The 52,463-nt window shown below is 42.8% G+C and carries 38 protein-coding genes, 1 rRNA gene and 1 pseudogene; 19 read left to right on the top strand and 21 right to left on the bottom strand.

The window, feature by feature from the left end:
- Window positions 1-1,796: 1,796 nt before the first annotated feature.
- The 4 genes and pseudogenes from KXD93_RS30690 to ggt all read right to left on the bottom strand — a co-directional run.
- Window positions 1,797-2,237 (bottom strand): annotated as a pseudogene (locus tag KXD93_RS30690) (DUF6443 domain-containing protein); the annotation flags it as partial.
- Window positions 2,238-2,281: 44 nt separating this feature from the next.
- Window positions 2,282-5,584 (bottom strand): hypothetical protein, encoded by a 3,303-nt coding sequence (locus tag KXD93_RS29465; protein ID WP_258141148.1) that lies wholly within the window; start codon window positions 5,582-5,584, stop codon window positions 2,282-2,284.
- A 454-nt stretch (window positions 5,585-6,038) separates the two neighbouring features.
- Window positions 6,039-6,479, bottom strand: a complete 441-nt coding sequence (locus KXD93_RS29460) for a MarR family winged helix-turn-helix transcriptional regulator (RefSeq protein WP_258141150.1) — start codon at window positions 6,477-6,479, stop codon at window positions 6,039-6,041.
- A 110-nt stretch (window positions 6,480-6,589) separates the two neighbouring features.
- The gene (ggt, locus tag KXD93_RS29455; protein WP_258141147.1) at window positions 6,590-8,293 is read right to left on the bottom strand and encodes a gamma-glutamyltransferase; all 1,704 of its coding nucleotides are present in this window, start codon (window positions 8,291-8,293) and stop codon (window positions 6,590-6,592) included.
- 609 nt (window positions 8,294-8,902) lie between these two features.
- Between ggt and KXD93_RS29450 the strand changes: the two genes are divergently transcribed.
- Window positions 8,903-9,397 (top strand): hypothetical protein, encoded by a 495-nt coding sequence (locus KXD93_RS29450; protein WP_258141146.1) that lies wholly within the window; start codon window positions 8,903-8,905, stop codon window positions 9,395-9,397.
- Between the two features lie 173 nt (window positions 9,398-9,570).
- On the opposite strand, the gene KXD93_RS29445 is transcribed toward KXD93_RS29450, so the two are convergent.
- Window positions 9,571-13,311, bottom strand: a complete 3,741-nt coding sequence (locus KXD93_RS29445; RefSeq protein WP_258141145.1) for a S8 family serine peptidase — start codon at window positions 13,309-13,311, stop codon at window positions 9,571-9,573.
- 670 nt (window positions 13,312-13,981) lie between these two features.
- Between KXD93_RS29445 and KXD93_RS29440 the strand changes: the two genes are divergently transcribed.
- The gene (locus KXD93_RS29440) at window positions 13,982-15,898 is read left to right on the top strand and encodes a beta-N-acetylhexosaminidase (protein ID WP_258141144.1); all 1,917 of its coding nucleotides are present in this window, start codon (window positions 13,982-13,984) and stop codon (window positions 15,896-15,898) included.
- Between the two features lie 59 nt (window positions 15,899-15,957).
- Here KXD93_RS29440 and KXD93_RS29435 read toward each other — a convergent pair whose 3' ends face one another.
- On the bottom strand, window positions 15,958-16,203 hold the full coding sequence (locus KXD93_RS29435; protein ID WP_258141143.1) for a hypothetical protein: 246 nt from the start codon (window positions 16,201-16,203) through the stop codon (window positions 15,958-15,960).
- A gap of 58 nt (window positions 16,204-16,261) precedes the next feature.
- A complete protein-coding gene (locus KXD93_RS29430; RefSeq protein WP_258141142.1) occupies window positions 16,262-16,588 on the bottom strand; it encodes a hypothetical protein in 327 nt (108 codons plus the stop codon).
- Between the two features lie 237 nt (window positions 16,589-16,825).
- Here KXD93_RS29430 and KXD93_RS29425 point away from each other — a divergent pair, with 237 nt between their 5' ends.
- From KXD93_RS29425 to KXD93_RS29390, 8 genes are all read left to right on the top strand, one after another.
- Window positions 16,826-17,212 carry a hypothetical protein gene (locus tag KXD93_RS29425; protein ID WP_258141141.1) on the top strand — a complete coding sequence of 129 codons (387 nt, stop codon included), beginning with the start codon at window positions 16,826-16,828 and terminating at the stop codon, window positions 17,210-17,212.
- 848 nt (window positions 17,213-18,060) lie between these two features.
- A complete protein-coding gene (locus tag KXD93_RS29420; protein WP_258141140.1) occupies window positions 18,061-18,669 on the top strand; it encodes a sensor histidine kinase in 609 nt (202 codons plus the stop codon).
- Between the two features lie 2 nt (window positions 18,670-18,671).
- Window positions 18,672-19,310: a response regulator transcription factor gene (locus KXD93_RS29415; RefSeq protein ID WP_258141139.1), complete on the top strand. Its 639-nt coding sequence runs from the start codon at window positions 18,672-18,674 to the stop codon at window positions 19,308-19,310.
- Window positions 19,311-19,496: 186 nt separating this feature from the next.
- The gene (locus tag KXD93_RS29410) at window positions 19,497-20,717 is read left to right on the top strand and encodes an acyltransferase family protein (protein ID WP_258141138.1); all 1,221 of its coding nucleotides are present in this window, start codon (window positions 19,497-19,499) and stop codon (window positions 20,715-20,717) included.
- 32 nt (window positions 20,718-20,749) lie between these two features.
- Entirely contained in the window at window positions 20,750-21,592 is an 843-nt protein-coding gene (locus KXD93_RS29405) for a hypothetical protein (protein ID WP_258141137.1), read from the top strand.
- A 2-nt stretch (window positions 21,593-21,594) separates the two neighbouring features.
- A complete protein-coding gene (locus KXD93_RS29400) occupies window positions 21,595-22,920 on the top strand; it encodes an acetylxylan esterase (protein ID WP_258141136.1) in 1,326 nt (441 codons plus the stop codon).
- Window positions 22,921-23,138: 218 nt separating this feature from the next.
- A complete protein-coding gene (locus tag KXD93_RS29395) occupies window positions 23,139-24,449 on the top strand; it encodes an acetylxylan esterase (protein WP_258141135.1) in 1,311 nt (436 codons plus the stop codon).
- 15 nt (window positions 24,450-24,464) lie between these two features.
- Complete coding sequence (locus tag KXD93_RS29390) at window positions 24,465-25,322, top strand: hypothetical protein (protein WP_258141134.1); 858 nt, start codon at window positions 24,465-24,467, stop codon at window positions 25,320-25,322.
- Between the two features lie 87 nt (window positions 25,323-25,409).
- Here the strand turns inward: KXD93_RS29390 and KXD93_RS29385 are convergent, their stop codons facing one another.
- From KXD93_RS29385 to KXD93_RS29365, 5 genes are all read right to left on the bottom strand, one after another.
- Complete coding sequence (locus tag KXD93_RS29385) at window positions 25,410-25,880, bottom strand: SRPBCC family protein (protein WP_258141133.1); 471 nt, start codon at window positions 25,878-25,880, stop codon at window positions 25,410-25,412.
- Window positions 25,881-25,993: 113 nt separating this feature from the next.
- Window positions 25,994-26,416 carry a TlpA family protein disulfide reductase gene (locus tag KXD93_RS29380; RefSeq protein ID WP_258141132.1) on the bottom strand — a complete coding sequence of 141 codons (423 nt, stop codon included), beginning with the start codon at window positions 26,414-26,416 and terminating at the stop codon, window positions 25,994-25,996.
- 22 nt (window positions 26,417-26,438) lie between these two features.
- Window positions 26,439-26,900, bottom strand: a complete 462-nt coding sequence (locus KXD93_RS29375) for a GNAT family N-acetyltransferase (RefSeq protein WP_258141131.1) — start codon at window positions 26,898-26,900, stop codon at window positions 26,439-26,441.
- A gap of 134 nt (window positions 26,901-27,034) precedes the next feature.
- Window positions 27,035-27,871, bottom strand: a complete 837-nt coding sequence (locus KXD93_RS29370; RefSeq protein ID WP_258141130.1) for a sulfurtransferase — start codon at window positions 27,869-27,871, stop codon at window positions 27,035-27,037.
- A 57-nt stretch (window positions 27,872-27,928) separates the two neighbouring features.
- Window positions 27,929-28,402: a ribonuclease H-like YkuK family protein gene (locus tag KXD93_RS29365; RefSeq protein ID WP_258141129.1), complete on the bottom strand. Its 474-nt coding sequence runs from the start codon at window positions 28,400-28,402 to the stop codon at window positions 27,929-27,931.
- Window positions 28,403-28,747: 345 nt separating this feature from the next.
- Between KXD93_RS29365 and KXD93_RS29360 the strand changes: the two genes are divergently transcribed.
- Complete coding sequence (locus KXD93_RS29360) at window positions 28,748-30,796, top strand: M13 family metallopeptidase (RefSeq protein ID WP_258141128.1); 2,049 nt, start codon at window positions 28,748-28,750, stop codon at window positions 30,794-30,796.
- A gap of 565 nt (window positions 30,797-31,361) precedes the next feature.
- On the opposite strand, the gene tnpA is transcribed toward KXD93_RS29360, so the two are convergent.
- The 4 genes from tnpA to ettA form a co-directional block, all read right to left on the bottom strand.
- On the bottom strand, window positions 31,362-31,823 hold the full coding sequence (gene tnpA / locus KXD93_RS29355; RefSeq protein WP_258141127.1) for an IS200/IS605 family transposase: 462 nt from the start codon (window positions 31,821-31,823) through the stop codon (window positions 31,362-31,364).
- Between the two features lie 93 nt (window positions 31,824-31,916).
- Window positions 31,917-32,483, bottom strand: a complete 567-nt coding sequence (locus KXD93_RS29350; protein WP_258141126.1) for a hypothetical protein — start codon at window positions 32,481-32,483, stop codon at window positions 31,917-31,919.
- A gap of 109 nt (window positions 32,484-32,592) precedes the next feature.
- The gene (locus tag KXD93_RS29345) at window positions 32,593-33,339 is read right to left on the bottom strand and encodes a hypothetical protein (RefSeq protein ID WP_258141125.1); all 747 of its coding nucleotides are present in this window, start codon (window positions 33,337-33,339) and stop codon (window positions 32,593-32,595) included.
- Window positions 33,340-33,388: 49 nt separating this feature from the next.
- Window positions 33,389-35,071, bottom strand: coding sequence for an energy-dependent translational throttle protein EttA (gene ettA, locus KXD93_RS29340; protein ID WP_258141124.1), 1,683 nt, complete (start codon window positions 35,069-35,071; stop codon window positions 33,389-33,391).
- A gap of 889 nt (window positions 35,072-35,960) precedes the next feature.
- Here ettA and KXD93_RS29335 point away from each other — a divergent pair.
- Window positions 35,961-38,501, top strand: coding sequence for an ATP-dependent Clp protease ATP-binding subunit (locus tag KXD93_RS29335; RefSeq protein WP_258141123.1), 2,541 nt, complete (start codon window positions 35,961-35,963; stop codon window positions 38,499-38,501).
- Window positions 38,502-38,837: 336 nt separating this feature from the next.
- Here the strand turns inward: KXD93_RS29335 and KXD93_RS29330 are convergent, their stop codons facing one another.
- The gene (locus tag KXD93_RS29330; RefSeq protein ID WP_258141122.1) at window positions 38,838-39,860 is read right to left on the bottom strand and encodes an aldo/keto reductase; all 1,023 of its coding nucleotides are present in this window, start codon (window positions 39,858-39,860) and stop codon (window positions 38,838-38,840) included.
- Between the two features lie 152 nt (window positions 39,861-40,012).
- Between KXD93_RS29330 and KXD93_RS29325 the strand changes: the two genes are divergently transcribed.
- Together KXD93_RS29325 and KXD93_RS29320 are read left to right on the top strand one after the other, a co-directional pair.
- Complete coding sequence (locus KXD93_RS29325; protein WP_258141121.1) at window positions 40,013-40,339, top strand: hypothetical protein; 327 nt, start codon at window positions 40,013-40,015, stop codon at window positions 40,337-40,339.
- Between the two features lie 35 nt (window positions 40,340-40,374).
- On the top strand, window positions 40,375-42,033 hold the full coding sequence (locus KXD93_RS29320) for a mechanosensitive ion channel family protein (RefSeq protein ID WP_258141120.1): 1,659 nt from the start codon (window positions 40,375-40,377) through the stop codon (window positions 42,031-42,033).
- Between the two features lie 51 nt (window positions 42,034-42,084).
- Here the strand turns inward: KXD93_RS29320 and KXD93_RS29315 are convergent, their stop codons facing one another.
- Both KXD93_RS29315 and KXD93_RS29310 read right to left on the bottom strand, forming a co-directional pair.
- Window positions 42,085-43,065: an acyl-ACP desaturase gene (locus KXD93_RS29315; protein WP_258141119.1), complete on the bottom strand. Its 981-nt coding sequence runs from the start codon at window positions 43,063-43,065 to the stop codon at window positions 42,085-42,087.
- A gap of 49 nt (window positions 43,066-43,114) precedes the next feature.
- On the bottom strand, window positions 43,115-44,242 hold the full coding sequence (locus KXD93_RS29310; RefSeq protein WP_258141118.1) for a glycoside hydrolase family 5 protein: 1,128 nt from the start codon (window positions 44,240-44,242) through the stop codon (window positions 43,115-43,117).
- Between the two features lie 114 nt (window positions 44,243-44,356).
- Here KXD93_RS29310 and KXD93_RS29305 point away from each other — a divergent pair, with 114 nt between their 5' ends.
- The 5 genes from KXD93_RS29305 to KXD93_RS29285 all read left to right on the top strand — a co-directional run bounded on the left by KXD93_RS29305 (window position 44,357) and on the right by KXD93_RS29285 (window position 51,826).
- Window positions 44,357-45,703: a sensor histidine kinase gene (locus KXD93_RS29305; RefSeq protein WP_258141117.1), complete on the top strand. Its 1,347-nt coding sequence runs from the start codon at window positions 44,357-44,359 to the stop codon at window positions 45,701-45,703.
- Between the two features lie 12 nt (window positions 45,704-45,715).
- On the top strand, window positions 45,716-47,797 hold the full coding sequence (locus KXD93_RS29300; protein WP_258141116.1) for a cellulose biosynthesis cyclic di-GMP-binding regulatory protein BcsB: 2,082 nt from the start codon (window positions 45,716-45,718) through the stop codon (window positions 47,795-47,797).
- A gap of 95 nt (window positions 47,798-47,892) precedes the next feature.
- Window positions 47,893-49,731, top strand: coding sequence for a glycosyltransferase (locus KXD93_RS29295; protein WP_258141115.1), 1,839 nt, complete (start codon window positions 47,893-47,895; stop codon window positions 49,729-49,731).
- Window positions 49,728-51,290 (top strand): hypothetical protein, encoded by a 1,563-nt coding sequence (locus KXD93_RS29290; protein ID WP_258141114.1) that lies wholly within the window; start codon window positions 49,728-49,730, stop codon window positions 51,288-51,290. The genes KXD93_RS29295 and KXD93_RS29290 overlap by 4 nt, the downstream gene beginning before the upstream one ends.
- 152 nt (window positions 51,291-51,442) lie before the next feature.
- Window positions 51,443-51,826 (top strand): hypothetical protein, encoded by a 384-nt coding sequence (locus tag KXD93_RS29285; RefSeq protein ID WP_258141113.1) that lies wholly within the window; start codon window positions 51,443-51,445, stop codon window positions 51,824-51,826.
- Between the two features lie 188 nt (window positions 51,827-52,014).
- On the opposite strand, the gene KXD93_RS29280 is transcribed toward KXD93_RS29285, so the two are convergent.
- A complete protein-coding gene (locus KXD93_RS29280) occupies window positions 52,015-52,191 on the bottom strand; it encodes a lmo0937 family membrane protein (RefSeq protein ID WP_258141112.1) in 177 nt (58 codons plus the stop codon).
- A gap of 193 nt (window positions 52,192-52,384) precedes the next feature.
- Window positions 52,385-52,463 (bottom strand): 5S ribosomal RNA (rrf, locus tag KXD93_RS30715); the annotation flags it as partial.

Below are 52,463 nucleotides of genomic sequence, written 5' to 3'. Positions count from 1 at the left end.
GTACCTCCAATAAAGCCCGAAGTGTTCCCGGTTGCATCAGCCACTGATGCCAGCTGGTTGGGGTTGGTTGTGCTGTAGGTGTAAGTTAGGTTATCTATAGCGGTATTAGTCCCCGTATTCCCCATGAAGGAGCTGTTGCGCTTTAAAGTGACAATATTGCCGCCTGCATCGTACGTTATCCCGAACTCGTCGAACCCGTTTGCGTTAACCGTGAAATTGCCCGTACCTGCCGTGTTGCGTTCACCATAGTTTTCGGCGGTATACCGGTCAACATCATCATAAGCAAACTTGTAGCTGCGCTCCTTTGATTTTGCGCCGGCATTGTCCACGCTCATCCATTTCAGCGCCGTCAGCTTGCCGTTGTATTTTTGTGTGTTGCCGATGCTGCCGTCTGCAATTTGGTCATAAAATAGCTGCATGCCGAACACATCGTTGGTGTCGCCGTTGGTCTTGGCGGTCGTCATATCATTGGTAAGCGTACTGTTATTGATGGTGAGCAGCTGCCCGCGGATGTTATACCGCATGTCGATATTCTGCAGCCACGCGCCCGCGCTGCCGGCGTAGCCCACGCCTTTTTTTATGATTTGCCCAATCTCGTTATAGCTGTAGGCAGCTACTACCTGCATGGTGCCGCTGTTATATTTCTGGCTTACGCCGGTGAGGCGGTACATATGGTCGTAAGTGAGGGCGGTATATACCTTTACCGAGGTAGATGCCCCGGTTATCTTCTCCACCTTGGTGGTAATCGGTGCGCCGATAAAGTTAACGGCTACCGTCTTAGTATCCTCCAATACCGTTGCCCCGGTATATAAATGGTTGTTGCTGCGTACCTGGATGGGGTTGCCCCGCTTATCGTAAAACGTGGCCGTGGTGAGCCAAAGGCCGGCGGTAATGCCGTTACCCATGGTGGTGGTGCTGATCATGGTAGGCACGCCCCTTAACTTTGCTGTGGTGGCGCTGCCCTCATTTGGCAGGCTGGCATCGCTTTGGGTTACGTAGCTGTAGTCGTCCGTACCATCCTGATTCAGGTCATAATCGTCATAATAGGCCCAGGCCAATGGCGTATTGCCCGAGTTTGGGAACGTTACATTGGTGTAATAGCCACCTGCAGTTGCCGTAGCATTCCGGCTCTCGTACCAGGTGGTGTAACTTAAGCCTGCCACATAGGCCTGCATCAGGGGCAATGTAGTATGCGTGGCATCTATATAAATGCCCTGGCTGATGGGTCTGCCTTTTACATCGTACTTAATATAGTTCCACTTGTTATTCGCCCGCATGTTGGCATCCTGCATCAGCACCGGGCGGTTCAGCGGGTCGTAAACAATGTACATCGTTCCGCCGGCGGGCACCGTTTTGGTAACTACCCTGCCATGGTCGTCATAGGTATAACTGAACACTAGGTTGCTCAATGGTGCGGTGGTCAGGCTGTAGCTGTTGGCCGCCAGCGCCGCAGTGGCCTTCGGCGGGACCAGGTAGCTCAGCATTCCGGCGATGTTGTACACATAATAGGTATCATAATTCCCCCCGCTGTGGATCTGCCTTTTCAGGATCGTTCTCCCCGCAAGGTCGGTATACACCAGGGTTTCCACGTTGTCCTCGTCCTTGCCATCGGTTACCGAAAGCGTATTATCGGCGTAAACGCTGCCAGCGGTATAGCTGCCGTCGAAGTTCCAGAGCAGGATGCTGCCATCGGCAGTGCTGCTATTGCTGCGGTATTTTATGGTTTTGTAATGCGCACCGGCAACGCCCGGCTGAAAACCATCGCCCACCATGCCTGATTGCAGCAGCCGCTGCAGCGGGCTGTTCTCAAATACCTGGCTGGCAAAAGGCGAGTTGTCGCGCGCAATTAAGTAGGTGCTGGTGTTGTTGTAAAACGTTGGCTGGGCGGTGGTAAGAGCATTGCTGCGGTAATCGCCTATGGCCGCCCCGTCAGTGTATGGCAGGTAACCTGTTACCTGCTGCCCCGCGCCGTTATAGGCCACAGGCTGGATCAGATCGGCTTGCAGGGGGCTCCCCTCAAAGGCTACGGTCTGGATCGGCCGGCCATAGCCATCGTAATACTGGTAGGTGGTTTGCTTATCAGTTACCGAAAGGGCATCTATTGCTGCATCGGTGGTAACACCAGCCACGCGGATATTTTCCTGGCGGGTAAAAACCTGCGCTTGTGCTAAGCAAAACTGCGAAGCGGTGCTTAACGTTATGACAAGTAAAAGGTTATATATGGGTTTCAAGTTCATGAGGTCAGGTTCTTTTATGTAAATAATTTAATTCCGCCGCCTGGTTAATTCCCCAGTTGGATCAAATATTTATTCCGCTGCACTATGTTATGGTCCTGGTCCAAAACATACAGCACCCGCCCCCAGGTGTCGTTAATGTAATAGGTCGAAATGCCGTTGGTATCCGTTTGCGAGGCGGTGGCATTGCTCATATTGTCGTAACTAAAAGTTGCTACCTCTGCCGTGCTCGGGTAAAACAAAATATCATCTATCGACACAGCCTGTAAGGAGGTGAACGCGAACGTGAAGCTCGACGGCATGGTGGTGACCGTTATGGGCCATTCATAATATTTCCATGCGCCTGTACCCGTATAGGTATAAGCTACCGGCGTACCGCCGTTTAACGACAGGTTAAGCGTTTTTGTACCTGCCGGTGCGTTTATCCAGATGGAGAAGATATACTTCTGTGTTAAGGCATTTTTACTAACCGTTGCGGTAGCCGTTTGTGCGGTGGTAAACGCATACCCGTTCCCCGTATGGCCGCCATTGGTAATTACCGAGCCGCCGGTACCAGTTATATAAAACCCCGGAATATAGATCTGGTAACCGAAGTCGGAATAGGCCAGTTCGTTCGATGCGACGTTTTTGGCTACTATAGAAGTTTTATAAATGTTGTGGTCCGGTGCCTGGGTAACAACATGGTGATTGTTGTCGTCGCTGGTAAGCAGGAATCCCGCATAGTCGTAGCTGGTAAAGTTGGCTACCGGGAAATAATGCGAATTCATGGAGATAGACTGGCTGCTCCCGCTGCCCGTTGCGGTAAATGGTACAAAACTGGTTGATGGGATGCCGCCGGCCTGCACCAGTCGAAGCTGTTGCGAGGGCATGGAACTGGTGGTAGATATGTTTGGGAATGCCTTAAACAAGGTTAACGATCCGCCAATGATATTGGTGGTGCCGCCTTTGGTTACCTGCTGAATGGTTTCAACCTGAATATTCATATTCAGCTGGTTCATGTTGTAAATCGCCGTTACGTTTACGTTGGTGCCGCTGCCTGCAGAGGGAAAATCTTTTGTGTATGACATTTTGGTCGTCAGGGTTGTGCCATCACTGTTTAACAGATCCTGCTGCGTTAGCAGCTTGTGGTAAGCGCTACCAAAAGTGTAGTTGGTAGTGCTGGTTTGTGCCACGCTATACGTGGGCGAATCGTAAACCGTTTTGGTCACGCTCTTGCTTAATTCGCTGGTATTATAATAAATGTTGTATTTGTTGTAGCCGGTAATAACCAGTGTTCCGCTGGTAATGTCGTCGTTTCTGAAACCATAGATAGCTGAAGGAGTGAATGAGCGCTGATAGGTATAGCTGGTTTCGCTTACTTTGGTAGAGCCATCATCCAAATAAGTAGTTACCTTTTGCAGCAGGCCGCGCTCAAAATCGTAATTGGGATTGGGGATAAACGGGTATGAAGTTGCCAGGTTAGCTACCGGCCCGTAGGTTGACGCACAATTGTGCCGGGCAATCATATCGAAAGTTGGCAGCCATTCAGTAGTGGTGCAGGCATCACAGCCGGCATGTGCACCCGTATCCCAATTGGTTGCGGGCACATAATACTGGTATTGGACAACGCCATTGTTGGTGCGGCTTTGTTTGCAATAGCCGTACATAATGGTATGGTCCTCTTCAGACAGGTCGGTGGTTGACAGCGCCGTTGCATTTGCCCAAAGCGTGGCCCCGGTTGCTGAGCCGCCGTATGGAATGGTAAACGCAAACTGCGGTAACGACACCGGCTTGCCGCTTGAAACGCCGGTCGGGCCGGTGTATGAATAATTGGTAATAATTGATGGTGTGCTAAAACCACCGGCGGCCTCAACCTGCTTCACCCTGATGCCGCCGCCTGCATTAACCACGCCGCTTTGCGGGTCGGCATAATCGTTAGGCTCATAGGTAATGGTAGTAACGGCACCTTGTAAAGTGGTGATTGTCTTTAACGCCCCGGTAATTATATTGGTGGCATCCACGCTCATGTTATTTCCGGTTAATGAATATGGGTAGTTTGTTCCGCCTGTGGCCGACTGGTAAATAAGGTAGCGCGGATAACTTGTGTTTGAAGGGTTTACCCACACTTTTGGTAATAGCGCAGTATTTGCGTTTGATCCGTAATATCCCCAATAGTCTACCTTTTTTGAAGACGAATCCGGCAGCGTTGTTGTGTAGTTACCACTTGTCAGCGTTTCTCCGTAGTAGGCAAATGTATAGTTGGTGGGCGAATTGGGGTCGGTACCGTCTATGAACGTCCTCAAAAACTGCCGGTAATAATTCGCGCCTCCCGCTGTTACATACTTTACCGGGCTGTAGGTAAAATTAAGGTTTTTGCCCATACCAACGATGGATGAGATGTAGTTTTGATCAGTGCCGCCGCCGCTTTGTGAGCTGGACGTCCATGTAAAGGTCAATCCCAATGTTACCTGGTCGCCGTCTGAACTGGAAACCGTGCTCAATATTTGAGGTACTGTATACTGTTTAATATAATACTGGCGCGTTGCGGTACTACTGCCGCCAATGTATACGGCAACGGAATCTGTGCTATACCGGGGATGCCCGGTTGTGTACGACAACTGTATCCCGTTAAAATTGGCATCTGTTTCACTTACCAGGTGCCAGTTGTCGTAGTAATTTATTCCTGAATGATACTGCAGGTACTTTGTATTAAAGTAAGCCGGAGTCGCGCTTCCGGGGGTCGTGGTGTTTAGTTGGTCGGGATTGCCGAAATAATATTTGATCCCTTTATCATTGGTAATGGTAAACGATGTAATGTCGTTTTGGCTGCCGGTGGTATAAGTAATTTTAAGATCCTGGTAATTAAGCGGGCGAAAGCCGGGCAGCGTTTTGTCATATACCAGCTGGCATGAAAGCCCCGGGGCGTTTACGTAAAAAATATCAGGCTCGGTATCGGTAGTATATGGTAAATGGCTGCTTATCGTAGCAAGGTCGGCTGTTTCGTTGGTGCAGTTGCCCAGGTTATCATCAATGCCGCCTATGTAGGTATTGGCAGTATTGGCAGTGTTCATCCATCCGAGCATTCCGGATACATTGCAATCGTCAGGCAGGCCCCTTAATTGACGGCTTATTTGTCCCCCGGCCTGAAGGTTCCAACCGATTCCCCCTGAACCTTCCACATCCTTAACATGCACTCCGTTACCGTTGTACACCAGGTTTACCGGGAAGCTCACCTGTCCGCGGTTAAAGGTCCACACAGGAATAACCACATTGGCCGAACCGGTTAAAGGGCTAACATTAACCTGTGCAAAGGTTTTTGTCGTAAAAAATGCAGCACACGCCGCAAGCAGAAGCGTTAAATTAATTTTCATGATGAAGGTATTAGGAACGGATACCGGCGTACCCGTAAAGTTTTATTGGAAGGTAAAGACTATTTTTTTAATAATCAACAGGTTGTGAAATTATGTCGATGGATTTTTTGTGGAAATTGAAATCCCTTTCCGGATCAGCAGACATATTCAAATTGATGGAGTAGCGTATTTTCTTTAAAGAAAATTATTAACTACGGGTTGTGTTCCGCCTGTTCCATGCGTTCCGCCCATCAAAAAATGCACAATTACGTTATGCTTGATTATCAGATACTTACACTTATTTAACCTAAGGGCAAAAGTGAAATATCCTGATTATCAGCGTGTTTCACAGCGTTCCGGGTGTTCCATGTGCAAAAATGGAACGCTGTGGAATAAAAAACCCTGCAAACATTACTGCCTGCAGGGTAAACTATATTAATTCTATATCACTTTCACCCTTGCCTCACCGCAGCACCTACCCCTCCTCCGGCTTAAAGTTCAAAGCCAGCTGATTCACTTTCTTCAGCATTTTTATCAAATACTCCCTGTCTGCTTCGCTGATGTTATCGTTAAGGTGGTTGTTGAATTTCCTGCCGATAACCCTGGCCTGGTGGCGTTTCTCCTTACCAAGTTCGGTAAGGTAGATCTTAACCGAACGCTTGTCACCCTCGTTTGATTCCCGGTGGATCAATCCCGATTTTTCCAGCTGGGCCAGCATTCTCGAAAGACTGGTTGATTTCAACCCCAGCAAAGCCGCAACCTGCGAAACCGTGGTTCCCTCCTTTTCATCAATATTGATCAGTAAATACCCTATCGACTGCGTGATCCCAAATTCAGTAACCACCTGGTTATACCGGTTAGCCACGGTTTGCCAGGCTATCTTCAAAAAGTAATCAATGGTTTCCTGGTGTTTTATCTGGTTGTTCATAGTTCATGGTTGATAGTTCATAGAAAACATTGTGATTGGTTTATATACTTTAAAACTGAAGCTGCCATGAACCATCAACTATGATCCATGAACTCCTCCTAATATCCCAACTTCGTATCATCTCCCCTCGGGTCGGCACCGCCCTGGTAGCTGCCGTCTTGTTTTACCAGTATGGCATCTACCCTTCCGCCTACGCCGCCGGTAATTATTTTGTATCCCTTCGCTGTAAGCTTATCAACGGCAGCTTTATCAATTGCATCCCTTTCCATATTCACCTGGTCGGGCAGCCATTGGCTATGGAAACGTTTGGAAGTAACGGCTTGTTGCATATCCTGGTCAAATTCAATCACATTTAAAATAGTTTGAAATACCGATGTAATAATGGTAGAACCGCCCGGCGTACCAACCACCATGAACAGCTTACCGTCCTTTTCCACAATAGTAGGCGTCATGGATGATAACATTCTTTTACCCGGCTGGATACTATTTGCTTTACCCCCAACCAGGCCAAACATATTTGGAACGCCCGGCTTGGAGCTAAAATCATCCATTTCATCATTCAATATAAAGCCGGCCCCCGCAACCACTATTTTTGATCCGAACGAATCATTCAGGGTTGTAGTGATAGCAACTGCATTACCATCCTTATCCACTATGGAATAGTGCGTGGTTTCGTCGCTTTCGTACCCGACAATCGCCCCGGGCTGAATACTGGCGCTTGGCGTTGCTGCTGACCAGTTAAAACTTTTCATACGCGAGTCGATATAAACAGGGTTCAGCAGGCTATCTACCGGCACTTTATAGAAATCCGGATCGCCAAGGTATTTGGAACGATCTGCGTAAACTCGGCGCTCTGCCTCAACAATCAGCTGCACAGTGGAATCCTGGTTATGGCCCCATCGGTGCATCGGATATTTTTCAACCGAATGCAGCAGTTGCAGCAAGGCAACGCCGCCACTCGACGGTGGTGGCATCGCTATTATTTTATAGCCTTTATAACTTCCCGTAATAGCCTTTCGCCAAACTGAATGATAGCTTTCAAGATCTGTCTTTGAAATAATGCCCTTGCCACTCTTCATTTCGGCAACAATTTCGTCGGCCACCTTTCCGCTATAAAAACCATCCCGTCCCTTGTCGCGGATCAGTTCCAGCGTTTTTGCCAAATCCTCCTGTACCAGCAGGTCGCCTTCTTCCCATTTGGTATCCTTTAAAAAGTAAGCTTTACCGGGATTTAACTTCCTGAATTGCGGGCCAATCCAGTTAAGCGAACCGGCAAGGCGCTTGCTTATTTTAAACCCGTTGCGGGCCAAATCTATTGCCGGCTGCACCAGCTCCGCCCATTTTAATTTTCCATATTTTTTGTGGGCCTCCACCATGCCATCAACAGATCCGGGGACGCCCGATGCCTTGTGTGTATTGAGGCTCATATCCGGAATCACATTTCCGGCGCTGTCCAGGTACATATTCACACTTGCAGCAACCGAAGCTTTTTCCCGGAAATCAAGTGTATTTGTTTCACCCCTCCCCGATCGGTAAACCATGAATCCGCCGCCGCCAATATTCCCGGCCTCGGGGTGTGTTACTGCCAGCGCAAACTGAACCGCCACCGCAGCATCAACCGCGTTGCCGCCTTTTTTCAGAATATCCAGCCCCGCTTTCGACGCATTTGGTGTGGCGCAAACCACCATGCCGTTATGATATGGCCCGTCTGTTACTCCTGCCTGCGCAAATGCTTGTTGCGCAAAAAGAGTAGTAAGCAGTATTGAACAGGTGAGTTTTATAGATTTTAGACGATGCATCATATCAGCAGAAATTTAATCCGACTAATTTATCATATTTAGTTTTAAAAAATGAAGCCGCGGCCCTATTAAAGATTCACGCACCTTTTGCAATTGCCTGCTCCCGCAGATCATCGAATTGCAGAAACTAATTTTAAGGAATTCATGAATGCGGCGCAATTTAAGCGAGGCCAACAGGTTTTTGGAAAACCGCAACGGTGTTTTTCTTAACTTAAAGTGTGTTCCACATAAAAATCAATATTAAAACACTTGATTATCAGTAACTTAATTGAATTTATGTTAACTACAAAGCAAATAAACTGATTATCAACATGTTTCATAGCGTTCCGGGTGTTCCATATGTAAAAGTGGAACGCCTGCCGGCGAGGATTCACGAACTTCCGCTTGCATTTATTATTACTTTTTGTGCAAAACATATTAATAATATCAGTTTTAATTAAAACTATCTCAAATATTTTTAGCTGGGAATCAGTTGTTTGTTGCCTTTACATGCCACTTTGGTTGCTAAAACACCAATAAAATATTAATTCTGCCGTTAATTTGACTTTACATATTAAGAAATATTATTCCGTATTAACGAAATAATAGCACATCAACCAAACAATTTATCGAATGAAAAAACTATTTATTTGCACATTTATCTTATTCTCTTTTTTGCTGATCAGTAAAAAATCAAACGCGCAGGATTACAAAACAGCGGTCGGTCTTAAATTCGGCGGCTACGAAAACGGCATCTCCGGAAAGTATTTTACAACCGACGATGTTTCAATTGAAGGATTGCTGGGCTTCAGGTCGCATGGTGTGGTAATTACCGGTTTATACGAAATAAACCAGGTAGCTTTCGGCGTTAAAGAACTGAAATTTTATTACGGTGCAGGTGCGCACATCGGTTCGGTGGGGAGCGGTATTTACCACAGGTTTAATGGCAGCGACGAATATTACACCAGCAGCCACATATTGCTCGGTATTGACGGTGTAGTTGGATTAGAATACGTGATCCCGCAATCGCCAATTGCCGTAAGCCTGGACCTTAATCCGCGAGTGGAATTAGCTACAGGCCCCTTTTTCGACATAGCGCCGGGATTGGGAATTAAGTACACGTTTTAAGAGTCCGAAAGTCGGGGAAGTCAGTAAAGTCCGGAAGAAGGAATCGTTTAGATCCATTCTTCTGGATTTTTTGATTTAAGAGGAGCCCGACAACACTACTTCTGTTCTGTCCTCCAAAACCACGGCACGGCGTCTTTCGGACTTTCGGATTTTCCCGACTTCGGACAAAAAAATCACCTCAATACAATCACCTTGGTATTATACACTTTTTGACCTAAAGTTAGTTTCAAAACATAAGTCCCTGCGGGCAGGTAGGTTACATCAGCGGCCGTACTAAAATTACCCGCCGTGATAGATTGTGTGGTGTTATAAACTTTTTGCCCTGCCGCATTTATAAGCGCAATAGAGAGTTCAGCATCATTTTTGGCGGCAAAAAGAATACTCAGCTTGGTGCTGGCAGGTACCGGGAAAACAACCAGGCCGATATCAGTATTTTTACCGGGACTGTTTGCAGTAATAATGTAAACATAATTGTCAGACAAGACAGTACACCCTGTTGCCGATATATAAGCCACCTGGTAATTACCACTTTGTAAGGGCACATAAGTTGCCTTTGTAGCTCCATTTATTACCTTTCCATTTAAATACCATTGATTACCTGTCGCAAAGCTCGAGCTTAATGTTGTTGCATTTTGGGTTATAACAGGCTTGGTAACCGTTACAGCCTGCCTGGTTACAGATGGACAGCCCGCACTTTTCACCTTGATATCATATAAATAATAATAGTATTGTTTGTAAGCAGCGGTGTCGGTCCCAGAGGTGGCATTGTTACCTGTTATGCTGAATATGTTCCCTATTTTAAAAGGATAGCCTGTTACGCCAGCATTGTTACGGTAAATGGTGGCATTAGCGTCATAGGCTATATTAATAGTATAATCTCCCGCCGCAGGCAATAATAGGTTAAGATTATAAACGGCGCCTTGGTCGTTGGCATCGTCAGGCTGTTCACCTGCTAGCGGAGTGGTTCGTGTAGCTACGGCATTAATGGTTGAGGTTGATACAGTACGCCCGCTTGCATCATTAACACTAAATGTAATTTTACCCGAATAACCGATATACAAACGCGCACTTTCAATTATTACCGGAACTTTGGTTGTTACGCTGATATACGGGGTAAACTGGTTATAATTTCCACCTGTAAATACGTTTTTAGTAGCCGGGCCAACGCCGCCTGCAAAATCATTAAGGCCCGCGTAATAAGTATTGTTCACCGGGGCAGCAGTTACCGCCGCGGGTGAACCGTACCCCACCGGCAACGTGTCATTAATATTTTGATACCATAAAAGTGTACCATCGCCGCTGCCCGATAGCTCGTATTGTTTACTGTCGGAACAGTAGTAAGCAGTGAGATCAGTTGCAACCGGCGGCGGGCTGATCAATACAGTTTCAGTTACCTGGTTATTTTCACCGATCGGATCACCTGCCAAATTTGTGACGGCAGTTATTTTATAGGATGATCCGGCGGTGGCGTTAAACGTTGTATTGAGGATAAAATTTTCCTCTTCAGCTGGTTGCAGGGTACCTGTATAAGTTTGTTGGAATGTGGTAACAGAATTATCGGGTGCTGTAACAGTTACGGTAACCGGGATATTACTGATGGCTAATCTACCAAAATTCTTGAGCCTAACGGTAACCTGGGTTGCAGCCGAGCAGGCACCGGAAGATTCGGGAGTTACGATAGCAGTTACACCCGCATCAATTGCGGTTTGTAGAAACTGCACGCGGTAGTCCTGTGTTTCGCCCTTGGCATAGTTGCCGCATGCCGTAATTGTAGATGCATCGTTAGTTTCTGCAAGTACCACCCGCATCACACTGTAATTGTTAGCTATTACTGTTCCGGGAACGGTGATGTTGGTTGAATAAACTCCTGTGCCATTTATAATACCTGATGTTGCCACAAGTTCATTCGCATCAAAAACGCCGTTGCCATTCCAGTCGATATAAACTTTGGCCGCCTTATTAAAATTTGCCCCACAAGTTCCAAGGGTAATACTTAGCGGGTAGGTTTTTCCTTCTTCAAGCTGTATAGTTTGGTCGGTATGATCAGAATAGGTGGTACAACCCGCCGGCGGCGTGTAATTGAGATTTGAGAGCGTTACGTTGTTAACCCTTGAATCTGCGCTTGACAAGGGTGCCGAAGCGCAATAGGTTACGCCGCCAACCCCGGTTTCAATAAGCGAATAGTTTTGAGAGCCCCCCTTTAAAGTCCCTTTGTGCGATATGGTAATGGTATACGCTTTACCTGGCACAGCCCCCGGGATATAAACCTGTTCGATATTATCTAAAATATTATCACCTGTTTTTGCTGCAGCAGATGGATTTAAAGGATCCAGGATCCAGGGTTGGAAGGTTGTGCTGCCATCACTTACCCTGATGTCGACATCATTCACCAGCTTTGGGGTGCGGCTGTTAATTACACCTTCGGCTGTTGCAGTACCCTCAGGATCCGTCCATGATATGGTTGCCACCAGAGGGCCGTTGCCCGAAGCCACAACGTTATAGATTTGCTTTTGCCCCTGTTGCAAAACTATTTCCTTTATCAGGCTTTTGCCGCCGTTGTCGGTTATCGCCTGTGCTGCACTGCGCATATTTAACAGGCCCCAGCCATAAATGTAATCCGGGCCAACATTTCCCGCATCAAAGGCAGTATGGCAGGCCAACCCCTTTAACGTTGAGGCACGCATGAAGGCGCCGTTGTTTTTTTGCGAATAATATTCCTGTAATAAATATAGCGAGCCGGTAATGTTTGGCGCCGCCATTGAAGTCCCGGACAATGTTGTATAAGATGTGGTACCTGCATTGTTTGTAGACAATACATCCACACCATCACCAACTATGTCCGGTTTTATCCGGCCATCGTCGGTAGGTCCGTAACTGCTAAAATAGGCGATACTGATATCGCTGCTGTTCGTAGGCCCGTTGGGTAGAGGATTTACCGCTCCCACTGTTAATACATTTTTTGCATTACCGGTAGTGGCAATAATATCATAACCATCGTTATTACTTATACCCGCGGGCCTTGCGCCTTTGTCGACAAACGTTTGGTTGGTTTTACTTGAATAACCATAATAATCCTGACCCACCGCAGGGCCGGTTTCCGAACGGCTGTTCCCCGCCGATTCCACTATCAGATAATGAGGCGCAGCGACGGCTATTTTATCCCAGCTTTGTGTCCGTTCCCCATAAAAGCCGAAATTATAATCAACACTATCACCCGGTAGTCCATACCATTCCCAATGGTTTGAAAGACCATCAAAATACCAGCCCGCCGCATCGCCATAGGAGTGGTTTGAAAGCAGCAGCCCCGATGCGGCTGCGCTCATTTCAGCGACATCGTTATCAAAATCGTATGATTGCAGGGTATTAGCGTTAAATGCCATTCCCTTTGCCGGCGGGTACACACCCTTTGCTATCATTGTTCCGGATACATGGGTGGCGTGCTCAATAACCTGGGCAGTCGAATCGTGCAGTGTAATGGTTTTACCGGCAAATTCCTGGTGCGCCTTGTAAACCGAACCTCCATCCCAAATAGCCAGCATCCCGTTTATTGATGTGCTTGCCCCCGAGAGCGTTAACCCGGCCGATCCGCCAGGTTGCACGGTGTTGGTCTGCGTGGTTGCAGCAGCAGTAGTGTTATTGTCGGTTTTTAGATAGATGGGGAAGCCAAGTTTATTTACCCCCTGCAAGGATAAGATCCCGCCCTTTTTCGTTTTACGCTTTATGACCCAGCCATTTTTTTGTGCGAGAACCAGCGCGTTTTTATAGTTAGCAATAAAAGATGCTCTTGCCTGTGCCGAAAGACTGGTCAACTCCTTTTTATTAGCATCACTCACCGGGATTTGCTGAGCCGATGTTTTACCTGCGAACCACAGCAACAAAAGGGAAACAGTAACTGCTGTGTATAATTTATTCATATTATGATATGGCCTTATTAGCGCGTCAAATGTACCTGTAAAACAACTGGTGCGATTTACATCGCAATATAAAATTAGTTTTTTATTAACAAGTTATTCAGTGTCTTATAAATGACAGTAAACATTGGGGTGATAAAAACGATTTAGGAAGGGGAGAAAGACTTTTAATAAGTACATATTTTTATTCGTTTTAACCATTCGGGTGACTAATCAATCGTTAACGTCAATCAGGCTAAACAATTAATTCCCCGTTTTCCCAAACCGGGAAGCGTGATTTGCTTTTTTGTGGAATTTTTTTCATTTGATTTTGGCGGCAATATTTTACATTCATCCATTAGGCAATAGTCCAATAACTATTATTTAATCACCATTATTAAAAAGAAAATTAAATAACTATTAATACCATCTACTGCATTCTTTATCAAAATTATAACCTGGGCTCATAATTAGCATCGTTATTGCCATTACTACTGCGATTTGATAAATTATTGATTTTTTTAATTTTAAGAGCAAACGGAAAATTTGTTTGAACTTTACAGCCTGTTAACTCTAATACGCTTCTCTATTCAACATTTACTTCAACTTAATCCGATTACACTTTTTAATATTATTTAAAAAGTATAATTTGCAGGCAGATACCCCTCCCGTTTAAATCGTTATTTTATCTGCTATGAAAAAACTATCCCTCGCATTCTCCTGCTGCCTTGTTTCATTGTTGTCGTTTGGACAGGCCACCAAAACAACATTGGCAATAATTCCTGAACCAGTAAGCATCACTACAAAGCCGGGGCAATTTGTTCTCCCAAAAAATATCACCATACAGGCAGGCACAAGCGCCGAAATGGTAAATGTTACCTCATATCTTAAAACAAAATTGGCGACAGCAACCGGCGCTTTGGTTACAGTAAAGAGCAAGTTTGCAGTACCGGCCACCATCAAATTACTGTTGAGCACCAAAACCGATACCGTTTTGGGTAAGGAGGGTTATGAACTTTGGGTGGGCGTAAAAGGGATTGTTATTCGCGCAAATGAACCTGCGGGCTTGTTTTACGGCGTACAAACGCTGATGCAGTTGTTCCCCAAGGAAATAGAAGGCGCAGAAGTTAGCCATATTAAATGGACCGCGCCTTGTGTGCAGATAACCGACTACCCAAGGTTTGCATGGCGGGGATTGATGTTTGATGTATCAAGGCACTTCTTTACAAAGGAGGAAGTTAAACAGTATATCGACCAGATGGTGCGTTATAAATTCAACCTGCTGCACATGCACCTTACAGACGATGAAGGCTGGCGCATCGAAATAAAAAGCCTGCCGAAACTTACAACGGTTGGCGCCTACAACGTTAAAAAAGTAGGTGAGTTTGGAAGCTTCTCGCCGCCTGCACCGGATGAACCGCGTACTTATGGCGGATATTACACTCAAGATGATATCAGGGAGTTGGTTCAATATGGAAAGGCACATTTCCTGAACATTATGCCCGAAGTTGATGTTCCTGGGCACAGCCTTGCGGCGGTTGCATCCTACCCCGAACTTTCATGCACACCCGGTGCCGAGAACTATAAGACACGCTCGGGTGAACACATGATGGATTTTGGTGCAGGTGGAATTAAGGCATTGGTTGACAATACGCTAAACCCAGCCAGCGAAAAAACCTACGATTTTTTAGATAAAGTGTTAACCGAAGTGGCACAACTGTTCCCTTTTGGATATATCCACATGGGTGGCGATGAATGCGCCAAAAACTTCTGGGAGCAAAGTGCCGATGTTAAGGCGCTGATGGCAAAGGAAAATTTGAAAACGATGGAAGAGGTGCAAAGCTATTTTGAAAAGCGCCTCGAAAAAATAGTGGAATCGAAGGGTAAGAAATTTATGGGCTGGGACGAAATAATTGAAGGCGGCCTGGGTCCGAAGGCGGCAGTAATGAGCTGGCGCGGGATAAAGGGCGGCATTACTGCCTCAAAGCTTGGCCACGAAGTAGTAATGAGTCCAACAACCTTTGCGTACCTCGACTACATGCAAAGTGACCGCGTGATGGAGCCTCATGTGTATGCAACACTGCGATTGAGCAAATCATACCAGTTTAACCCGGTACCGGACAGTGCCGATGCCAAATTAATTTTGGGAGGCCAAGCCAATTTATGGACAGAGCAGGTATTTACTTTCCGCCAGGCCGAGTACATGACCTGGCCGCGTGGCTTTGCTATCGCTGAATCGGTATGGTCGCCAAACGAAAAGAAGAACTGGAACACTTTCTATCCTAAAGTTGAAAAACATTTTGCCCGGCTAAATGAAGCTGAAGTAAAATATGCGCCAAGCATGTACGACCCCGATTTTAAACCCAAAATGGCTGTCGATAGTATAATGAGCGTCGAACTGATGAACGAGATCCCTGATCTCACTATTTATTACAGCTTTGACAACTCCTACCCCGACAGGTTCTACCCTAAATATACAGCTCCACTGGAAGTGCCCAAGGACGCAACCCAGTTGAGAGTGATCACTTACCGTGGTAAGGAGCCAATCGGCAGGATGATTACCATGCCAGTTGCGGAGTTGAAGAGGAGATTGGGGAAGGGAGGGGAGTGAAAGAATATCCAGGGAAGTAGAAAAGTCCAAAACATTTCTTCCCTAGATATATTCAAATTCTATCCGCAGATTGAATCGAGAACATCAGCTAAAATAGCAAAGAACTTACCGACAACGGGAATATTTTCAGCCCATTTTACGTATCTGCCAACCTTGTTCCAGATATTACAGATCTCAGTCTTAATATCAGCAACGCTGGTTGCATTGGCAATATTTGCCTTGGCAGTTTCAGCACTGCTGTTAAGTTCTTCAAAATCAAAATTCGCTGCTTCATTGTCAACAGCAGACAGTGCAAAGTTTTTCATGACTTGTTTTTTGTTTTTATTGCCTACTCTGGATCCGTTTTCGGCGACACCGGTTTATTTATTTTGTGTTCTTGGGCGAGGGAGCCAGTAACCCGGACAGTGCCCCGATTGCTGCACTTCCTATTGCAGTTAAAATGGTTGGAACAGTTTTGTCATCTTTTATTTCGCCGCCACCAACCAAAAACAGTACTCCTATAATTATTGATAAAACAGTTGCCCCCAAAGCAAATACAACAATTCTATAGATCCATATATCCGTGTCCAACGGGCTTTCATGGATGTTTTTGCTTGCTTCCACTGGGTCATTTTGAAATGCAGTTTGTAAAGTTGGGTCTGTGGCCATAGCGCTTTTAAAATCAGCTATGCTTTTAAAGGTTGTTTCCATAATAATGCGTGCCTACTCTATTTCCGTTTTCGGCTTAACCGGCTTATGATTAATACCGTCAAATCTCAACAGGAAATAAAGATGAGAATACCGTAACAAAACCCTTTTTAATAGGGTGATTTTACGGCATTAAAAAAGGCATAAACACGTTGTGGATGTGATAGTTAGTGTGGAATTTTGTATTGTTAAATAACAAATTAATTATTAAATTTATTGCAAACTTAAATCTTAAAAATCATGAGTAGCTTTCGATTCAAACTAGGTAAACAACAACAATCTTTAGCCCCATCGCAGGTCGTTGAGAGACAAAAGGCGATAAACGCCATTAGCGATTTCCAGCTTATAAACGTGGGTCCAAATGCAATCAACGCGCCGGCAGGACCATTTAAAGGATTTTTTATAGACGCAGATAGTCTTAAGATTATTTTGTCTGATCCAACTTTTACAGGCATAAGCTTTTGGATTGGCAAGCATCTTGATCATCCGGGCACGACAGATAAAGTACTAAGTATTTATTTTACTGGCGCAAAGCCAAATCCTGCAGCTCCTCCTCAATTCGACAACCCAGGGGACGTTTATGAATATGTGAATCCATGCCCGACAGCTTGCGGAAACTTAGTTTGATAGATAATAACCCATGAATATTATTTTTAATATTTATCTTCTTCTGTTACTGACAATTTTTTTAAATGGTGTGATGCAATTAAAAAAGCATTCCACGCCATTTAAAATTTTAATAATTCTAATTGGGCTTACATTTGTAAGCGAATTATCCAGTAGGCTTTTAGCAGACAGATTTCATAACAGTATGCCTATTTATCATGTTTTTTCGGTGGCAGAATATGCTTGCCTGACAGCGATATATGTTCAACTATTACCGAATGGAACAATGAGGGGACTCAAATACTTACAAATTCCGATAATTTCATATGCGTTAATAAATAGCTTTTTCATACAACATTTTTGGAATTTTCCAACCAATAGTATAGTTGTATTTCAAATTATCTATTTAGGATACTCCCTATTAGGATTAAAAAAAATATTAGAACTGCCCAGGCAGGTTTCAATCCTGAAAGAAAGTTTCTTTTGGCTGAACATTTCCTTATTAATGTTCTCAAGTACGCAATTACTATCCTTAGGTTTAATAAACTTTGGAAATAGACATCATCTGAATTTAAACCCTGTTTTTGTCGTTTCGTCGTTAATTAACTTAGTTTATTATAGTTTTTGGGCGACGTCACTATATTTCCACAAGGCCAATTATAGGAAATCGCCACTCAATGAAGACTTTGGTAAATGATAATTTAGAATTTTATGAATTAGTTTTTGGCTCTGCAATTTTTTTTGCCAGCCTGACTGGTTTTATAATTTATTTTTTAATGTTTCATCGAAAAAAACAAGTATTACACATACTTCAACAAGAAAAGTTAGAAGCTAGGTTTCAGCAGGAAATAACCAAAACCCAACTCGAAGTGCAAGAACAAACCATGCAAACCATCGGCGCGGATCTGCATGATAATATCGGCCAACTACTAAGTTTAACCTCGTTAACGTTAAACTCTATTGAGTTGGATAATGAGCCTAAGGCCCGGCAAAAAGTTGATGCGGCAATTGATCTCACGATTCGTTCAATTAAAGAAATGCGCCTCCTGGGCAAACTCTTGCAGGGCGATCAGCTGGTAGTTATGGGCTTGTCGGCAGCCATCCGTCACCAGGTTAGTTGGGTTGAAAAATCTGAAAAATTCCAGGTAAGCTATGCAGAGGATGGAGAATTGCCCGCAGTTAACAACCCGGAAAAGGACCTGATCCTGTTCAGAATTTTGCAGGAGATCCTGAATAATATTATGAAGCACGCCCATGCCACGCAGATCAGCATCAGGCTTGATTATCAAAACGAGCAGCTTTACTTAAAGGTCACTGACAATGGAGTAGGTTTTGATACTGCGGACCTGCAGCATACCGAAGGTGGCATGGGCCTGCAAAACATCCGGAAGCGGGCAGGGATAATTGGCGGCGGGGCAAACATCGACTCCGCCCCGGGCGAGGGTACGGCAATAACTATTTTTACTTCATATCCTTAAAAATGCAAACTAACCCAATATCGATAGCCATTGTTGACGATCATACCTTGTTCAGGAACGGCGTGGCCGCGCTGATGAGCGAATTTGACGAGCTAACAATTATCTTTGAAGCCGAAAACGGGCAGCATTTACAGCAGATGCTGGTGAAACATCCCTTGCCTGAGGTGATCCTGATGGATATCAATATGCCCGTGATGGATGGCTACGAAGCAACCAAATGGGTTAAGGAAAAATATCCGCAGGTAAAAGTTTTAGCGCTCAGTATGTTTGAGGATGATAAGGCAGTTATCCGGATGATAAAGGCGGGGGCCGGCGGTTATGTGTTAAAGGAATCAAAGCCAAGGGAATTACTGGAAGCCATAAAGGCCATTAATGAAAAAGGCTCGTTTATAAACGAGATGGTATCAGGCAAGCTGATCCGCTCCGTTGCCGACGATGGCACGCCCGATTTTTCGAGGAAGGAATTTGAATTTTTAAAGCTCTGCTGCTCCGAATTAACCTACAAGGAAATTGCAGACAAAATGTTTGTAAGCCCGCGCACCGTCGACAATTATCGGGAATCCCTGTTTCAAAAGTTAAACTTAAAAACACGTACAGGCCTGGTTTTATACGCTATCCAGAATGAAATATTTAAATTTTGAACCCTGTAAAGACACAATACTTTGTGTCTCTGAACCGAACCTATTTTGAGTATGAGGAGACGCAAAGTATTGCGTCTCTACGAAAAATTTCTCTCCAATATAAACTTTTCCACATCCTCTGACTAACTTTTTGCGTACACAGCCCAAAATAGGTTTATCTTAGAAACTTAAATATTATTAAGCGGTTTGTCACAAAAATCATTACAAAATTATATTCCGGCATTAACGGGGGTACGCGCAATGGCCGCATACCTGGTTTTCATTTCCCACTTTGCGGGCATTTTTGATGGCGGTTTCCCGCAGATCATCCAGCGCTTTTTAGGCGAGTTCCATATCGGGGTAAGTATCTTTTTCGTGCTTTCAGGGTTCCTGATCACATTCCGTTATTATAACAGTTTTCATTTAACTACGGATTGGTTTAAGCAATACCTGAAAAACAGGGTGGCCAGGATCTATCCCATGTATTTCCTACTCACGCTAGCCGTCTTCGTTTACTATTTTATCACCAAGGACCAAAGTGTCACCAAGGGCTCATCAAACCCAATCGGGCTATTGATAATGAACGTGACTTTTGTGCGCGGTTTCTTCTACCAGTTTTGGGATACGGGCATAGCGCAGGGATGGAGTTTAACCGTTGAGGAGTGTTTTTACTTCTCAGCTCCCATCATCTTTCTCATCGCAAAAAAATACAACAAGTTTTATATCCAGCCGGTTATCATTACCCTGTTCGCCATTGTAATGGTGTTCATTTTCCGCGGGGTAAACTGGCATGGCTTTTTTGGCAATTTTACTTTCGTGATGCTGTTTACCTTTTTCGGCAGGTGTTTTGAATTTTTTGTAGGGGTACAACTGGCGCGATATGTATTGAAGAAGGGTTTTACCCGCACCAACAAGATCAGCTTTACCTATGGCGGCTTCTTACTGATATTTGTTTGTGTTTTTGTTATGGCATTACAACCGGTTAGGGCACCCTGGGTGGCCGGGCTGGAAACGCCGATAGGAATCATCACCAATAATTATTTTTTATGCGTGATGGTAGCCCTGTTCTTTTACGGCATCCTGACAGAGGAAACAGCCTTCAAAAAACTGCTGGCCAAACCCTTTGTGGAGCTGCTTGGAAAAAGTTCGTATATCTTCTATCTGATCCATTTGGGCTGGATGTTCAACATCCTGCACGAAAACATAAATCGCCTTAATGATTACGTTTTTACGCTATATGACAAATGGCAAAAGGATTGGATTTCGCCCTTTCAGTACGATAGTTTAAACCTTCTGTTCATTTTTATCGTATTAAATGCCGTTTCTATATGTTTATTTAAACTAATTGAAGAACCGCTAAACCATTACATCCGCAAGTCGGACTTTTTGATAAAGTATAAACCGCGTCCGAAGGGGATTGAAGATTGAGCGATGTACAGCGCAAACGCATTTAATATCAAATGAAAAAAAACTTTACGTTTTTCCTTATCCCCTGCCTGTTTATTGTTTTAATGTTACCATTAAAAACGTTTGCAGGTTTTCCTATTGGCAAATACCGTAATGTTGTTGTCCCTACGTTTTCTTACTATCACCAAAAGGACAGGTTTGATGACAAGGACAACGTGATTAAAGGCACACCCGGAACCGGCTTTACCTCCTACGCAGCAAATTTATATGTGGGCTACGGCCTGTCGCGCCGGCTCGATTTTATAGCAACTATCCCTTACCTATATCAGCAAAACACAATTGCCCCGGGCAACACTTTAGTTGATGCCGGACTCGGTGATATGACAGCAGGCTTTAGCTACAACCTGATAAATTTTAACTATGTGCGGTTCTTTTCTATCGGGGTGTCAGGTATTATCCCTTTATACAAAAGTGTTAATGGTGTTTCACCGCTTGGGCTTGGCAGTTACGGCACCGAGGTTAAGCTGATGTTTTGCGGCAGCCTGCCGAAGGACATTGCCGAAAAAGGATATTTTAATACCGAATTTGCCTATCGCAAATACTACAGCTCGCAGGGGCCTGATCAAATCAGCCTCACTACATCAGTTGGCTACCCTGTTACCAAACACAACCAGGTAAGTCTCGACATTTTATTATACAGATCATTCAGCTCAAACAAAGCATATAACAGCAATATTTTTGCAGCGCATGATTATTCGTTTTTCAAACCGCAGCTAAATTTCGGACATACGTTTACACGTAAATTCTCCTTGTTTGTGGGAGGCTTTTATGTGCCGTTTGGCGTAAATACAGGCGTGGGTTACGGCGGATCAATGTTAGCGGTTATAAAATTATAATTATGAAAAGGATCAGCTATTTACTTGCTTTTTTATTCTTCACACTGGCATCATCCTTACGGCTCGCCGCCCAGGAAGCGACTGAAGAAACCGGCGATGTAGTACTAAAGACCGCTCCGCAAAACAAAAATGCCATTTTTAAAAGCACCGAAGAAGTAAGGTACAAAATACAGGTAAGCAATAAAACCAATAGTCTTCAACGTGGAAAACTCTCTTACCTGGTAACTACCGATGAGGGCAAAAGGGTATTTCTTGATTCTGTTAAGCTAAACCTTAAAGGCAAAGCCAGCAAGGACCTGGTGTTAACGATCCCAAAAAAGGCAACCGGATTTTATCGTATAAACTTTATGGTGAACCTGCCGGATTATGACGACACCGTACGGCGTGTGTTCGGCGTTAACCCCGAACAAATCAGATCGCAGCTGCATAAACCAGCTGATTTTGATACCTTTTGGAAGAAGAGCAGGGAACTATTGGCTAAAGTGGCTCCCGATTACAGGGTACTGGAGCGTAAGGATCTGTCGACGCCAGACAAAAAGGTTTATTCAGTCGAGATGCATTCATATGACAATTTGATCATCCGTGGCTGGCTGGTGGTTCCTACCGATGGCAGCAAGTTTCCGGTACATTACCGGGTGCCGGGCTATGTGGTTACGCTGAAACCCAATATGGATAATGACGATTTTATTGCGTTCGACCTTAATGTGCGCGGAAACGGCAACAGCCAGGATGTGATCAACATTGGGACCGATAACTACTCGGTAATAAACATCGAAAATAAGGACAAATACATTTATCGTGGGGTTTACATGGATTGTATCAGGGGACTCGACTTCCTGTACTCACATGCAAACCTGGGCATCGATACATCTAAAATTTTTGTAGAGGGCGGCAGCCAGGGTGGATCACTGGCCCTGGTAACCGCCGCGCTTGATAAAAGGGTAAAATTACTGACCATGCAGGTGCCGCTTTATGCTGATATTCATGACGGACAGGCCATATCAGCTTCATACAATCAGCAGGTTTTCCCATTTAAAGTATTTCGGAAGTATCAAAGCCTGCACCCCGGTTTTTCGTGGGATAAGTTTTACGCAACCTTTGATTATTATGATCCGCAGAATTTTGCACCCATGGTTAAATGCCCGGTACTGATGGGCATAGGGCTGCTGGACCAATTTTGCCCGCCGCGCTGCAGCATGGCTTTATATAACCATATCAGCAGCACAAACAAGGAATACGTGTGTGTACCAAACTCCACACATGAAGTGAATTTTGATTATTTTATGTTTCAAAACCTATGGTTACGGGAGAAATTCAGGATACCGTAGACCAATACTGTTGATTTGTTTACCCACTTTTTTATCCAGGGCAAAAACAATTAGCGGTTAGCAGATGTGTTTTTAGGCGAAAAAGCCCCATAATGGGTATATTCGTTATAGTTAATATACGAAACCGCGTTTCGGCACGGTAATAGCCATATAAGGCAGACAAAAAGGAAAAAACAGGTTAACTACCGGTTATAAATTGCTGCCAATTACGAGTTAAAATGATGACAAGATTTACAAATAAAGTTCTGACTATAGTTTTCAGCCTTCTTATTTTAACAGGGGCCCAACAGGCGTTTGCACAAGACGGAGGCGATGGAACTGTAAATACGGTTGTAACTACCCATAGTAAGGACGGGATCTTTAGTTCGACTGCGTCCTATACATTTGACGTTACCAGCACTTATAATACACCTCAAAAAGGCAGGGTTAAATACCTGGTAACCACCGAGGCAGGCAAACACCTAAAATCAGATTCTGTAAGGGTTGACATCGGCAAAAGAGGCTCTGCGAGCTATAATTTTGATATTCATAATTTGCCGTCGGGCTTTTACAAAATAAGCTTCATGATCAATGTCACCGATTATGACGACACTACCCGTAAGGCATTCGGCATAAGGCCTGAAGAATTGCGTTCACAATACGGCAAGCCTGCTGATTTCGAATCATTCTGGCACAATTCGAAGCTGGAACTTGACAAAGTAAAGCCCGAATACAAGGTTACTGAAATGCCCGATTCAAGCAAGGACGGGCGCAGGGTATTCTTAGTGGAAATGAAATCATTGGGTGGTCTAACCATTCGCGGATGGCTTACCGAGCCAAAATCAAAGAACAAGAACAAAAAATTTGTGGTGATGCTGGGTTTACCGGGCTACCAGGTTGATTTGAAGCCGTTGTACGGAACCGATCCTGATGTTGCGATATTCTCCTTAAATATACGAGGACAAGGCAACAGCCGCGACGTAATAAACGTGCGGCGGGAAACCTATATAACCCTGGGTATTGAGGATAAGAATAAATACGTTTTACGCGGCGCCATTATGGATTGCGTACGCGCCGTTGATTTTATTTGCTCGCGTCCTGAATTAAGGCATGACAATATTATTGCGGTAGGCGGTAGCCTCGGTGGATTTTTAGCGCTTGCAACTTCTAGCGTCGATAAACGTATAAGCTTCTGTTCAGCTGCGAATCCTATACTTAGTGATGTACGCAATTTGGTTGACCAGGTTGACTGGCCATTTATTGACATAAGGAGATATGTTAATACAAGGCCGGGCTTAACCTTTGATAAGGTGCTAAACAACCTGGATTACTTTGATGCGAAGAATTTTGCATCAGACCTGGAATGCCCAACATTGGTTGGTTTGGGTCTGGTTGACAATATTGCACCGCCAAATACGGTATATACACTTTATAACGGTATCCGTTCACAAAAGCACCTGATAGTTTTCAGGGACCTTGGACACGAGATCGGTAAAAAGTACGAAGTATATGAAGGACGCTGGATGCGTGATACATTTGCATTGTTTTAACATTAACCATTAATCATGAGCCTTTTGAAGACTTTTACCAGACTTTTATTTTCAACCCTGATACTTTTTACGGCAACCTATAGCCTCAGCTATGCCGATGGTGGTTTCCCTACCCGACCGGGCCGTTTATTGATTGCTCCCTCTGTTAGTTACTTTTTTGCTAACTCACAATGGGATTCAACCGGGGTAAAAAAATCATTTCCTAATAATGGCCGCTTTTCCTCTGTAGGTGTAACACTATATGCAGAATATGGTATCAGCAGAAAATTTGCTGCAGTTGCGTCTTTACCATTTGTATATAACATGTACAGCCAGGACAATACTGCCACAGCCACCAGTTCGGGCCTAACCGACCTGGAAACAGGCATCAGATACTACCTGGCGAACATCGACTTCATTTATTATTTTTCTATCCAGGGAACAGCCATTACGCCTTTATACTCGAATAACCAAAGCTTAGGCTATGGCCAGGAAGGCGCAGAATTAAAGCTTGCCTTTTCGGGCACAGGCCATTTGGGCGGTTTAAGCACCTACTTTAATGCAGCCGATGGGGTTCGCCAATATTTTGGAACCAACGGACCAATCCAAAACAGGTATAACGGTACATTTGGTATATCGCTTGACCAGGACTATGAGAACCAAATCTCAGCTACATTGAGCGGGATCTATTCTCAAAGTAACGATAAACGTTTTTCGGTTATCCCGGAAACAAACAAAGATTATTCATTCTTGCAGGCATCTATAGGTTTCGGCCATTCATTTACAAGAGAAACCTCCTTATTTTTAAGCGGCGGCAGATTTTTAACAGGCCGTAACACAGGTGTGGGTACTTCGGTATCACTGGCCTTTATTTACAGGCTTGATTATAGGTAGGAGGTTGAATGGTTGATTGAGTTGAATAGGTTGATTAAGTTATAAGCTTGTAACCTAATCAACTCAATCTAACTTAATACAACTCAATTAACTCAAAACACCAAACATCTCCCTTATCGCCTGCTCCCTGTATTTAAAGATCTTATCGATCTGCTTACCTACGAATACTTTGTTAGCCAATGTCCCGATAAAGCTATACGGAACGGCATAGTTTAAGATATCATTCATTAACACCCCGCCTTTTATTGTTTTAAAGTGATGCTCGTGGTGCCATAAGGCATAAGGGCCGAAGCGTTGTTCATCCACAAAATATTCACCATCCTTAACATGGGTTATCTCGGTCATCCAATTCATTTTGATGCCCAGCAGCGGCGAGATCTTATAGGTGATAATCATACCCTCATACATTTTAGTTTCCGGCTTATAATCCGACGTTACCACGAATTGCATTTCCTTCGGGGTGATCTTTGCCAGGTTTAACGGCGATGAAAAAAAATCCCAGGCTTGTTCAAGACTGATTGGGATAGCCTGTTCGGTTTTTAAAACGTATGTTTTCAAATTAAATAGATGAGTAGCTTATTTTAATTTTTCTGCTAACAGCTCAAGCAATTCTTTAAAATCCTTTTCGCTATAGCCCACGGACTGGTAGATGATCTTCCCATCCCCGTCAATCACAACATTGCGGGGGATGTATTGTGTGGCGTATAATTTAAATACTTTTCGCCCTCATCAGGCAGCATCGGAAAAGTGTAGTTATTTTGCTCTTTAAAAGGTAGTGTTTTATCCCAACCTTCCTCGCGGTCAAGGGCGAAGAGGGCAAATTTGGGATTGTCCTTATACTTTTCCCAGATCTCCTTTTGCACCCTTGGCAATTCCGCGCGACATGGCGGGCACCAGGTAGCAAAAAAGTTGATCATTACTATCTTGCCATGATAGTCGGTAAGGTTAGCCTTCTTTTCCTTTGAAAGATTGAACTCGAAAACCGGAGCTTTATCGCCTGTTTTATTTAATGTGGTTGAATCCGGAACCAGCGACTGCGCTTTGCAAAAAAATGGAACCAGGAAAAGAGCGAGTACGGGAAAAAGTTTTTTCATTGTTTTATGTGTTTAGGTAGATTTATGATTTATTGACTCCAATTCGCATTTCCAGCAAATTAGGTGTAAAGCCCGCTTTTTGATACGCTTTAATTGCCGGAAGATTATCATTATAAACCTCAAGCCGCATTTCTATTACGCCACGGGAGATCACCCATTGCCTGAGCGCTTCAATAATTTTATTGTTTACTCCCTTACCCCTATGCTCAGGCTTTACATACATAAAACCAAGGTGTGCATGTTGGGGATGCCGCAGGTAGACCTTTGAATCTACAATCCGGGCATAAGCCGATCCGATAACTTCGCCATCAATTTCAGCAACTACAACTTCCACATCCGGTTCGTCAATCATTCTGCCGATATCATAGTAATGGATCTCGCCCTCCTTTAATGTAGGATCGAATGGTCGTTCAGCGTTTATTATTCCCTGCTCAAAAGTTAAAAGTATTTCAAGATCACTTTGGCGGGCCGTGCGGGTGGTCATTTAATTAGTGAATTAGTGATTGAATTAATTAGTGAATTGGATCAGTTGGTGAATTAGCGAATGTGTGATTTAGCGAATTGCTGATTTAAACAGTCATTTTTTCAAATTCACTAACTCACCCATTCACTAAATCACTAATTTCCGCCCTTCGCCATTGGCAAATCTCTTCTTGACCACTCGCTCCACGAGCCTACATATAAACGGGGTTCATTAATTCCGGCGTAGGCCATTCCAAGCAGTGTATGGCAAGCCGTAACGCCTGATCCGCAATGAACAATCACCGCTGCAGGCTCAACGTTACCGATGGCATCGAGGTACATGCTCCTCAAAATTTCAGCAGGCAGGTATTTACCCTCCGCATCAAGGTTTAAAACGTAAGGTAAATTTGCAGCGCCGGGAATATGCCCTGCAATAAGATCTATCGGCTCGGTTACGCCAAGATAACGTGGCGATTCCCGTACATCAATCACCAGCTTTGTTTCATCCTGCGCGGCTTCACCTGCCTCGTCAATATCTACTGTACCGGCATAGTTTCCGTGGGTATGATATGGTTTTGTGGCAACCGGGGTGTATTCTTCCTTGCTCAATTCGATGCCTGCCCTGTTTGCAGCCTGTAGGCCTCCATTCAACACCTGAAGCTTTTTATGGCCGATAGCCCTTAGCATCCACCACAACCTGGCTGCGCTAAACGCGCCCGACTTATCGTCATAAATAATAACATGGCTTTCGGGTGTAATGCCCCAAGTGCCTAATAAGGCGCCGAAGGCTTCAACATCAGGCAAGGGGTGCCTTCCGCCCATAGAGGCATCGGTAACTTTTGCTGCCAGGTGCTTATCAAGGTCAGCATAAATAGCATTTTTTAAGTGCCCGGCGAGGTAGCGTTGGTGAGAGTCCTGCCCTCCGCGGGAATCGATAAGAATGGTATTCGCGCCGGCAAAAGCCGGATCGTTGATTTCAATTAGTGGCGACATAGCTGCTTTGATATATAAATATCAAATATAGCCACACCGAAATTGTTTTCAGCAATTTTACTGAACCATTTTATTGGCACAGTATGAACTGGCGAAAGCTTCTGGTTTTGCCTTGAATACAAAGCCCATGCTTAAAATGTAACCCATAGCCTCGTGCAAGGCCTGGTTGCTCTTAAACATTGGGTTGGTGTTAATGTCGGCATGTACTTCAAGGTCTACATCGTAAAGATCAAGCAGGTCACACAATTTGTAAGCAATGTCAATTGATTTTTGCACTTCGTTCAACATTCTTTCCTTAATGCTCATTTTTTGCGAGGTGCGTTCCTGGTGGATGAACATAAATCCTCCTCTCTGCTCCCGCAAAAAAACAATTACCGTTGCAAAATCAGTTACCAGGCCCTTTACCTGCGAATCTGTTCCGATACATACTTTGAGTTTGTTGCCGAGGTTGGCCTCCCGTTCAATGGCCCGCTCTACCTCTTCTAAAATGGGCGAATTAATGATCTCGCCGCTAAATTTTCTCCAGGTCATAAATTTATTTTTAGGGTTAAATTTTAGCTGACCTTTTTACGGTCTATAAAAATAAGCGATAACGTTTCATATAAACGTTAGGATGGTATGATTTATTTGTTAACATTTAACTGAATATTAACAGGATAGGTTAATGTGCGAATGACGGATATGCAAATGTGCGGATAAGAAACCTGGGGATTTATTGAATTTTACGGAGTATTCCTGTCGGGAAAATCAAAAAATGGCGAAATTCCCTTTAATCAAAAGTTAATAGCAAAGCACCTTCTAATCGGTGTAATCTCGAAACAATCGGTGCAATCCAGAAATAATATTCCATACATTTATCCTATAAAACCTTTAAGCATGAAACTTATAAAATACCTTTTGCTTGCCTTACCGGCGGTTATTGTGGCTGGATGTAAGCAACCTAAAACAGGAGTGTCTGCAGATGCGCCGAAGCGTACTGTATTTTTTGATAAATCAGGCATGGATACCACGGTGAAACCCGGGGACAATTTCTTTTTATATGCCAATGGCAAATGGATCAAGGACACGAAGATCCCGCCGAGCGAAAATAGTTGGGGCTTAGGCAACATCCTTTATAACGACAATCAAAAACACCTCCACAGCATCCTTGAAGACGTATCGGTAGACGACAACCCTGCAGGCAGCCTGGAGCAAAAGGTTGCAGATTTTTACAAGAGCGGAATGGATACTGCCACTATTGAAAAATTAGGTTATGAACCTGTAAAGCCATTACTAAACAATATAGATACCGTTAAAGATTATAAAGGCCTGCTGCAACTGGCAGCTGCCGGGTTTAAAAATGGCGACGGATTTCTATTAGGATTCTATGTTTCGCCTGATGATAAGATCAGCACCAAAAACGTGGCCCATTTTGATCAAACAGGGTTAACGCTTCCGGAGAAGGGGTACTATTTTAAAACAGATTCCGCCTCTTTAAAAATCAGGGCCGAATATGTGAAGTACATCGCTAAATTATTTACGCTCACCGGTGTGGATGCTAAACTCGCCGCATCAAAAGCGGATGGGATCTTAAAATTAGAAACTGAAATAGCCAAATCGCATTTAAGTCCGGAACAATTACGCGATCCGCAGAAAAACTATAACAAATTCACGGCTGCCGATTTTCAAAAACAAATGCCGGACCTTGACCTTGCGGGTGCCTTTCGGCTAATGGGTTTAAAAACCGATACCGTTTTGGTGGGTCAGCCAGGATATTATAAAGCGCTTGACTCGTTATTAAAAAATCAGCCAATAGTAGTTTGGAAAGACAAAGCAGCCTTTGGTGTACTTGATGGCGCGGCAACCTCGTTAAGTAAAAGTTTTATTAAGGCCCATTTCGATTTTTATGGCACAATATTAAACGGCCAGAAAAAGCAAAAGGAGCGTTGGAAGACCATTGTTGACAAAGTTGATGGTGGCCTTGGCGAATTGCTCGGCCAGCTTTATGTAAAGAAATATTTTGCACCGGAAGCCAAGCAACGAATGCTTGCCCTTGTAAACAATTTGCAGAACGCCTACCGCGAACGGATTGAAAAACTGGACTGGATGAGCCCTGAAACAAAAAAACAAGCTATCGCAAAACTGGACATCATCACCAAAAAAATTGGCTACCCGGATAAGTGGAAGAATTACGATGATGTTACCATCAATAAGGACGGTTACTACAGCAACCTACAGAACATAGCCCAGCACGATTATAAGCAAGAGTTAAAGAAGGTGAACAAGCCGGTTGACAGGTCCGAATGGGGTATGACACCGCCAACGGTTAATGCCTACTACAACCCTACATTTAACGAAATAGTTTTTCCTGCTGGCATCCTGCAATACCCATTTTTTGATAATGATGCTGATGATGCCATTAATTACGGTGCCATAGGTTTAGTAATCGGCCATGAAATGACCCACGGCTTTGACGACCAAGGTCGTCAGTACGATAAAGACGGCAATTTAAAAGATTGGTGGACAAAAGAGGATGCCAAAAAGTTTAAAACCAGGGTAAAGGTGATGATTGATCAATATAACCAGTTTACCGTTTTAAACAACATTCATGTAAACGGAAATTTAACACAGGGTGAAAATCTTGCCGATATTGGCGGTTTGGCCATTGCCTACCAGGCGTTCAAAAACACAGCGCAGGGAAAAAGCGATACAAAGATAGATGGATTTACGCCGGATCAGCGTTTCTTCCTTTCTTGCGCGCAGGTTTGGCGTTCAAAAAGAAGCGAGCAGCTTGACAGGATGTTGATTAATGTTGACCCGCATTCGCCCGAAATGTACCGGGTTAACGGGCCGGTATCAAATATGCCGGAATTTTATAAGGCATTTGGTATTAAGCCGGGTGATAAAATGTACAGGGAGGAAAAGGACAGGGTGAAGGTTTGGTAGAAAAAGTTTAATTAAAATAGAAAATACCATCCGGTTGGGGTGGCATTTTTTGCTATTAATAACATCCTCTTTATGCATGGCGCAGAGGTTTCGCACCTACGGAGCGAAAAATCTTTTCTCTATTTTTTCTACCAATATTTGACCCCGATGGGGTCGCAAAGCAAGCGAAAATAATAGTGTTCGGTTGGACGTTTTCAGATTAAAAAGGATAGCGATTTTACGTAAAGTTCGACATCAATCTATCTTGAATTGCCACCATAACAGCGACTCCATAGGAGCCCAATATTGGTAGAAAAGGAGAAAAGGACATTTTCGCTCCGTAGGTGCGAAACCTCTGCGACATGCACAACACGATGCTTTTGCTTCGGCAATTTAAATGTGATATACATCTCAATGCACTTCAAATTGCCAAACAATTTCAAATGGAGCCCAGCATTAATCGATCTCTATACAAAATTGCCACAACGTAAACGGCTCCATAGGAGCCAAATATTGGTAGAAAAAGAAGAAGTTTTTCGCGCTCCATAGGTGCGCAACCTATACGAAATGCAAAGTTGCCACGCACCTACTCCGGCAATTTAAAAATGTACCGTTCCTCATACGGAATTTCAAATTGTTTTAAAAATTGCTCATATTCCTCCAAAAACGTTTTATGACGATGATGTTCTTCCTGGTTTAACACGTACTCTGTTACCTTATTAACATGCGAGCGAGAATATGAAAATGCACCATACCCCTCCTGCCAACTAAAAACCGCCGGAGTAAATTGTTTGTCATTGATCCATTTTGTCGATTCGCTTTTTACAATCCGCATTAAATCTGATAACGACTGATTAGGTCTGAACCCAAAGAACATATGCAAATGATCGGGCATGTTGTTTATCGCCAGCATTTTATGCCCATAATTTTGCGTAATCCCGGTGATGTACTTTTGTAGTTGATCCTTCCATTCCGGTTGAATTAACGATTGCCGATATCTTACTGCTATTACGCATTGAATGTGAATTTGGGTGTAGGTATTCGCCATGATTCCTTGTTTGGGTTGTGCAATATAATACCCGCCGGCATAAAAACAAAAAGCCATTCCAGAGACAACTTTAAAGGTTTCATTAAGTCCGTGTTAGTCCGCCCCTCTAAAATTAAACACATAGGCAAATTTCAACCCGGCGACCGGGGAAACGCCATTTCCTGTCGATTCTATATTTATTACAGTGGTAAATAACGAAACCTCTATGGTGCTGTGCCTGTCGAGCATTAAATTAACGCCTCCCGCTACTGTGCCGCCTATGCCTACGGCAGCAATATCTTCGTTTCCACCACCCGCATAAAGCAAGGGGCCGGCTTTTACAAACACTAATTTATTGAAGCAATATTTACCCATTGCGCCCAGGTAAAACAGGTCGATATTTGAGATTCTTTTGTTATTTAAATTAGCTGGATCATAATAGATCCTGCCCTTAGAATTCAGCCTGTCATACCCAATATTTGGAACAATGGCCCACCTACTGCCTGAGATGGCAATATTACCAAATACCTGGAAGCCGCTTCCCCAATTATAATCATTGGAAAAAGGTTTATTTGGGCCATAGGCGAAGCCAATGCCACTACGGGCCTGGCTGAAAGATTGTACACTCAAAAATATTAGGGGGATAAATAGAAGTGTGCTTAGGTTGTGTTTGTACTTCATTATCAACCTAACGACAGAAAAGATGGTTTAGTTTTAATGAACATTAGATTTGAGAACTTTTAAAAAGCTGTCAAATCTAATACGGCTTTGCAATTAAAGTTGTGAATAATTATAAAGACAGCTTATAATCCAGAAAATGCACTTTATCCTCTGATGGTTTTAAATCAACTTTTAAAGAAATTTCGGTATTTTCCTTATCCCTTAGTACTATACCTAAAATATTTAAAACGTTATACCCGTTTAAAGTCTCGAATTTAAATCCATAAGGCCTGAACCCTTTAATATTGCCAAGTGATAATTCAATTTTTTGAATATTTCTCATAAGGTCACTTTTTGCCGCTGGGGTATACGAACCGTCACTCAATAACGATTTTAACACCTCAAACTTTTTATTCTTAATCAAGTCCACAACTTTATCCAATATGGTTAGTTTATGAGCAATAAGTTCCAACTTATCAATTGAATAGCTCGCCTCGAACTTACTCCCGCTCCTAAAAAGCAATACACTGTGTATTTCATCATAGTTTCGCTTCTCACCCTTTAGGCTCTTAAAAAACAGGTAAGCTATATTGGATGCTGCAACTTCCGGAACTCTCGAAAATTTATCTAACGATTCAGACTTGCTCAACTTCACCTCAAAATATTTGTTTTTGCCTTCGTCTGTCGAAAGGGAGGCACCAATTGAATATTCGCAGACCCCTCCATAGAAATTCAAGATATCTTTTACGCCTCTGTCCTCATTATCGCTTATAGTCACTAAATTCGATAATAAGCTGGTTTTTTGCTCGCCTGGATGTTTGTTTCCGCAGGAAAACAATAGCAAAACGAACAAAATTAATAAAGACAATATTTTCATTATGGAAGAGGTTTTCGTCTACAAATCTGCTTGATTAACCGTAACAACTCTACACAGTCAACTTCTTATACTTAATTCTTTTAGGTGCAACGTCCCCTAAACGTTTCTTGCGATTTTCTTCGTAATCCGAATAATTTCCTTCAAAAAAGTAAACCTGGCTATTACCTTCAAAAGCAAGGATGTGCGTACAGATCCTGTCTAAAAACCAACGGTCGTGACTGATCACTACCGCGCAGCCGCCAAAGTTTTCAAGGGCTTCCTCTAAAGCACGCAGTGTATTTACGTCGATATCATTCGTTGGCTCATCCAGCAATAAAACGTTCGAGCCTTTTTTCAGGGTAATGGAAAGATGTACCCTGTTGCGTTCTCCACCGGATAATACCCCAACCTTCTTCTGCTGATCGGCGCCATTAAAGTTAAAGCGCGAAACGTAGGCACGCGAGTTAAGCGGGCGGTTACCTACCATAATGGTTTCCAATCCGCCGGTTACGTTTTCCCAAACAGATTTGTTGGGATCAAGGTCGTCATGCAGCTGATCTACATAACCCAGGGCAACGGTTTCACCAACACGGAATGTGCCTGCGTCAGGTTGATCCTGCCCGGTAATTAAGCGGAACAGGGTAGTCTTACCCGCACCGTTGGGTCCGATAATTCCCACTATACCTGCGGGAGGCAAAGAGAAATTCAGGTTGTCAAATAACAATTTATCGCCATATGATTTACTTACACCATTTGCCTCGATCACTATATTTCCTAAACGCGGGCCGGGCGGAATAAACAGCTCCAGCTTCTCTTCCCTATCCTTTGTTTCCTCTGATGCTAATTTGTCATAGTTTGATAAACGTGCCTTTGACTTGGTGTGGCGCCCTTTCGGTCCCATCCTAACCCATTCCAGTTCGCGTTCCAATGCTTTCTGACGCTTGCTCTCGGTTTTATCTTCCTGGGCAAGGCGCTTAGCCTTTTGGTCGAGCCATGAAGAGTAATTGCCCTTCCATGGGATGCCCTCTCCCCTGTCGAGCTCCAGGATCCACCCGGCAACGTTATCCAAAAAGTAACGGTCGTGGGTTACGGCGATAACTGTTCCTTTATATTGCTTTAAATGCTGTTCAAGCCAATCAATGGATTCCGCATCTAAGTGGTTGGTAGGCTCATCCAGCAGTAAAACATCCGGCTCCTGCAATAGCAAACGGCACAAAGCCACACGGCGGCGCTCACCACCCGAAAGCACCGAGATCTTAGCATCCGGATCAGGACAGCGCAAGGCATCCATGGCACGCTCCAGCTTTACATCAAGCTCCCAGGCATTAACTGCATCTATTTTATCCTGCAGCTCACCCTGGCGGCTCATCAGCTTATCCATTTTATCGGCATCACTGTAATATTCCTCCAGGCCGAACTTTTCGTTGATCTCTTCGTACTCCTTTAATAAGGCTGTAGTTTCCGCCACGCCCTCTTCCACAACTTCCTTTACTGTTTTATTGGGATCAAGTTCGGGTTCCTGGCTCAGGTAGCCTACGGTATATCCCGGCGAAAAAACCACCTCGCCGATGTTTGTTTTATCTATGCCTGCTATGATTTTTAATAGCGATGACTTACCCGAACCGTTTAAACCGATAACGCCGATCTTGGCGCCGTAAAAAAACGACAGGTAAATGTTCTTTAAAACTGTTTTTTGCGGCGGGTACACCTTGCTTACCCCTGCCATTGAAAAAATTATCTTTTCGTCTGCCATGCCTTTTAATTGGTGAATTGGTGAATGAATGAATTAGTGATTGGATTAAGCACTTATTCAGGCGGCTAAATTAGGGAATTTTGATTAAGTTGATCGGGTTTATTTAGTTAGATTAAGTTGATCGGTGCAGTGTAAAACATGATTTGAATTTTGATTTCAAGTCGATAGCCTGAACATTATAAACTATGCCGGGAGGGGTTAACAGGGTTAACATAATTTCGAAATTAATTTTTGTAAAGTATTGATAATAAGATAAATAACCGCAATATCTTTTAAACAGGGGTTAACACACGAAAATATGCATTAAAATATATTTATCTGATTATCAATTATTTAATTTTTTGCCTTTTTGGTATTGTCACCAACAAATCGATAACATTCATAAGAAGAATAAGCCGCAGGCCTATTGTAAATACTTAAAAATTTTGCACACCCGGCTTGTTGATGACACCATCAACAAAGGCAGAGATTGGGCTAAATCAGTTCCATAAAATGGAATAAACATCACTCGTAGCCAACTTCTCCTAATCTCTAACCTCCAGTCTCTAATCACTAACCCCCATGCCTTAATGTCATAAAAAATATTTATTTACCTGACAATGTCACCTTATCACGCTGACATTCGTATATATAATTAAACTATTTGCATATAATTATATCAAAAACATATAAATGCACGTTTTTTTTATTAAATCTATTGTTTTTGTGGGTTTTATTTATAAAATTGCTAAACAAAATCCGGGTTTTATAAAAGGATTATCACGGCAATGTCTGCTTTGGTTATAACTCGAAAACTTGGCAATAATATTGTTGATATGTGTAAAACAACGCGTGCTGATTATTGAAACAAATTAATACATTAGGACGTTCATAAATCGGAAGGATATATATGGAAGCTAAATTTTCGCCACGGGTAAAAGACGTTATACAATATAGCAGAGAGGAGGCCTTGCGCCTGGGGCATGATTATATTGGTACTGAGCACCTTTTGTTGGGATTGATAAGAGATGGGGATGGTGTTGCAATTAAATTATTAAAAGAATTAACTGTTGATACTGCTAAATTAAGACGCTCTGTTGAGGACGCTGTAAAAGGAACAATCGGCACAAACGTACATATTGGCAGTATCCCACTAACTAAACAGGCAGAAAAGGTTTTGAAAATCACCTACCTGGAAGCCAAGATTTTCAAAAGCGATGTAATAGGAACTGAGCATTTGCTGCTTTCCATACTTCGCGACGAGGACAATATCGCATCACAAATTTTAATGCAGTTTAACGTGAATTACGAAATTTTTAAAAGCGAGGTAGAGTCGCATAAAAACGATGTAACCGACGAAATGCCCGGATCACCAACCGGAGGAGATGACGATTTTAAGGAAGAAGAGTCATTCAGTCAGCCTAAAAAAGTATCAGATATTAAATCAAAAACACCGGTACTTGATAACTTTGGCCGCGATTTAACCAAAGCTGCTGAGGACGGTAAATTAGATCCGATTGTCGGCCGTGAAAAGGAAATAGAAAGGGTATCGCAGATCCTTTCACGTCGTAAAAAGAATAACCCTATATTAATAGGTGAGCCTGGTGTTGGTAAATCTGCCATTGCCGAAGGTTTGGCCTTACGCATAGTTCAGCGCAAGGTATCGCGTGTTTTGTTTAACAAACGCGTAGTTACGCTTGATCTTGCTTCATTGGTTGCCGGCACAAAATACCGCGGACAGTTTGAGGAACGTATGAAGGCGGTAATGAACGAACTGGAAAAGTCACCAGACGTTATCCTGTTTATCGATGAGATCCACACCATAGTTGGTGCAGGCGGCGCTTCAGGCTCGCTTGATGCTTCGAATATGTTTAAACCGGCTTTGGCCCGTGGAGAGATCCAATGCATTGGCGCAACAACCTTAGACGAATACCGTCAGTATATTGAAAAGGATGGCGCTTTGGACCGTCGTTTCCAGAAGGTAATGGTTGAACCTGCTACCCCTGATGAAACTATCGAGATCCTTAACCGCATCAAAGAAAAATACGAAGAACACCATGGTGTTACTTACACACCGGAAGCTATAAACGCTTGTGTGAATTTAACAACAAGATACATTACCGATCGCTTTTTACCTGACAAGGCTATCGACGCTTTGGACGAATCAGGATCGCGCGTTCACTTAACTAATATCCATGTGCCTCAAAACATCCTGGATATCGAGTCGAAGATTGAGCTGATCAAGGTTGAAAAGAACAAGGTGGTTCGCAGCCAGAAATACGAAGAAGCGGCTAAGCTGCGTGATACTGAAAAGCACTTACTGGAAGAGTTGGAGCAGGCAAAGGCAATTTGGGAAGCTGAAACAAAATCAAAACGTTATACAGTAACCGAAGACAATGTAGCCGAAGTGGTTTCGATGATGACCGGCATCCCAGTTCAGCGTGTGGGCCAGGCCGACAGCCTTAAGCTGTTGAACATGGCAGACACTGTAGGCACCAAAATTATTGGCCAGGACGATGCTATTAAAAAGCTGACCCGCGCTATACAACGTACACGTGCAGGCTTAAAGGATCCTAAAAAGCCAATTGGCTCATTTATATTCCTGGGCCCTACCGGTGTTGGTAAAACTGAGCTTGCCAAAGAGCTTGCCCGTTTTATGTTTGATACCGAGGATGCGCTGATCCAGATTGACATGAGTGAGTACATGGAGAAATTCGCAGTATCTCGTTTGGTTGGAGCGCCTCCGGGCTACGTTGGTTACGAAGAAGGCGGACAGCTTACAGAAAAGGTACGCCGCAAGCCTTACGCTGTAGTGTTGCTTGACGAAATTGAAAAGGCACACCCGGATGTGTTTAATATATTGCTACAGGTATTGGATGAAGGCCAGTTAACCGACTCATTAGGTCGTAAGGTTGACTTCAGGAACACCATCATCATCATGACCTCGAACATTGGCGCACGCCAGTTGAAGGATTTTGGCCAGGGAGTTGGTTTCACCACCAATGCGAAATCTATACAGGCCGATTCACATTCTCGTGGTGTGATTGAAAACGCATTAAAACGCGCATTCGCTCCAGAGTTTTTGAACCGTATTGATGACGTGATCGTATTTAACTCACTGGGTAAAGACGAGATCTTCAAAATCATCGATATCGAGTTAGGATTCCTGTTCAACCGGGTAAACATATTAGGCTACAAGATTGAGCTTACTTTGGAAGCCAAGGAATTTATTGCTGAGAAGGGCTATGATTCACAATTTGGTGCACGTCCATTAAAACGGGCCATCCAGAAATATTTGGAAGATCCAATTGCCGAAGAAATCCTTAAGGGCGAACTTGCCGAAGGTGATACCATGGAAATTGGCTACGACAAGGAATCAGGCGAGATCAAAATCGTTGCCCGCAAAGGCGAAGGCGAAAACAAAAAGCCCGAAGAAGAAGAGCAGAAATAATTAGCTTTGCTGATATTTTAAAGCCCTGCTATGTGAAAACATAGCGGGGCTTTTTAGTTAAATTATCTTTTTGAGCAATCCGTCCTAATCGCTGCTTCACAACATTCCCCTCAAAGTTTAAGTAATAGGCATCAACAAACTACCAATAGTTAAATTCTGCGGGTTTTACGCAAAATATCTGCGGAAAACACCCGGTAAAATTGGGTGATAATACGGGAGAAACCTGTTCTGTTAAGTGTTACTTTTAGGATGTCCCTAGACCTAATCGCCTTGCGAGAAACGAGACCCTTGTTTGATTCAAACAAGGGTTTTTTTGTGGTATCGCACTATTATATTTTAGTTGCGTTTTTCGACCTTGTCGTAGAAACCGCCAAAGCTATTAACCCTAACAGCATCCTCCCTGAAAAAGTCGCCGGGGAAGCCCAATTGGATGGCACTTACTTCATCCAGTTTTTGCAAGTGTGCCGGACTTAATTCAACATCTATGGTTTTAAGGTTATCCTCCAGTTGGCTTAGTTTAGTAGCGCCAACAATCGGGATGGATGAGAAACCTTGCTGCATTGTCCATTTTAAAGCGACGTTACCCGGCGATACGCCAAGTTCATCAGCTATCTCTACAACAACCTTTGTAATAGCAGTACTTCTCTCATTACGGCGGTTGCTTTCCTCCTTAACACGGCCAGGTTCGCCGCGCAGGTATTTACCGGTTAATGCACCTCCTCCCAGTGGAGCCCATGGCGTAACCGTGATCCCGAAATGTTTAGCCATCGGGATGAGTTCGCGTTCCGGCGTGCGGGCGAGTAAGCTGTATTCAACCTGCAAGGCCACAAACTGACTCCAGCCCATTAGTTCGGCCAGCGTATTTCCTTTGGCAACAACCCAAGCCGGAGTATCGCTTATGGCAGCGTAGTTTATCTTGCCTTGCTTTATCAGGTCGTCCATTGCACGCATCACCTCATCAATGGGGGTAATATTATCCCAGATGTGCAGGTAAAACAAGTCGATAAAGTCTGTCTTCAAACGCTTCAGGCTTTCCTCAACACTGCGCATCATATTTTTACGGTTATTCCCGGATGCATTAGGGTTAGTCATGTTGTCCTTTAGCGTGTATTTAGTGGCCAGCACAAAATAGTCACGGTCATGATTGCTGATATACTCTCCTATTATCTTTTCACTGGTGCCCAGCTTATAAACATTGGCAGTATCTAAAAAATTTCCGCCGGCATTGGCAAAGGCATCCATTATAGCAAAGCTCGCTTCCTTATCTGCGCCCCACCCGGCTTCGGTACCAAAGCCCATGGTACCAAGGCAAAGTTCCGAAACTTTAAGGCCCGAACGACCCAATAATTTGTATTTCATAAGTATTGATTTAAAGCTTAAAGCAGAAAAACCACAGCTGAAAGCTCGTTTTTGTTTTGGATAAATTTATGTGAAAAAACTCACAAGGATAAGTCACACTGAAACAATATTACCATGTACTTGTAATTTATAGTAGATAATATACCTCTGCTATGAAAATCTTAAATATAAATACAAGTATAACAACCGATCAGTTGCTCAATTTACTTCAGCAAAAGCTTAATGCACTTTTTCAGCAACAAAAACAAAGCGACATCAATTTTACTATTGAAAATAAAGATGGTGCTGTTGAAATTTCGCAGCCTGAAATTTATGAAGGTGTTTTGTTTCACATTGAAATAAAAGGAACAGAACTTCACATCACCCGCTCGGAGCATTATGTTGACGACGTTAATTCGCTTACTCTTGAATCAATATTAAATGATCTTTTTTCAAAACTCGCCAGGGACGGTAAAGTTACACTGGTTTTAGAAGGATAACATTTTTTTGTAGCTTTAAACAGAAAAACCTGCTTATGCTACGTTATCCTAAACTTATTTTGCTTTTATTGTTGTTTGCGTTTACCGTAAAAGCACAAAAACCGGCACCCGGTTTGGGCGAGCCAGTAACTGTTAAACAGGATACCATTTTCAAACTTTATGCGAGCCAGGGTTTGTTCGATCCTAAAGAACGCGCCCAAATTGTAAGTAAACGCATCAGCGATATTATATCCCGCCTTGATTTTAATCCCGACTCGTTGATATTGAAAAACGATTCGGCTATTTCCACTATCAATTATAAGTCGCAGTTAATTATGGCGGTTAATAATGCTGATGCTAAATTCTCGGAATTAGACCGGCCGCAATTGGCTGCGAATTATCTCAACATCCTCAAAAAGCACTTAGGGAATGTATTCGAAAATGACAGCGCCAAGGATATCATTATTAGCGTACTCGAAGCAATTGCAGTTGTATTTGTATTGCTATTGTTAATATGGCTGGTAAACCGTGCATTTAGATGGATAAAATTAAAGGTGTTAAAAGCATGGGAAAGCCGAATCGTCAAGCTGGAGCAACAGGGCGCTCCAGTGAGTTATGCAAACAGGGTATTGCCATTGCTCACAAATTCACTGCGGGTGGTACGCCTGCTGGTTATCATACTATTGGTTTACCTGGCATTGCCTGTGGCATTTTTAATTTTCCCATGGACAAAGCCCATTGCTACTCAATTGCTTGGTTATGTGATTAACCCTGTTAAGAGCATATTACTAGGTATTCTACATTATATACCAAACCTATTAACCATAGCAGTAATTTACCTGGTTACCCGGTATATTGTTAAGCTGGTTAAGTTTATTGCAGGCGAGATTGAAAACGGCGCCATCACGATAAAAAGCTTTTATCCCGAATGGGCAAAACCTACCTATAACATTGTAAGAGTATTACTTTACGCATTTATGTTTGTGGCGATATTTCCCTATTTACCAGGATCCGATTCCAAAATATTCCAGGGCGTAACCGTTTTTTTGGGGATCCTTTTTTCGCTGGGCTCTTCTTCAGCAATCTCAAATATGGTGGCAGGATTGGTAATCACCTACATGCGCCCGTTTAAAATTGGCGACAGGGTTAAAGTAGGAGAAATCACCGGGGATGTGGTTGAAAAGAATTTGCTGATAACCCGTATCCGCACCATTAAGAACGAGGATATCACTGTTCCCAACTCAACTATTTTAGGCGGCGCAGTAACTAATTACACATCCTCCTCAAAGAATTTGGGTTTGATATTACACACCAGCATTACTATTGGCTACGATGCGCCATGGGAAACTATTCACCGGCTTTTAATAGATGCTGCCTTGGCTACCGAAGGCATATTGGCCGAACCCAAGCCATTTGTATTACAAACAGATTTGAATGATTTCAATGTGACTTACCAGTTAAATGCCTATACAAAGCTGTCGCATAAAATGGCGGTGATGTATTCAACGCTGCATCAACAGATCCAGGACAAATTTAATGAGGCGGGCGTAGAGATCATGTCGCCGCATTACACAGCGTTACGCGACGGAAATACCATACAGATCCCTGACGATTACAAGCCAAAGGACTACCAAAAACCAGGATTTAAAGTAGAGAAGGAAGGCGAAAGCTTAAAGGTTAAAGCTGAAAGGCAAAAATTAGCAAAAGGCAATTAAGAAATTTGAACTCAATCAACCACTCACTTAATCAACCCAATCAACTAAACCTTACCCATCTATCCAGGTAAATTTATAATCCAGCATCGGGTTTTTCATCCTATCAGCAACGCGCAATAAACGATTTGGAAGATTCATGATATAATCACGGGCTTTTTCGCCGGTCTCATTCAGGTCAACCATGCTTTCAATGTGCCAGTCTTCAATCAGTTCCTTTAAGATATCAACATAATCAACGGCTGTATATACGCCTAAACGTTGCGCGGCATCGGTAAAATGGCCAAAGGTTTGGCCGATCTTTAAACCAACTTCGCGTAAAAAGTGAGCTGGCATAACAATCTTTTTCCGCATCATATCCTCAAAGGCCATCATCGCCTCGTTGGGGTCAACTTCAAAGATCTTTTCAATAAAATATTTATAAGCTTTCGCATGGCGGGCTTCGTCGCTTGCTATCACACCGCACATTTTGGACAACAAGGTATCACCTTGCTTTTTTGCCTGCGAGGCAACCCGGCGGTGCGAAACATTTGTAGCCAGTTCCTGGAATGAAGTGTAGATAAAATTGCGGTAGGGATCGTGACCTGTGCCAATATCAAACCCATCAGAAATTAAATACTGGGTAGAGATCTCCATCATCCGCATGTTAACACGGCCCGACAGATAGAGATATTTGTTTAGCAGATCACCGTGACGATTTTCCTCGCCGGTCCAGTGACGTGTCCACTGCATCCAGCCACCCTCCTCGCCGTCTGACACCCCCTCAACCATGGTTAACCACGACTCATAAGTGGGTAGTGCCTCCTCGGTAATGGTGTCGCCTACCAAAACGGCTATCAGGTCGTATGATAGTCCCTGCGCGCTTTCACGCAGTTCCTTGATTTCACTGAAGAAGGTATCACGTGACGAATCAGGCAAAAAATCTGAGGGTTGCCATATCGTATCGATGGGCTTCAGGTATTCATCCTTTTTTTCAAGCATGAATTTTTCGATGTGCGTCATCACCTCGCGCCGCTTTTCTTCAAAAAATCTCATAACAAATATATAGGGTGCAAAGTTAGCGATTTATAACTACAAAAATTCATCATTTTTTCATGTTAAACCCTATAGCATCCTTCATACATTCGGGAAGGTTGTTAATGGATGGTTCACCGGTAAACATAGAAAAATTACCGTTGTAGTCCCAAATCATTCCGGGAATGTTCAACGCCTTTAACGTTTGGCGCACTGTTTTTATATACCTGCAACGGCTGTCGATATCAGCGTATTTATTATAAACGCCGTATTCGCCGCAAAGTATCGGCACATAATATTTGTCCGACCAATTTTTTACTATCTGCAGCTTATCTCTTACAGATTGCTCGTTTCCATCAAGGTGATACTTGTTATAATTCTTCTCGCCATCAGTGTTTTTCGCTTTGGGGTTGATGACCGGGAATTTTTCGGGATTGTATGGAAAAGGCACCCCGATGGTTGATTCCTGATCGCCAATCCACTCCGCTCCCTGGTGGGTAAACAAAAAAGGTTCATAAAAATGAAATGTATATACAACATTTTCGTCTGCCAGCCGTACAAATCGACTCAATTCATAGATGCTGTTATAATTAGATGCTCCTATGATCAGAGTTCGTTCTTTATCAATCTTGCGAATAGCGGTGGTAATGTTGAAGGCAACGTCCTTCCAGGTTTGAGGGTTCATGTGCGGCGGCTCATTATAAAGTTCAAAAAAAAGTTCATCATGGTTAACATGGATGTATCTTTTGGCGAGTTTTGTCCACAGTTCAATCAGTTTTGAAGTTTCAGAATTATAGTTGGTATCGTCCAAATTCCCACTGTGATAATCTATTATAACTTTAAAGCCGTATAATCCACACTGTTTAACAAAATTATCAATGTGGGAAAATAATTGCTCAACCGGAATATTTTGGGATTGAAAGTAGGAGAACGCCACAGGTAGCCTCAGGCTTTTAAACCCAAGTTTCTTTAAAAGTTCAAAATCAGTGACTTTTAGGGGGTTTTTAGCTAAAATATCCTTGTTCCATGTTTGTTCGAACCAGGATATAGTGATACCATTGTCAAGGCTTTTTGCCCGTTTAAAAGCAACTAAGCGGGAATTTGGGGTGCTTGGATTGCTTTTTGCTATATGAGCTGGCACGGCGATAGATAATATAAGTATAAATATGTTTTTTATAAAGCTGGCACGAATGTTCATAGGATGTTTATATGTGCAAAACATGTGCACTAACGTTTTAAATATTTTGATTTACTTTATACGAATTAAATTTATAGATAACAAAAATCTTATCATAATTTAAGAAACCTAATAATGTTTGTCCAATTAACTAAAGAAGAACTATCAAAAGAAATCACAAAGAGGGCCTGGTATCAGACCAATAATATCATATGGATGATATTATTTGTTTATCCCCTGTTCAGCATTGTTGATTTCATATTTGCTAATAATATCTGGCTGCAGTTCTTTATAGTTCGCATCATTACCGATCTTATAATACTTGGATTGTACAGTTTGTTTCAACGTAAGAACTTTAATTACAGGACATTATTGCATATATCGCTATTATTAATATCCATTACATCGGCGGTGTTATGCAATATAGCTGATATTAACAATCTGAACATTTATTATTTATTATACGGAGCGGTTTTCCTTTTCTTTAACTTAATGGTATTTTGGGAACCCCTCAATTCTGTTCTCGAAGCGTTGATCGCATTAGTATTACTGGCTATATTTTTCGATCTGTTAAGCCAATATTCCCTTGACATTGTAATAGCAAATGGCGGCGGCTTGTTTTTCGTTATCGCTTTAATTTCATGCCTTGTACCCGGCGCACGTTATAAGGTTATTGATCGCGACATCCGTTCGCAGCTGTTAATTGCAAGGTCGAACGAGCAACTTAAGGATCAAAACCGGGATATTGTTGAAAAAAACAGCATTATTGATACCCAATATGAGCAATTGCGTAAGCTGGACAGCCAGAAAAACAACTTTATAAATATTGCCGGGCATGATCTTAAAAACCTCACGGGTTCAATTATCATGAGTAACAATATGTTGAAAGACGAGGAATACCGCTTAAGCGCCGACCAGGTCGAGCTTATTGGGTATATTTCCGAATCGGCCAATAAAATGCAATACATGCTGAATAAGCTGATGGACGTGAAGGAAATCGAATCGCCCGAAATGAAATTTAAACTGGAAGTTTTTGATATTAACGCCGAAGTTCGGCATGTATACAAAGGTTTAACAGAAACCGCCCAAATGAAAAACATCCACCTGGTTGACAACATTATGACGTCGCCATTGAATGTTAATCTCGACCGGGTATTTACCGGCCAGGTGTTTCAAAACCTGCTATCAAACGCCATTAAATTCTCCCAGACAAATAATAGCATCAGGGTGGTTACCAGCCTTGAGCGCCAGAAATTTATTTTCGAGATAATAGACGAAGGTATTCCGATCGGCCAGGAGGAACTCTCCAACATGTTCAACAAGCTGAACGCTTTGAGCGACGCGCATGAGCATACAGAAAACCGCCTTGGATTAGGCCTTTCGATAGCAAAACTTATGACCCAGGAAATGGGTGGCGAATTATCGTATCGCAGCGACGATAACGGGAACTATTTTAAAGTTGAATTTTACGTAATAAATTAATATTGACAACCAATGAACAAATTTTTTACCTTATTAGCCCTTGTATTTCTTTTAAGTAAGGCATCATTGGCCCAGAGTGTTGTGTCCTTCAAGTCATTAGGGCATAACGATGACGCCATTTATGGAATGAGTGGCGCGAGTTCTTTTTACGTTAAGATTTCGCCTTTGGTGGAAATGAACGGAAGTAAGTTAGTGTTATATTTTGAGCCCTCACAAGCTCTGTTAAAAGATCACTCTTTTATCAATATAATCATTAATGACAAACCTGTTTACAGTTCACGACTGGGAGCGGATTCCGTACAAAAGGTTACTATTAACCTAAGCCGGGAAAATCTTTCGAGCGATAAGTTCCTGAAGATCCAGGTTAAAACGTTGCTAACCATTAGCGACGACATTTGTAAGGACCTTGACAACCCGGCCATGTGGCTTAAGGTAAAGGATTATTCTTACCTGTCATTGGTTAAAAACACCAAAACCGGCTTGAATGACGTAAACATCAGTAATTGCTTCGACTCAAAACGAGCTGTTGTTTATCCGTCAGACCCAAGCCTGCACGATTTAAAAGCTGTTGCATGGGCCTATGCAAGGCTTAAAAAAGCAACCAACAAAAAAATAATGGTTTATGAAGCTGGCTCAGTGCCTGATAGCATCAAAAACTATATCCAGGTAGGTAATTTATCAGCTTTGCCTGAAGATAAACGTTCATTGATAAAAGTATCTCCTCAATCAAATGAGGGCATATTCTATCTGTCGAAGTCAATATCAACTGCTACCGATACCATTACCCAAATGGTGAACGAAAAGGGCAAAATGGTAGCACATAAATCAGTTTCTACTGAGTCAGTTCCTTCAGAAATATTATTTGTAAGCGGCGGCGATGATGCCGGCTATGAAAAAGCTATCACAGCTTTGGGTAACATCAATATATTAAATTCAACATTTGGCGATTACCTTTTAATTGATGCTGCTCAAAACACATACTTTAAAAACACCGATGAGAATCGCTCAAAACTATCATTGAAACAAGTTGGCGGATCAAGCGACTTCCTTTCGGGGATTGGCTCTTTGAAAAGTGCTTATACCTTTAAAAATAGCGACTTTAACTTTACACCAAAGGAAGTTGAGATCAGGTTCATTGGTAACTACAGTGGCTTAAGCCCTGGCGACAGAGGTTATTTCAACATTTACCTTAATGGTTTGCTTATCAGCAGTGAAAAGCTTGATGCATCAGGTAAATTAAATACTTCAGTAACTATCAACCGTTACCAGCACCATAAATACAATACGCTTGAGGCTGAATTCAGGTTCTTCCCAACCAATGGCTTGTGTAAAAACAGCTTCATCAACTTCTTTGGCGAGGTTGACGTCGACAAATCGTACCTTGAATCAAAGAACCCGTTCATTTCAAACGATCTTAGCTTCTATCAATATCCTGAAGCATTTAACACCGGTACTACACGTATAGTTGTATCAAAGGATTATGCTAAATATGCAGCTGGCGCAATAGGTGAAATTATTTACGAATTGAACAACAACATCAACGCAAATAACTTCCCTGAGTTCTCATATTCAACCGAGATCCCTGCAGGTGACCTTAAGAAATACAATATCATAGCACTGTTAAGCAAAGAGGATCCGCTCTTAAACCAGTTCCCTGATGCCCCTATCAAGTTCAACCAGAACTTCAGGCTGTATAACACTGAGAACAATAAGGTGGTGTACTCATTGTCAGATACCACCTCAAATGGCCTTGCACAGATCTTCTATGGCCGCAGTAATAATGCAACGTTGGTGCTTACAGCAACCGGTTCGCACATATCCGATGCGTTCCTTGCAGCTTCAAGGTCAATTACAGAACAACTTTCAACGCTTTCAAGTAACGTTTGTGTAACTGATGTTAACTCAAACAAATACCTGTTCAACATTAACAAAACCAGCGAAAACCTGGAATATGTTGATACTAAGAGCGTAATAACCCAGTTCTGGGAAAAATATAACCTGTATATACTACTGGGTATATTAGTATTGATACTGCTATCATTCCTATTTGTTCGTTCAAGAGTTCAAAGATCACAGGAATTATATAACGACTAATTTAGTCAGCACCAATTGATTATATGAGTAACCTTAGCCTGTAAAAGGGTAAGGTTACTTAATAAATTGTTTTAACACTTTACTTAAAAATAAGTATGTCAATTCCTGAACTTTTGGTTAATGATGGCTTTATATCTTGGCAAGATCGGGAAAAGATTAATGATTTATCGGCCAAAACCGGCCAATCATTCATTAAAATAGCTTTAAGCTTCGGTTATATTTCCCGCAAAAACTACGACCGGTCGTTATCAAACGCTGGTTATGTTTTTCGCGAAATACGAGAGCTTGCCTATGATCCCGAGGTTATCGCCAAAACAGAATTGAAGTTTGCCGATCAGCACTTAGCCTTACCGCTACGAATTGAAAATGGCAAGGTGATAACGGTAATGGCCGACCCATCAAACCAGCTGTTTATTGACTTTATAAGATTTACCTACGATTGCGAACCCGAAATAATACTGGCATCAGATCTTGACGTTACCTGGTTAAGCCACAAGCTTGCCGGCGATAAATATGTTAAATCTGCAGTATTTGAGCTTTTGAACCGCGACCCGGCAAGTTCAGCATTTATAACCTTTTCAACAGGTCAGTTAGCATTCCTGTTTATCTTATTGGGCCTTGTAACTATTGGGCTGGTAGTTAGCTTTAAAAATACTTCTATCATCATCAATATCCTTATCAGTACCTTCTTCCTGGTAGCCATCCTGTTTAAACTGTTTTTGGCGCTAACCGGTTCACGGTTTGAGCTGCACCAGGCTGTTACAAGAGAGGACCTGAGGGAGCTTAAGGAAGATGAACTACCAATATATACTATATTATTACCTGTTTATAAAGAAGATAAGCTGATTAAGAAATTGATCTGGAACTTGCAGGCGCTTGATTATCCACGCGAAAAGCTCGACATTAAATTGCTGATCGAGGAGGATGACGATAAAACATTAAACGCCGTTCGTAACCTTGATTTCCCCGCAATTTTTGAGGTAGTAGTAGTTCCTTTTCACATGCCCAAAACCAAGCCCAAAGCTTGTAACTATGGGCTTCACTTTGCACGTGGAAAATATCTTACCATTTATGATGCGGAAGATATCCCTGATACCGACCAATTGAAAAAAGTGGTGTCGATGTTCGGTAAATTGCCGTCAAACTATATCTGTATCCAGAGCGCTTTAAACTACTTCAACCGTAATGAAAACTTCCTTACCCGGATGTTTACGCTCGAATACTCTTACTGGTTTGATTATATGTTGCCCGGCCTTGATACGCTGGATATCCCTATCCCATTGGGAGGTACAAGTAATCACTTTAAACTGGATAGCCTGGTTGAGCTTGGCGCCTGGGATCCATTCAACGTAACCGAGGATGCAGATTTGGGCCTGCGGGCTTATGCAAAGGGTTACAAGATTGCGGTGGTAAACTCTACCACCTACGAAGAGGCAAATAACGAGCCCATCAACTGGATCCGTCAGCGCTCAAGGTGGATTAAAGGCTATATGCAAACCTACCTGGTACACATGCGTAACCCCGTTGCGTTATGGAGAAAATTAGGCTGGAAAGGTTTCCTTGGATTTAACTTCTTTATTGGGGCAACCCCGCTTACCTTCCTCGTATACCCTTTCCTGTTGGCTATTTTTATCAGTTACCTTGTGTTTGACCTTTCAACCATCCGTACGTTATTTCCCGACTGGATCCTGTTCATGTCGATATTTAACCTGATGGTAGGAAACATCCTGATGATCTATATCAACATGATGGCCGTGTTTAAAAGGCGTTATTACGAGCTTATCCTTTTTTCAATTGCCAACCCGGTTTACTGGTTAATGCACTCAATTTCAGCTTTTAAAGGTCTATATCAATTAATTGTAAAGCCATTTTACTGGGAAAAAACAGAACACGGGCTTAGTAAGGTTAACAGTCCAACAAATATTGTTAAATGAGAAATCAATCCAAATATCTGTTACTTATCACCATACTACTGGCGATCTACTACCTGGTATGTGGTATATACTTAAACCACCTGGGTTATTTCAGCCAGGAGGCGATGTTCTATGTCGAAAAATCTAAGATTGTTGTCGATGGCCTTGGCAACAGACTAAAGGTAATGGGCTTGACCGCACCAATTATACCTTTTTATACATCATTCCTGTTTTCCTTCTCGAAATATACGGCCATGATCGCGCCTATAATAGCGTCATCCCTATGCACCGCGATTTTGTTCTTTATGATTGGCAGTGCTTTGTTAAAAAGAGCTAAGGATGATTTTTATCTGCTGGTGCTATTAATTATTTTCCTGTTCCACCCCGGTATATTATATGCGGCGTGTTCAGGCAAATCAATTGCGTTGGTGCTGGTTTTCTTTTTCATGTTCTTTTTCAACCTGCTTAAGTTTTACCGGTCAAACACAACATTTCACGTATCCATAGCAAGTATCAGCCTTGTGCTGCTCATATTCTGCGATTATAAGTTTATCTGGCTTACTTTATTCTTTATTCCGCTGGTATTATCCATCACGGTAAAAAGTTTGAACCTGGGTGAACAGGAGTCCATTTTCCGCTTGTTCATCAGCTTTAATAATCCATCGCTGCGTCGTAAGCTCATCAATAAAACGTTCGCGCTTTATATTATCCTGTTTGTGTTGCCCCTGGCATGTATCATTTGCTATAAGCTCCTTAACTTAACGCACGCACAGGATTTGAACTACTTTAGCGAAAGCCCATATGCAACGTGGACGGTATTGGCAGATAAATTGAGCTTTGACCAATTGTCTACAAGTACGGTTTACCAGATCCCGGAAACCTCTATATTAATTTCGGCCAGGATCCTGCTATTTTGCCCGCTTATACTGGTTGCCATTTACATGTTTAGAAATAGCACCTATCAGATCCTAACGCTTTTAACCCCCTTTGCATTTGTCGAGTTCCTGCACATAAAATACGAAAAGGTGTTCCTGGTGAATGAATATTATATGATATTCCTGGTGTTGGCGCTACTTTGTATTTTCTATAAGGCCCAAACAATAAAAAACCAAACATTGTTAAAAACGATTGTTGGTTTATTAACGCTTGTGCAGTTGTACACCGGTTATATTTTCCTAAAAAATTCATCGATAACCGAAGAGCGCAACTTTATTACGGTTTTACTTAACCGCACTCCGGACACGCATCAGGATCAAAACCGCGAACTGGCTGATTATATCAATCACTTGCCCGATGGTTCACATGTATTGGTTGATGATGCCATTGCATTCCCAATCGTTACTTTTTCTAAGGATATCCGCAAATTAACGTTACCATACCAGGGCGCGTACTTAAGTGCTATTGAATCCCCGGACAAATATGATGACTATGTATTGCTGGCTACTCCTAAAAATGAGGTTACAGGCTTTACACAATTAAATGATAAGTATGTCCCTGTGGTGAAGAAAGCCAATAGTGCATTGAAGCTGCACAGGGTTTATGAAACAGACGATTGGATCCTTTATAAGGTATTCGATTAAGTTTGACGCCTAATTACGATACGATGATCCCGATGCTTACAGCACCGGGATTTTTCATTTAACGACATTCCCATTGCTTACCCCTAACCGGCTTTGTTAAACCTTTGGTTGCCGGTCAAGTCAAATTTCAAAACGTATTTAAAATTCGATTTATGAAAAAATTAATTTTGATGCTATGCCTGCTTGCAGGATTTAGCGGTATGGCCAATGCACAGCTTACAAACAAATCACCGGAGCAGCGAGCAGCGCATAGAACAAAGGCATTACAGAAAAAACTTAACCTTAGCCAGGAACAGGCTACAACAGTACAAGCAGCGTTCCTTACGCAGGCTACCCGTATGGATAGCTTAAAAAACAGCCCGGCTACTGATAAAAAGTCAAAGCAACTTGCTGCCAGAAGTATAATGCTGAATACAAAAAAGAAAATAGTTGCTGTTTTAAATGACGAGCAGAAACAAAAATTTGTGGCCTGGGAAAAAGCGCGCAAAGAAAGGCAAAAGGGAAAACAAATGCGTAAGGATACCCAGGAAGGATAAAAACATCTATTCATATTATCAACTTTCAAAAGTTGATAATATGTACTCATCAAAGAAGGTTTGTCAACCTGGGGTTAACAAACCTTCTTTCTTACATGACATAATTTAGAGTAAACGTATGAAGGATATTAAAACGCAAAAAGCCTCGTCCGGATGAACTAAGGCTTTACTGCAAGCAGTATCTTATGTTAATACCAGCGGCCTCTTTCTGATCTGCCACCACCGTTAAACACATTTAATAATAATAGGACGACAGCTATTACAATTATTATATGTATAGCGTCCCCGCCAACATGAAAGGCAAAGCCCCCGAGTAGCCAGCTGATCACCAGGATAACTACGATAATATAAATTAAACTTCTCATTATAATTGAACCTCAGCGAGTTGCAATTGTTTCATTTATTGAAATTAAACATCAAGGGTTAATATCTGGTTAGAAATTAGTTGAACAGATGAGAGTTTGGTAACGCTCGAAACATGCGTCGCTATTTCAGGGGATGGAAAATGGTATAAAAACAAGAAACCCCTAGTTCGCTAGAACTAAGGGTCTTGATAAGATTTGGCACCGACCTACTCTCCCACATTTTACTGCAGTACCATCGGCTCTGGCGGGCTTAACTTCTCTGTTCGGAATGG

It is taken from the genome of Mucilaginibacter phenanthrenivorans (assembly GCF_024721155.1).
GTDB lineage: Bacteria > Bacteroidota > Bacteroidia > Sphingobacteriales > Sphingobacteriaceae > Mucilaginibacter > Mucilaginibacter phenanthrenivorans.
This window is presented reverse-complemented; position numbering and strand designations above follow the sequence as displayed.

What these genes read in the sequence shown, in the direction of transcription:
- KXD93_RS29305 (WP_258141117.1), top strand. Translation starts at nt 44,357, where the DNA reads ATGTTTGTCCAATTAACTAAAGAAGAACTATCAAAAGAAATCACAAAG.
- KXD93_RS29280 (WP_258141112.1), bottom strand. Translation starts at nt 52,191, where the DNA reads ATGAGAAGTTTAATTTATATTATCGTAGTTATCCTGGTGATCAGCTGG.
- KXD93_RS29390 (WP_258141134.1), top strand. Translation starts at nt 24,465, where the DNA reads ATGAGCCTTTTGAAGACTTTTACCAGACTTTTATTTTCAACCCTGATA.
- KXD93_RS29415 (WP_258141139.1), top strand. Translation starts at nt 18,672, where the DNA reads ATGCAAACTAACCCAATATCGATAGCCATTGTTGACGATCATACCTTG.
- KXD93_RS29375 (WP_258141131.1), bottom strand. Translation starts at nt 26,900, where the DNA reads ATGACCACCCGCACGGCCCGCCAAAGTGATCTTGAAATACTTTTAACT.
- KXD93_RS29295 (WP_258141115.1), top strand. Translation starts at nt 47,893, where the DNA reads ATGTCAATTCCTGAACTTTTGGTTAATGATGGCTTTATATCTTGGCAA.
- KXD93_RS29425 (WP_258141141.1), top strand. Translation starts at nt 16,826, where the DNA reads ATGAGTAGCTTTCGATTCAAACTAGGTAAACAACAACAATCTTTAGCC.
- ettA (WP_258141124.1), bottom strand. Translation starts at nt 35,071, where the DNA reads ATGGCAGACGAAAAGATAATTTTTTCAATGGCAGGGGTAAGCAAGGTG.
- KXD93_RS29335 (WP_258141123.1), top strand. Translation starts at nt 35,961, where the DNA reads ATGGAAGCTAAATTTTCGCCACGGGTAAAAGACGTTATACAATATAGC.
- tnpA (WP_258141127.1), bottom strand. Translation starts at nt 31,823, where the DNA reads ATGGCGAATACCTACACCCAAATTCACATTCAATGCGTAATAGCAGTA.
- KXD93_RS29370 (WP_258141130.1), bottom strand. Translation starts at nt 27,871, where the DNA reads ATGTCGCCACTAATTGAAATCAACGATCCGGCTTTTGCCGGCGCGAAT.
- KXD93_RS29380 (WP_258141132.1), bottom strand. Translation starts at nt 26,416, where the DNA reads ATGAAAAAACTTTTTCCCGTACTCGCTCTTTTCCTGGTTCCATTTTTT.
- KXD93_RS29405 (WP_258141137.1), top strand. Translation starts at nt 20,750, where the DNA reads ATGAAAAAAAACTTTACGTTTTTCCTTATCCCCTGCCTGTTTATTGTT.
- KXD93_RS29440 (WP_258141144.1), top strand. Translation starts at nt 13,982, where the DNA reads ATGAAAAAACTATCCCTCGCATTCTCCTGCTGCCTTGTTTCATTGTTG.
- KXD93_RS29395 (WP_258141135.1), top strand. Translation starts at nt 23,139, where the DNA reads ATGATGACAAGATTTACAAATAAAGTTCTGACTATAGTTTTCAGCCTT.
- KXD93_RS29345 (WP_258141125.1), bottom strand. Translation starts at nt 33,339, where the DNA reads ATGAAAATATTGTCTTTATTAATTTTGTTCGTTTTGCTATTGTTTTCC.
- KXD93_RS29445 (WP_258141145.1), bottom strand. Translation starts at nt 13,311, where the DNA reads ATGAATAAATTATACACAGCAGTTACTGTTTCCCTTTTGTTGCTGTGG.
- KXD93_RS29360 (WP_258141128.1), top strand. Translation starts at nt 28,748, where the DNA reads ATGAAACTTATAAAATACCTTTTGCTTGCCTTACCGGCGGTTATTGTG.
- KXD93_RS29330 (WP_258141122.1), bottom strand. Translation starts at nt 39,860, where the DNA reads ATGAAATACAAATTATTGGGTCGTTCGGGCCTTAAAGTTTCGGAACTT.
- ggt (WP_258141147.1), bottom strand. Translation starts at nt 8,293, where the DNA reads ATGATGCATCGTCTAAAATCTATAAAACTCACCTGTTCAATACTGCTT.
- KXD93_RS29350 (WP_258141126.1), bottom strand. Translation starts at nt 32,483, where the DNA reads ATGAAGTACAAACACAACCTAAGCACACTTCTATTTATCCCCCTAATA.
- KXD93_RS29365 (WP_258141129.1), bottom strand. Translation starts at nt 28,402, where the DNA reads ATGACCTGGAGAAAATTTAGCGGCGAGATCATTAATTCGCCCATTTTA.
- KXD93_RS29325 (WP_258141121.1), top strand. Translation starts at nt 40,013, where the DNA reads ATGAAAATCTTAAATATAAATACAAGTATAACAACCGATCAGTTGCTC.
- KXD93_RS29400 (WP_258141136.1), top strand. Translation starts at nt 21,595, where the DNA reads ATGAAAAGGATCAGCTATTTACTTGCTTTTTTATTCTTCACACTGGCA.
- KXD93_RS29315 (WP_258141119.1), bottom strand. Translation starts at nt 43,065, where the DNA reads ATGAGATTTTTTGAAGAAAAGCGGCGCGAGGTGATGACGCACATCGAA.
- KXD93_RS29300 (WP_258141116.1), top strand. Translation starts at nt 45,716, where the DNA reads ATGAACAAATTTTTTACCTTATTAGCCCTTGTATTTCTTTTAAGTAAG.
- KXD93_RS29430 (WP_258141142.1), bottom strand. Translation starts at nt 16,588, where the DNA reads ATGGAAACAACCTTTAAAAGCATAGCTGATTTTAAAAGCGCTATGGCC.
- KXD93_RS29310 (WP_258141118.1), bottom strand. Translation starts at nt 44,242, where the DNA reads ATGAACATTCGTGCCAGCTTTATAAAAAACATATTTATACTTATATTA.
- KXD93_RS29320 (WP_258141120.1), top strand. Translation starts at nt 40,375, where the DNA reads ATGCTACGTTATCCTAAACTTATTTTGCTTTTATTGTTGTTTGCGTTT.
- KXD93_RS29435 (WP_258141143.1), bottom strand. Translation starts at nt 16,203, where the DNA reads ATGAAAAACTTTGCACTGTCTGCTGTTGACAATGAAGCAGCGAATTTT.
- KXD93_RS29465 (WP_258141148.1), bottom strand. Translation starts at nt 5,584, where the DNA reads ATGAAAATTAATTTAACGCTTCTGCTTGCGGCGTGTGCTGCATTTTTT.
- KXD93_RS29450 (WP_258141146.1), top strand. Translation starts at nt 8,903, where the DNA reads ATGAAAAAACTATTTATTTGCACATTTATCTTATTCTCTTTTTTGCTG.
- KXD93_RS29285 (WP_258141113.1), top strand. Translation starts at nt 51,443, where the DNA reads ATGAAAAAATTAATTTTGATGCTATGCCTGCTTGCAGGATTTAGCGGT.
- KXD93_RS29290 (WP_258141114.1), top strand. Translation starts at nt 49,728, where the DNA reads ATGAGAAATCAATCCAAATATCTGTTACTTATCACCATACTACTGGCG.